Annotated in this window: 62 protein-coding genes (2 of these 62 running past the window's edge); 35 read left to right on the top strand and 27 right to left on the bottom strand. The window is 65.2% G+C overall.

Annotation, left to right across the window (positions count from 1 at the left end):
* Together FOS14_RS12160 and FOS14_RS12155 are read right to left on the bottom strand one after the other, a co-directional pair.
* Positions 1-227: the beginning of a helix-turn-helix domain-containing protein gene (locus tag FOS14_RS12160; RefSeq protein WP_143770846.1), read on the bottom strand. Its footprint begins 292 nt before the window's first position; only the first 227 of its 519 coding nucleotides appear in the window; its start codon is at positions 225-227; its stop codon lies beyond the left edge, outside the window.
* A gap of 133 nt (positions 228-360) precedes the next feature.
* Positions 361-1578, bottom strand: coding sequence for a DUF445 domain-containing protein (locus FOS14_RS12155; RefSeq protein ID WP_143770995.1), 1218 nt, complete (start codon positions 1576-1578; stop codon positions 361-363).
* A 201-nt stretch (positions 1579-1779) separates the two neighbouring features.
* Between FOS14_RS12155 and FOS14_RS12150 the strand changes: the two genes are divergently transcribed.
* The 3 genes from FOS14_RS12150 to FOS14_RS12140 are packed head-to-tail and all read left to right on the top strand — an operon-like array spanning position 1780 to position 5221.
* Positions 1780-2511 (top strand): TetR/AcrR family transcriptional regulator, encoded by a 732-nt coding sequence (locus tag FOS14_RS12150; RefSeq protein WP_143770844.1) that lies wholly within the window; start codon positions 1780-1782, stop codon positions 2509-2511.
* A gap of 17 nt (positions 2512-2528) precedes the next feature.
* Positions 2529-3938 carry an AarF/ABC1/UbiB kinase family protein gene (locus tag FOS14_RS12145; RefSeq protein ID WP_143770842.1) on the top strand — a complete coding sequence of 470 codons (1410 nt, stop codon included), beginning with the start codon at positions 2529-2531 and terminating at the stop codon, positions 3936-3938.
* Positions 3939-3973: 35 nt separating this feature from the next.
* A complete protein-coding gene (locus FOS14_RS12140) occupies positions 3974-5221 on the top strand; it encodes a trans-acting enoyl reductase family protein (RefSeq protein ID WP_143770840.1) in 1248 nt (415 codons plus the stop codon).
* 11 nt (positions 5222-5232) lie between these two features.
* Here FOS14_RS12140 and FOS14_RS12135 read toward each other — a convergent pair whose 3' ends face one another.
* On the bottom strand, positions 5233-6762 hold the full coding sequence (locus FOS14_RS12135) for a flavin-containing monooxygenase (protein ID WP_370512219.1): 1530 nt from the start codon (positions 6760-6762) through the stop codon (positions 5233-5235).
* Positions 6763-6911: 149 nt separating this feature from the next.
* On the opposite strand from FOS14_RS12135, the gene FOS14_RS12130 reads away from it, so the two are divergent.
* Positions 6912-7412: a DUF6328 family protein gene (locus tag FOS14_RS12130; RefSeq protein ID WP_143770838.1), complete on the top strand. Its 501-nt coding sequence runs from the start codon at positions 6912-6914 to the stop codon at positions 7410-7412.
* A 1-nt stretch (position 7413) separates the two neighbouring features.
* Here FOS14_RS12130 and FOS14_RS12125 read toward each other — a convergent pair whose 3' ends face one another.
* The 3 genes from FOS14_RS12125 to FOS14_RS12115 all read right to left on the bottom strand — a co-directional run bounded on the left by FOS14_RS12125 (position 7414) and on the right by FOS14_RS12115 (position 9864).
* Positions 7414-7833, bottom strand: a complete 420-nt coding sequence (locus FOS14_RS12125) for a ChaB family protein (RefSeq protein WP_143770835.1) — start codon at positions 7831-7833, stop codon at positions 7414-7416.
* Complete coding sequence (locus FOS14_RS12120) at positions 7802-8302, bottom strand: CinA family protein (protein WP_143770833.1); 501 nt, start codon at positions 8300-8302, stop codon at positions 7802-7804. The genes FOS14_RS12125 and FOS14_RS12120 overlap by 32 nt, the downstream gene beginning before the upstream one ends.
* 104 nt (positions 8303-8406) lie before the next feature.
* The gene (locus FOS14_RS12115; RefSeq protein WP_143770831.1) at positions 8407-9864 is read right to left on the bottom strand and encodes an aminotransferase class I/II-fold pyridoxal phosphate-dependent enzyme; all 1458 of its coding nucleotides are present in this window, start codon (positions 9862-9864) and stop codon (positions 8407-8409) included.
* A 76-nt stretch (positions 9865-9940) separates the two neighbouring features.
* Here FOS14_RS12115 and FOS14_RS12110 point away from each other — a divergent pair, with 76 nt between their 5' ends.
* Positions 9941-10339 (top strand): STAS domain-containing protein, encoded by a 399-nt coding sequence (locus tag FOS14_RS12110; protein WP_143770829.1) that lies wholly within the window; start codon positions 9941-9943, stop codon positions 10337-10339.
* A 55-nt stretch (positions 10340-10394) separates the two neighbouring features.
* Here FOS14_RS12110 and FOS14_RS12105 read toward each other — a convergent pair whose 3' ends face one another.
* Positions 10395-11252, bottom strand: coding sequence for an SDR family oxidoreductase (locus tag FOS14_RS12105; RefSeq protein WP_143770828.1), 858 nt, complete (start codon positions 11250-11252; stop codon positions 10395-10397).
* 106 nt (positions 11253-11358) lie between these two features.
* Here FOS14_RS12105 and FOS14_RS12100 point away from each other — a divergent pair, with 106 nt between their 5' ends.
* Positions 11359-12363: an iron-containing redox enzyme family protein gene (locus FOS14_RS12100; RefSeq protein ID WP_255450271.1), complete on the top strand. Its 1005-nt coding sequence runs from the start codon at positions 11359-11361 to the stop codon at positions 12361-12363.
* Here FOS14_RS12100 and FOS14_RS12095 read toward each other — a convergent pair.
* The 4 genes from FOS14_RS12095 to FOS14_RS12080 all read right to left on the bottom strand — a co-directional run bounded on the left by FOS14_RS12095 (position 12337) and on the right by FOS14_RS12080 (position 14558).
* Positions 12337-12519, bottom strand: a complete 183-nt coding sequence (locus FOS14_RS12095) for a CDGSH iron-sulfur domain-containing protein (RefSeq protein ID WP_370512222.1) — start codon at positions 12517-12519, stop codon at positions 12337-12339. The two genes, FOS14_RS12100 and FOS14_RS12095, sit on opposite strands and share 27 nt — an antisense overlap.
* Before the next feature lie 40 nt (positions 12520-12559).
* Positions 12560-13195, bottom strand: a complete 636-nt coding sequence (locus tag FOS14_RS12090) for a HemK2/MTQ2 family protein methyltransferase (RefSeq protein ID WP_143770986.1) — start codon at positions 13193-13195, stop codon at positions 12560-12562.
* A gap of 128 nt (positions 13196-13323) precedes the next feature.
* On the bottom strand, positions 13324-13503 hold the full coding sequence (locus tag FOS14_RS12085) for a hypothetical protein (RefSeq protein ID WP_143770826.1): 180 nt from the start codon (positions 13501-13503) through the stop codon (positions 13324-13326).
* Positions 13504-13511: 8 nt separating this feature from the next.
* A complete protein-coding gene (locus FOS14_RS12080) occupies positions 13512-14558 on the bottom strand; it encodes a DNA topoisomerase IB (RefSeq protein ID WP_143770824.1) in 1047 nt (348 codons plus the stop codon).
* Between the two features lie 111 nt (positions 14559-14669).
* On the opposite strand from FOS14_RS12080, the gene FOS14_RS12075 reads away from it, so the two are divergent.
* The 4 genes from FOS14_RS12075 to FOS14_RS12060 are packed head-to-tail and all read left to right on the top strand — an operon-like array spanning position 14670 to position 18304.
* Positions 14670-16202, top strand: coding sequence for an FAD-dependent oxidoreductase (locus FOS14_RS12075; RefSeq protein ID WP_143770822.1), 1533 nt, complete (start codon positions 14670-14672; stop codon positions 16200-16202).
* Positions 16202-16771, top strand: coding sequence for a type 1 glutamine amidotransferase domain-containing protein (locus FOS14_RS12070; RefSeq protein WP_143770820.1), 570 nt, complete (start codon positions 16202-16204; stop codon positions 16769-16771). The genes FOS14_RS12075 and FOS14_RS12070 overlap by 1 nt, the downstream gene beginning before the upstream one ends.
* Before the next feature lie 4 nt (positions 16772-16775).
* The gene (locus FOS14_RS12065; RefSeq protein WP_143770818.1) at positions 16776-17594 is read left to right on the top strand and encodes a BON domain-containing protein; all 819 of its coding nucleotides are present in this window, start codon (positions 16776-16778) and stop codon (positions 17592-17594) included.
* The gene (locus tag FOS14_RS12060) at positions 17591-18304 is read left to right on the top strand and encodes a metallophosphoesterase (protein WP_221936704.1); all 714 of its coding nucleotides are present in this window, start codon (positions 17591-17593) and stop codon (positions 18302-18304) included. Before FOS14_RS12065 ends, FOS14_RS12060 begins: the two co-directional genes overlap by 4 nt.
* A gap of 54 nt (positions 18305-18358) precedes the next feature.
* Here the strand turns inward: FOS14_RS12060 and FOS14_RS12055 are convergent, their stop codons facing one another.
* The 4 genes from FOS14_RS12055 to FOS14_RS25500 all read right to left on the bottom strand — a co-directional run bounded on the left by FOS14_RS12055 (position 18359) and on the right by FOS14_RS25500 (position 20664).
* Complete coding sequence (locus tag FOS14_RS12055; RefSeq protein WP_143770815.1) at positions 18359-18598, bottom strand: CsbD family protein; 240 nt, start codon at positions 18596-18598, stop codon at positions 18359-18361.
* Between the two features lie 92 nt (positions 18599-18690).
* Entirely contained in the window at positions 18691-19314 is a 624-nt protein-coding gene (locus tag FOS14_RS12050) for a hypothetical protein (RefSeq protein WP_143770813.1), read from the bottom strand.
* A gap of 34 nt (positions 19315-19348) precedes the next feature.
* Complete coding sequence (locus tag FOS14_RS12045) at positions 19349-20395, bottom strand: sulfate ABC transporter substrate-binding protein (RefSeq protein WP_143770811.1); 1047 nt, start codon at positions 20393-20395, stop codon at positions 19349-19351.
* A 176-nt stretch (positions 20396-20571) separates the two neighbouring features.
* Entirely contained in the window at positions 20572-20664 is a 93-nt protein-coding gene (locus tag FOS14_RS25500) for an Ms4533A family Cys-rich leader peptide (RefSeq protein ID WP_370512218.1), read from the bottom strand.
* Positions 20665-20848: 184 nt separating this feature from the next.
* Between FOS14_RS25500 and FOS14_RS12040 the strand changes: the two genes are divergently transcribed.
* The 6 genes from FOS14_RS12040 (at position 20849) to FOS14_RS12015 (ending at position 25741) form a co-directional block, all read left to right on the top strand.
* A complete protein-coding gene (locus FOS14_RS12040) occupies positions 20849-21178 on the top strand; it encodes a hypothetical protein (RefSeq protein ID WP_255450270.1) in 330 nt (109 codons plus the stop codon).
* A gap of 76 nt (positions 21179-21254) precedes the next feature.
* On the top strand, positions 21255-22160 hold the full coding sequence (locus FOS14_RS12035; RefSeq protein WP_143770810.1) for an STAS domain-containing protein: 906 nt from the start codon (positions 21255-21257) through the stop codon (positions 22158-22160).
* A gap of 13 nt (positions 22161-22173) precedes the next feature.
* Complete coding sequence (locus FOS14_RS12030; RefSeq protein WP_143770808.1) at positions 22174-22563, top strand: STAS domain-containing protein; 390 nt, start codon at positions 22174-22176, stop codon at positions 22561-22563.
* On the top strand, positions 22553-22963 hold the full coding sequence (locus FOS14_RS12025; protein WP_143770806.1) for an anti-sigma regulatory factor: 411 nt from the start codon (positions 22553-22555) through the stop codon (positions 22961-22963). Before FOS14_RS12030 ends, FOS14_RS12025 begins: the two co-directional genes overlap by 11 nt.
* A gap of 79 nt (positions 22964-23042) precedes the next feature.
* On the top strand, positions 23043-23576 hold the full coding sequence (locus tag FOS14_RS12020; protein WP_370512217.1) for a SpoIIE family protein phosphatase: 534 nt from the start codon (positions 23043-23045) through the stop codon (positions 23574-23576).
* Between the two features lie 8 nt (positions 23577-23584).
* Entirely contained in the window at positions 23585-25741 is a 2157-nt protein-coding gene (locus tag FOS14_RS12015; RefSeq protein WP_185981738.1) for a SpoIIE family protein phosphatase, read from the top strand.
* On the opposite strand, the gene FOS14_RS12010 is transcribed toward FOS14_RS12015, so the two are convergent.
* The 7 genes from FOS14_RS12010 to FOS14_RS11980 all read right to left on the bottom strand — a co-directional run bounded on the left by FOS14_RS12010 (position 25738) and on the right by FOS14_RS11980 (position 31750).
* The gene (locus FOS14_RS12010) at positions 25738-26115 is read right to left on the bottom strand and encodes an STAS domain-containing protein (protein ID WP_255450268.1); all 378 of its coding nucleotides are present in this window, start codon (positions 26113-26115) and stop codon (positions 25738-25740) included. The two genes, FOS14_RS12015 and FOS14_RS12010, sit on opposite strands and share 4 nt — an antisense overlap.
* Before the next feature lie 119 nt (positions 26116-26234).
* Complete coding sequence (locus FOS14_RS12005; RefSeq protein ID WP_143770798.1) at positions 26235-26861, bottom strand: PAS and ANTAR domain-containing protein; 627 nt, start codon at positions 26859-26861, stop codon at positions 26235-26237.
* 104 nt (positions 26862-26965) lie between these two features.
* Entirely contained in the window at positions 26966-27490 is a 525-nt protein-coding gene (locus FOS14_RS12000; RefSeq protein ID WP_143770796.1) for a hypothetical protein, read from the bottom strand.
* A gap of 102 nt (positions 27491-27592) precedes the next feature.
* Positions 27593-28732 carry a YbdK family carboxylate-amine ligase gene (locus FOS14_RS11995; RefSeq protein WP_143770794.1) on the bottom strand — a complete coding sequence of 380 codons (1140 nt, stop codon included), beginning with the start codon at positions 28730-28732 and terminating at the stop codon, positions 27593-27595.
* Positions 28729-29910 carry a zinc-dependent alcohol dehydrogenase gene (locus tag FOS14_RS11990; protein ID WP_143770792.1) on the bottom strand — a complete coding sequence of 394 codons (1182 nt, stop codon included), beginning with the start codon at positions 29908-29910 and terminating at the stop codon, positions 28729-28731. Before FOS14_RS11990 ends, FOS14_RS11995 begins: the two co-directional genes overlap by 4 nt.
* A gap of 35 nt (positions 29911-29945) precedes the next feature.
* Positions 29946-30917: a sensor histidine kinase gene (locus FOS14_RS11985; protein WP_143770790.1), complete on the bottom strand. Its 972-nt coding sequence runs from the start codon at positions 30915-30917 to the stop codon at positions 29946-29948.
* Positions 30914-31750 (bottom strand): MEDS domain-containing protein, encoded by an 837-nt coding sequence (locus tag FOS14_RS11980; RefSeq protein ID WP_221936701.1) that lies wholly within the window; start codon positions 31748-31750, stop codon positions 30914-30916. The genes FOS14_RS11985 and FOS14_RS11980 overlap by 4 nt, the downstream gene beginning before the upstream one ends.
* 344 nt (positions 31751-32094) lie before the next feature.
* On the opposite strand from FOS14_RS11980, the gene FOS14_RS11975 reads away from it, so the two are divergent.
* The 6 genes from FOS14_RS11975 to FOS14_RS11950 all read left to right on the top strand — a co-directional run bounded on the left by FOS14_RS11975 (position 32095) and on the right by FOS14_RS11950 (position 37702).
* Positions 32095-32544 carry a hypothetical protein gene (locus FOS14_RS11975; protein ID WP_255450266.1) on the top strand — a complete coding sequence of 150 codons (450 nt, stop codon included), beginning with the start codon at positions 32095-32097 and terminating at the stop codon, positions 32542-32544.
* 41 nt (positions 32545-32585) lie between these two features.
* Positions 32586-33011, top strand: a complete 426-nt coding sequence (locus FOS14_RS11970) for a phage holin family protein (RefSeq protein ID WP_143770788.1) — start codon at positions 32586-32588, stop codon at positions 33009-33011.
* Positions 33008-33268, top strand: coding sequence for a DUF3618 domain-containing protein (locus FOS14_RS11965; protein WP_143770786.1), 261 nt, complete (start codon positions 33008-33010; stop codon positions 33266-33268). Before FOS14_RS11970 ends, FOS14_RS11965 begins: the two co-directional genes overlap by 4 nt.
* 86 nt (positions 33269-33354) lie before the next feature.
* Positions 33355-35469, top strand: coding sequence for a catalase (locus FOS14_RS11960; protein WP_143770784.1), 2115 nt, complete (start codon positions 33355-33357; stop codon positions 35467-35469).
* Between the two features lie 8 nt (positions 35470-35477).
* Positions 35478-36443: a glycosyltransferase gene (locus FOS14_RS11955; RefSeq protein ID WP_185981737.1), complete on the top strand. Its 966-nt coding sequence runs from the start codon at positions 35478-35480 to the stop codon at positions 36441-36443.
* 20 nt (positions 36444-36463) lie between these two features.
* Entirely contained in the window at positions 36464-37702 is a 1239-nt protein-coding gene (locus tag FOS14_RS11950) for a glycosyltransferase (protein WP_143770976.1), read from the top strand.
* Here FOS14_RS11950 and FOS14_RS11945 read toward each other — a convergent pair.
* On the bottom strand, positions 37689-38558 hold the full coding sequence (locus tag FOS14_RS11945; RefSeq protein ID WP_143770782.1) for a glycosyltransferase family 2 protein: 870 nt from the start codon (positions 38556-38558) through the stop codon (positions 37689-37691). The two genes, FOS14_RS11950 and FOS14_RS11945, sit on opposite strands and share 14 nt — an antisense overlap.
* Before the next feature lie 294 nt (positions 38559-38852).
* Here FOS14_RS11945 and FOS14_RS11940 point away from each other — a divergent pair, with 294 nt between their 5' ends.
* From FOS14_RS11940 to FOS14_RS11910, 7 genes are all read left to right on the top strand, one after another.
* Positions 38853-39971 (top strand): glutamate--cysteine ligase, encoded by a 1119-nt coding sequence (locus FOS14_RS11940; RefSeq protein ID WP_255450264.1) that lies wholly within the window; start codon positions 38853-38855, stop codon positions 39969-39971.
* 74 nt (positions 39972-40045) lie between these two features.
* Positions 40046-40408 carry a hypothetical protein gene (locus FOS14_RS25495; RefSeq protein ID WP_370512216.1) on the top strand — a complete coding sequence of 121 codons (363 nt, stop codon included), beginning with the start codon at positions 40046-40048 and terminating at the stop codon, positions 40406-40408.
* A 13-nt stretch (positions 40409-40421) separates the two neighbouring features.
* Positions 40422-40922 carry a hemerythrin domain-containing protein gene (locus tag FOS14_RS11930; protein ID WP_143770778.1) on the top strand — a complete coding sequence of 167 codons (501 nt, stop codon included), beginning with the start codon at positions 40422-40424 and terminating at the stop codon, positions 40920-40922.
* A 45-nt stretch (positions 40923-40967) separates the two neighbouring features.
* Positions 40968-41510, top strand: a complete 543-nt coding sequence (locus tag FOS14_RS11925; RefSeq protein ID WP_143770776.1) for a hypothetical protein — start codon at positions 40968-40970, stop codon at positions 41508-41510.
* A 30-nt stretch (positions 41511-41540) separates the two neighbouring features.
* Positions 41541-42596 carry a glucose 1-dehydrogenase gene (locus FOS14_RS11920; RefSeq protein ID WP_143770774.1) on the top strand — a complete coding sequence of 352 codons (1056 nt, stop codon included), beginning with the start codon at positions 41541-41543 and terminating at the stop codon, positions 42594-42596.
* 49 nt (positions 42597-42645) lie between these two features.
* Positions 42646-44463, top strand: a complete 1818-nt coding sequence (locus tag FOS14_RS11915) for a glycoside hydrolase family 15 protein (protein WP_143770772.1) — start codon at positions 42646-42648, stop codon at positions 44461-44463.
* Positions 44464-44516: 53 nt separating this feature from the next.
* Positions 44517-44819, top strand: a complete 303-nt coding sequence (locus tag FOS14_RS11910) for a PH domain-containing protein (protein WP_221936700.1) — start codon at positions 44517-44519, stop codon at positions 44817-44819.
* On the opposite strand, the gene FOS14_RS11905 is transcribed toward FOS14_RS11910, so the two are convergent.
* A complete protein-coding gene (locus FOS14_RS11905; RefSeq protein ID WP_143770768.1) occupies positions 44816-45190 on the bottom strand; it encodes a nuclear transport factor 2 family protein in 375 nt (124 codons plus the stop codon). The genes FOS14_RS11910 and FOS14_RS11905 overlap by 4 nt on opposite strands.
* A gap of 408 nt (positions 45191-45598) precedes the next feature.
* Between FOS14_RS11905 and FOS14_RS11900 the strand changes: the two genes are divergently transcribed.
* On the top strand, positions 45599-46609 hold the full coding sequence (locus FOS14_RS11900) for an RNA polymerase subunit sigma-70 (RefSeq protein ID WP_143770766.1): 1011 nt from the start codon (positions 45599-45601) through the stop codon (positions 46607-46609).
* Here the strand turns inward: FOS14_RS11900 and rfaE2 are convergent.
* Complete coding sequence (gene rfaE2, locus FOS14_RS11895; RefSeq protein WP_255450263.1) at positions 46536-48155, bottom strand: D-glycero-beta-D-manno-heptose 1-phosphate adenylyltransferase; 1620 nt, start codon at positions 48153-48155, stop codon at positions 46536-46538. The two genes, FOS14_RS11900 and rfaE2, sit on opposite strands and share 74 nt — an antisense overlap.
* Before the next feature lie 20 nt (positions 48156-48175).
* On the opposite strand from rfaE2, the gene FOS14_RS11890 reads away from it, so the two are divergent.
* From FOS14_RS11890 to FOS14_RS11875, 5 genes are all read left to right on the top strand, one after another.
* Positions 48176-49297, top strand: coding sequence for a glycosyltransferase family 9 protein (locus tag FOS14_RS11890; protein WP_143770764.1), 1122 nt, complete (start codon positions 48176-48178; stop codon positions 49295-49297).
* Positions 49298-49326: 29 nt separating this feature from the next.
* Positions 49327-50211, top strand: a complete 885-nt coding sequence (locus FOS14_RS11885) for a class II glutamine amidotransferase (protein WP_143770762.1) — start codon at positions 49327-49329, stop codon at positions 50209-50211.
* Between the two features lie 9 nt (positions 50212-50220).
* Positions 50221-51630: a glutamate decarboxylase gene (locus tag FOS14_RS11880; RefSeq protein ID WP_143770760.1), complete on the top strand. Its 1410-nt coding sequence runs from the start codon at positions 50221-50223 to the stop codon at positions 51628-51630.
* A gap of 92 nt (positions 51631-51722) precedes the next feature.
* Entirely contained in the window at positions 51723-51878 is a 156-nt protein-coding gene (locus tag FOS14_RS24735) for a DUF6131 family protein (protein ID WP_185981736.1), read from the top strand.
* 64 nt (positions 51879-51942) lie between these two features.
* A complete protein-coding gene (locus tag FOS14_RS11875) occupies positions 51943-53733 on the top strand; it encodes a glycoside hydrolase family 15 protein (RefSeq protein WP_255450262.1) in 1791 nt (596 codons plus the stop codon).
* 12 nt (positions 53734-53745) lie between these two features.
* Here FOS14_RS11875 and FOS14_RS11870 read toward each other — a convergent pair whose 3' ends face one another.
* Positions 53746-54627, bottom strand: a complete 882-nt coding sequence (locus FOS14_RS11870) for an Abi-alpha family protein (protein WP_143770758.1) — start codon at positions 54625-54627, stop codon at positions 53746-53748.
* 43 nt (positions 54628-54670) lie between these two features.
* Positions 54671-55792: the 3' portion of a DUF445 domain-containing protein gene (locus FOS14_RS11865; protein ID WP_143770756.1), read on the bottom strand. 156 nt of this gene lie beyond the right edge of the window; 1122 of the gene's 1278 nt are visible here — the last part of the coding sequence; the start codon falls outside the window, past its right edge; the stop codon is at positions 54671-54673.

The raw sequence follows: 55792 nt of genomic DNA, 5'->3' as shown, positions 1-55792 counted from the left end.
GAAGGGTTGCGCAATCCGCGCTCGATCTGGCTGAGGTACGGATTACTCACACCCGCCATTTGCGCGAGCTGCCGAAGCGAGACCTGGGCTGCTTCACGCTGTGCGCGGATGAAGCTTCCAATGTCCTGCGCAGCGTCTTTCACCTTCCGCGCGCCGAGTCCACCCTGGTTGGCAAAGTCATTTGCCGCCTGGACAGCCCCCGACGAGCCCTGCGGCTGGTCTTGCATCTATATCTCACTCCTAGCGGGTGTTTCCGCGGCCCAATTTACCGAGGGGTTGCTAGCTATTGCAAGCACCGCCCCTGCAATGCGGGTCACACACTCTCATGTCAGGTGACCTTTCGCCACTTTTTCATCCCGATTACCCACCGAACATGAGGTGCGAAATGGTATAGATCACCAGCCCTGCCAGCGATCCGACGACAGTGCCGTTGATCCGGATAAATTGCAGGTCACGGCCCACTTGCAGCTCGATCTTCTTGCTCGCTTCCTCGGCGTCCCACCGAGCCACCGTGTCCGTGATGAGCGTTGTGATCTCGCTCGCATAGTTGGCCGCAACGTAACGTGTGCCACGCAGTAGCCAGTTGTCGACTTTTGTTCGCAACTCGGTGTCGTCCCGAAGCCGTTCGCCGAGCTCGCGCACATTGTCGGCAATCTTTGTGCGAAGTGTGCTGTCCGGATCGTCGACCGATTCCAAGATCAACCGCTTGGCCACCCTCCATGTGGTTTCGGCGAGCCCAGTGATCTCCTCGCGTCCCATCACCTCCGCCTTGATGCGTTCGGCCTTGGCGATGGTCGCGGGGTCGTGCTGCAGGTCGGTGGCGAAATCGACGAGGAACTTGTTGGCCGCGAGCCGGACCTCGTGTTCGGGGTTGGACCGAACTTTCCAGGTGAACTCGACGATCTCGCGGTAGATCTTTTCCGAGACCAAGATGTTGGCGAACTTCGGCGCCCATTGCGGGGCGTCATGCATGACGATGCGGTCGATGGTCTCCTGACTGCCCAGCGCCCATTGATGCGCGCGCTCGGCGAGCATGTCGAGCAGCGGTAGCTGCCGGTTTTCGGCGATGAGCTCGGCCAGCACCCGCCCGATCGGCGGCCCCCACAGGGGCTCCGCGAGGCGTTTGACGATCGTGTGGTCGATGACCTGCTGCACGTCTTCGTCCCGCAGCACCCCGACGATGGCGCGCAGGATCGTGGTCGACTCCGCCGCCACCCGCTCCGCGTTGCGCGGCTGGGCCATCCAGGTGCCCAGGCGCAGCGGGACCTGTGCGGAGGACACCTTCTCGGAAACGACGTCCGGGGCCAGGAAGTTGGTGCCCACGAAATTGCCCAGGCTCTCTCCGAGCTGGTCCTTCTTCCGCTTGATGATCGCGGTGTGCGGGATCGGCAGATTCAACGGGTGCCGGAACAGTGCGGTCACCGCGAACCAATCGGCCAGCGCGCCGACCATGCCGGCTTCGGACGCGGCGCGCACATAGCCAACCCAGTCCCCGCCTGCGCCGCGGCTTTCCTCCCAGCGACAGAAGAGGTAGACGAGCGTCGCCACCACCAGAAAGCCAGTAGCAAGTGACTTCATTCGGAAAAGGTCGCGGCGCTTGTTGGCGTCGTCTGCTGCCGAGAGGGCAATCGGCTGCGGCGGCGCGGGGCGCGGTTCGACCGCTATCGAGTCCACTCAAGACATTCTGCCCAACGTCACGTTCGCCCCGACCGCGAAGACTTCGGCATAAGCTTTGGACGAATCGGGACGAGCTGAAACGAGCACATAAGCGATGCAGCCATGAGTGAACGCGGCGTGATGAGCGGTCGGGCGAGCAGCCAGGACAAGCAAGACGGTCGCAAGAAGCGCTGGCGCGAACACAAGATCGCCCGGCGCGAGGAACTCGTCGACGGCGCGATCGCGGCGATTCGCGCTCGTGGCAGTAACGCCGGCATGGACGAGATCGCCAGCGAGATCGGCGTCTCCAAGACAGTGCTCTACCGGTACTTCACCGACAAGGGCGATCTGACCATGGCCATCATGTCGCGCTATGTCGATACGGTGATCGCCCCCCGGATCTACAACGCGATCGCCGAGCAGCGCACCGAGTACGAGCTGACCCGGTCGACCATCGCGGCCTACGTCGAGGTCGTCGGCACCGACCCGAACGTCTACATCTACGTCATGAACCACGCCGGCAGCAACAATGCGGTCGTCGCTGATTCGGAGCGGATGTTCGCCGAGTTGGTGGCCGTGGTGCTGCGGTCGCGGGCTTCCGAGTTCGGTTTGGCCTCCGAAGGTGCGGAGCCATGGGCGTACTCGATCGTCGGGGCGGTCCAACTGGCCACCCACTGGTGGATATCCAACCGGTCGATGTCCTCGGAAGACCTGATCAATTACCTGACGATGATGGTGTGGAGCGCGATCGAAGGCATCGGCCGGGTGGGCGGATCCGCCGAGCGCTTCAACGAGCAACCGCACGCGTTTCCGGTGGTCGCAGATGATTCGTATCCGGCGGTCGCAGGTGATTAGCGAGTGGTGACTCACCGATGACCGAAAGCACCGGCAGCGCGAGCAAAGGCGTCCCGACGTCACGGCTGAGCCGCGGTTCAAAACTGGGCGTCGCGGTCGCCGGACAGATGCTGCGCAGCCAGCGCGCCCGGATGGCTATGCGGCTGCGTTCGGAGGAGGCGCGCGAGAAGCTGTCGCAGGAGTCAGCGGTGCGCAACGCCGAGTCGCTGGTGCGGGTGCTCGGCGGCATGAAGGGCGTGGCGATGAAGCTGGGCCAAATGCTGTCGGTGCTGGATCTGGAGTTGGTGCCGCCCGAGCACCGCGACGTGTTCCGCTACCGGTTGGCCCAACTGCGCGACAGCGCCCCGTCGGTGTCCTTTGCCGGCATGCGCGCGGTGATCGAGGAGGATCTCGGCGCGCCGCTGGACAAGCTTTTCGCCGAGTTCGACGAGAAAGCGATCGGCTCGGCGTCGATCGGTCAGGTGTACCGAGCCCGGCTCACCGACGGCCGCCAGGTCGCGGTCAAGGTGCAGTATCCGGGCATCGACGCGGCGGTGCGCGCGGACCTGCGCAACATCGCGATGTTTCAGAAGCTGCTGCAATCGTTCCTGCCAGCCATCACTCCGGCCCTGCTCGACGAACTGCGCAGCAACTTGGAAAGCGAACTCGACTATCACGCCGAGGCGGAGAACCAGCGCCAGGTCGCCGAACTGTTCCGCGACCACCCGTTCATCGTGATCCCGGACAGCATTCCCGAACTGTGCAGTCGCCGCGTCCTGGTCACCGAATACTTCGAGGGCGCCGGATTCGACACCATTCGCACGCTGCCCGACGCCGAACGTAATCGCATCGGCGAGATCATCTTCCGCTTCTACGTCGCGTCGCTGTTCGACTACCACGAGTTCTGTGGCGACCCGCATCCAGGAAACATCTTGTTAGGCGCGGACGGTCGGGTCTGCTTCATCGACTTCGGGCTGTTCAACCGGATGCACGCCGACCATGTGCGCTTCGAAATCGACTGTCTGCGCGCCGCCGCCGAGGAGCGCGGCGAGGACCTCTATCAGCTGATGCTCGGCCGCGGCGTGATCAATCCGGATGTCGCGGTCACCACCGAGGAGTGCCTCGACTACGTCTACGCGGCATCGCAATGGAGCCTGGTGGACGAGGAGTTACGCATCACGCCCGAATTGGCAACCGGCGCCTTCCTGTTGGCCATCGATCCGCGGGCGTCGGAGTTCCGCGGCATGAAACACCAAAACCTGCCGCCGGAACATCTGTTTTCCCGCCGGGCCGAGTTCTTGACGTTCGGTGTGCTCGGGCAGATCGAAGCAACCGGCAACTGGCACCGCATCGCTCGCGAGTGGATCTTCGACGAGCCACCGGCGACCGAATTGGGCAGACTGAACGAGCAGTGGCAACGTGACCATCACATCGTCCGCAAACGCTGAATCCCGGCGCGCGACGACAACCGACTGGAGGCAACATGGCTGACAAGCGCGAGTTCGACCTGGTGCTCTACGGAGCCACCGGATTCGTCGGCAAGCTCACCGCCCAGTACCTCGCGAAGAACGCGCCGACGGCCCGAATCGCCTTGGCCGGAAGGTCTTTGGACAAGCTCAAAGCTGTCCGCGAAGACTTGCCCGGCCCGGCGGCGAACTGGGACGTCATTGTCGCCGACTCGAATGATCAAGCGGCGCTTGATGCGATGGCCAAGCGCACCCGGGTCGTGGTAACCACCGTCGGACCATACGCCCGGTACGGACTGGCGATGGTCCGCGCCTGCGCAGAGAACGGCACCCACTATGCAGATCTGACCGGCGAGACACTGTTCGTGCGCGACTGCATCGACCAGTTCCATTCGGTGGCTGTTCAAACCGGCGCGAAGATCGTCAACTCGTGCGGGTTCGACTCGGTGCCTTCGGATCTCAGCGTATACCTGACGTATCTGAAGTCGCTGCAGGACAATACGGGCGAGTTGGAGGAGACGACGCTCGTCGCCTCGTTGCGTGGCGGAGTGAGCGGCGGAACCATCGACTCTGCGCGGGCGCAGATGGAGGCGCTGGCCGAAGATCCATCGCTGCGCAAGGTGGCGGGCAGCCCCTACTCGCTCAGCCCCGACCGCAGTCAAGAGCCCGACTTGGGCCGGCAGTCGGATTTCGCGCTGCAGCGCGCCGACTCCATCGACCCGAGCCTGCGTGGCTGGGTCACCAGCTTTGTGATGGCGTCCTACAACACTCGGGTGGTGCGGCGCAGCAACGCGCTGCTGGGCTGGGCGTACGGCAAGAACTTTCGCTACCGCGAGGTGATGAGCGTGGGCAATTCGCTGCTCTCACCGGTGATTGCCGCCGGCGTGACGGGCGGAATCATCACCGCCTTCACTCTCGGCGCGCTGGTCGCCCGCGGACCGGGCAAGCAACTGCTCGACCGTGTGCTGCCCAAGCCCGGCACGGGACCCAGCGAGGACGCCCGCGACAACGGCTGGTTCAGGATGCAGACTTTCACCAAGACGTCATCGGGTGCCAAGTACCTGACCACGTTTGCCGCCCAAGGCGACCCCGGCTACAAAGCGACCGCAGTGATGCTGGGCGAGTGCGGGCTGGCGTTGGCGTTGGACGGCGACAAGATCAGTGAACTCGCCGGCGTACTGACTCCGGGCACCGTGTTCGGCGAGACGCTGGCCGAGCGGTTGCGCAAGGCGCGGTTCACCATCACCGTCGAACGCAAGCAGTAACCCAGCTGCCGTTACGGCGTGCGCGCCAACAGCTCGAAGTCGTCCGGATTGAGTTTGCGGGTGCGGCGCCAGTATTGCCACGTGAAGCCTGGCCAGATGGTCCGGTTCACGCCCTTGGAGTCCAGATACCAACTGGTGCACCCGCCGGTGCTCCAGACGCCACCGGCGAGCTTGTGCTGGATTTCGGAGTTGAACCGGTCCTGCGCCGACGTGCGGACATCCAACCCGGCGGCTCCGGTGGAATCCACCAATTCCATTGCCTTCATGACGTATTTAATCTGCTGCTCGATCATGAACACCACCGAGTTGTGCCCGAGGCCGGTGTTGGGACCGAGCAGGAAAAACGCATTGGGAAAGCCCCGCGCGCAGATCCCGTAGTAGCTCTGGATGCCGTGTTCGTTCCACTCCTGCACGAGCTTTCGCCCGCCGATGCCTGCGATGTTCATGCTCTGGAAGCCGTCGGTTACGTGAAAGCCGGTGGCGTAGATGACTGCGTCGGCGGGTCGGTCGGTGCCATCGGCGGTAACGATCCCATTCTCGGTGAATTGCGCTATGGGATCGGTGATCACCGAGACGTTCGGTCGGTTCAGTGCCGGGTAATAGTCGTTGGAACCGAGTATCCGCTTGCAGCCGATGCGATATCGCGGCGTCAGTTTGCGGCGCAATTCCGGGTCGTCGATGCCGCGGGCGATGTTGTGCTCGGCGATTCGCTCGAGCGGGCGCATGAGGTTGGCGTGACCGTTCAAGCCCAGCCCCAGCGCCTCATAGACCCAATAGATGCCATCGCGAAAAGCCATTCGGGTCAATGGCACTCGCCGGAACAACGCTCGAAGCTGATGCGGGATGGGAAAGTTGGTGCGCGGCAGTACCCAAGCGGGGGTCCGTTGGTACACATCGAGGTGGGCGACCCGGTCGACGATCTCGGGGATCAACTGGATGGCGCTGGCGCCGGTGCCGATGACGGCGACCCGCTTGCCCGTCAGGTCGAAATCGTGGTTCCACTGCGCCGAATGCCAACTGGCACCACGGAATCGCTCCACGCCGGCGAATCGCGGAATGTTCGGAATATGCAGTGCCCCGATCCCGGACACCACGAACTGCGCCACGTACTCGGCGCCGCCGGTGGTCGCCACGTGCCATTTGGCGGTGCGTTCGTCCCATTCGCCGCCGTCGGCTTCGACGCCGAAATGGATGTGGGATCGCAGGTCGTACTTGTCGACGACGCGGCGCAGATAGTCGAGGATCTCCGGTTGCTCCGACCACATCTTCGACCAGTTGGCATTCTGCTCGAAGGAATAGCTGTACATGTGCGAAGGCACGTCGCAGGCGCACCCGGGATAGGTGTTTTCGCGCCAGGTGCCACCGATGTCGTCAGCCTTTTCGACGATGAGGAAGTTGTGCTGGCCGGCCTTCTTCAGCGCGATGGCCATGCCCAGCCCGGAGAACCCGGTTCCGACGATCAGCACCCGGGTCCGGTGTACGCGCTGAGTACGCCGAACCTCCGACTCCGCTGCGGCCGACTCCACTGCGACCTCTGACACCGTGAGCACCCCTTTCACCGCCACACCCGACCAAGTTGGCGATACCGCTGGTATTACGTACTCGCTTCGAGTCTCTGGCGCTGGTCAATCGATGTCAAGGCGGTGGGTTCTGCGCGGATATCGCGACGTCGGTCTGGGAACATACAACCGTGGACATCGACCACCCCGAACGCGACGACAGCTGGAACCGCGACGCCCGCGGCGAAACCGAAACCGAACGCCTCGACCGCAACTGGACCAGCCTGCTGCAAGAACTGCGCGTCGTAGAGACGGGTGTGCAACTGCTCACCGGCTTCCTCCTCACGCTGCCGTTCCAGAACCGCTGGGATCAGCTGTCCAAGCCGCTCATCGCGGTGTACCTGGCGACTGTCCTGTGCTCGATCGGCGCAACGATCTTGATCATCGCCCCGGTCGGCATGCATCGCGTGCTGTTCCGCCAGCACAAGGTGCGGGAATTGGTCTCGGCGGCGCACCGGATTGCCGTCGCCGGGCTGCTGCTGCTCGGGGGCGCGCTGACCGGCGTCGTCGTGCTGATCTTCGACTTTGTCGCCGGCCCGATCGCCGCGGTCGTTGCGGCGCTGGCGATCGACAGCGCGTTCGTCTACTTCTGGTTGGCCTTCCCGCTGTGGCTGCGGGCGCACCACAATTAACTCACCGGTTGCGCGCGGACTGGCGCCGATTCTCCTTCTTGATGGCCGAGACCAACTCGTCCTTCTTCATCTTCGAGCGACCCGAAATATCCAGGCGCCGCGCGATTTCCATGAGGTGCTTCTTCGTCGAGTTGGCGTTGACGCCTTCGGCGCTGGCGCCCTTGGCATTCGGGCCGCCGCTGCGGGCGCGCTGATCCGACGGGCCCTTCTTGTCCTTGGCTTCCCAGTGGTCACCGACCTTTTCGAAGCTGTGCTTGAGCGCGCTGTAGGCGACCCGGTGCGCGCGCTCGCCCTCGCCGTACTCGTCGGCCGCGGAATCGTGGGCCTTGGCGAAGGTCCGCTGCGCCTTCTCCGGTGACTTTTGCAGAGTGCTCGGTAGCTCGCTCTTCTTAGCCTTGCCGCTCTTCGTCGTCTTGGGCATCGCGGTCCTCCTTCAACTTGTCGATCAGTATTCGCAGTCCTTGAACCACAGCGCAGTCCACGATTTCGCCAGGATCCCCGTCGTAGTCGTGCAGTTCGGCGAAGATTCCCCACGGGGTGCTCGACGCGAACCACACGGTGCCAGGCGGAACATCTTCTTGCGGTTCGGGTCCGCCCTCGCCGGTCACGCCCAGGGCCATATCCGCGCCGAGCAGTTTGCCGACGTTGCTGGCCATGTGCCGCGCGCAGGTTTCGCTCACCACGGGGCAGTCGGGAACATCGAGCACCGAGGTCTTCACATCGCGCGCGTACGCGACCACCGCGCCGCGAAACCATGTCCCGGCAGACGGCGCCGCCGCGAGGTAGCTCGCGATCTTGCCGCCCGTCAACGACTCCGCGACGGCCACAGTACGGCCGGTCTTACCGGCCAACTCGGCGATTGCCTCGGCAAGCTGCACGGGACTACACACCGCTGCTGGCTACCCGGGGAATGTGCTGGTAAAACCCGCCACCGAGCCGGCGAGACAATGGCTAGGGAGACGGTTACTCGCGAAACGTCTACCTAGCCATCAGTTCACCGCGAGACTCGAATCTGCTCGAGACTTGGGTCGCTCGCGTCGGGAATCGCCATCCCCGCCTGTACCCCGGTGCGCAGGTATTCGATGACCGCCTCGTTGAGCCGCTCCCCGGGGACCGCCGCCGGGACTCCGGGCGGGTAGGGCGTCAACTGCTCGGCGCAGATCCGACCGACGGCGTCGGCGGCCGGCACCAACTCGGCTGGGCCGAAGAACGCATCGCGCGGCGTCAGCACCGTCTCAAGTTGCAGATCCTGCGGGCTGGGCAGGGACATCGGCGCAGGGTGTGGCAAGTCCGGCAACGCCTCGCGCATTCTCGTCAGCGCCGACAGCAGCCGTTTGCCGGTGTCGGGACCGTCGGCGAACGACATTGTGGCCAAGATCCGGCGGTGATCACTCAGACCGACGTCTATGAATTCGTTCTCCCGCAACCAGTCCGCACACTGATAGCCGCTGCGGCCGGTTTCGCTCACGTCGATGAGGATCTGCAGGCGGTCCAGATCGACCGAGGCGGTATTGCCGCGCAGCTCTTCGTCCAGTACGTGCAGGCCGGGCATTCGGTCGATTTCGGTGCGCAAGCCGTCCGCCAACTCCAGTGCGGCACCGAGGAGTTCCTTGCCATGTTGCACCATCTGACGCCGCCAGCCGTCGATGGCCGCATACATCATCACGTTCGGGCTTGTCGTCATCAACAGGTCGGCGCAAGCCGCCAGATGGCGCCAGTCCACCAGGTCGCCTTGGCGATGAAACACCGAGCCCTGCTCGAAGCCGGCACCCATCTTGTGCACGCTCACCACGCAGACGTCGGCGCCGGCATCCATTGCCCACGTGGGCAAGTCGGGATGGAAGGGCAGGTGCGCGCCCCAAGCTTCATCCACGATCAACGGCTTGCCACGTCGATGACACACGTGCGCTATCCCAGCAATGTCGGCGCACGTGCCGTAATGCGTCGGGCTCACAATCAGAGCGCCAGCGGCGTCCGGGTTGTCCTGCCAGGCCTGCTCCACCTGTTCCGGCGACGGCGGATGCGCAAGGTGACGTTCCGCATCCCACAGGGGGGTAATCCATTTCGGATCCACGCCGGAGAAGATCAATCCCGCCACCACCGACTTGTGGCTGTCGCGTCCGAGCAGTAAGCCACCCTTACCGCCGGCGACCGCCAGCATCGCGGCCTTGACCGACAGCGAGCTTCCGCAGGTGGAAAAGAACGCGTCCTCGGCGCCGACCGCATCGGCCATGAGTTGCTCGGCATCGACGAGACAGGAGTTTCGCGCGAGGCGGTCATCTATGCCGCTCGTCGCCAGGACGTCCATCCGGAACGGCTCGATCCCCAGAACGTCACGGACCGACTGGTCGATGCCACGACCCTGTCGGTGTCCGGGCGGGGTGAATCCATAGCGTCCGCGCCGGTGGTATTCGGCGACGGCATCGAGTAGGGGCGCTTGGGACTGATCCATGGCCACCGGCTACCCGTTTCGGTGCGGGTTACCGCCAACCGCTTGAGCAGGAAGTTTCGCGGGTATAGCGAAAGCCATGAAGGGTGGCCCGGCGCCGCGACGCCTGTTCGCGCCAGCTTTCGAACCCACCGGCCTGGTGCTCGCCTACCTGGAACCGACCGTCGACCGTCCGCCCGTCCTGGTCGCCAACGGCACGATCGATCTGTCCACCGACGAACAGTTCGCCACCGCGCTGGCCGAGTCGGTAGAACGCAACACCGAACTCGTTCTGGACCTGCGCGGAGTCGGTTTCATCAACACCCGCGGACTGATGCTGCTCGACGATGTCGGCCTCGAGTTCAACAACATGCACGCGCGCGCCGCCCTCGCGGCCGGCATGCAACTGCTGCGGCTGTGCCGAGTGCTGCGCATCGACCGCAACATCCCCGGCTTCCGCAGCATCGACAGTGCCTGCGCGGCCGTCCGCCAGTACTAGTCGGTGACGGCCGAAGTGAGCATCGCAGGCGCCCGCGGGCGCTAGTGCCCTGTCACTAACCAGGCAGCGTTTCGCCCCCGGTGGGCGCGAGCACCTCGCCGGAGTAATACGACGAGAGCGCACCGGCCGCGAAGAAGACGTACGACGGGGCGATTTCGTCGGGCTGCGCCGGTCGGCCGTAGGGCACCTGCCCACCGAAGCTGGCGACCTTCTCCTCGTCCATCGTGGCCGGGATGAGCGGCGTCCAGACCGGTCCCGGCGCAACACAATTGACTCGGATCCCGCGCTCGTGCAACGACTGCGCCAAAGAGTAGGTGAACGCGTTGATGGCGCCCTTGGTCGCGGAGTAATCGATGAGCGACTTGTTGCCGCGTAACCCGTTGATCGAGCCGGTGTTGATGATGCAGCCGCCGCCGGTCAGCTGCTCCAACGCCGCCTGCGTGCAGTAAAAGTAACTGTCGATGTTCACCGAGAACGTGTGGCGCCACTGCTGCGCCGTCAGCTCGGCGAAGTCCTGCACCGGGTTCTGACAGCCCACATTGTTGACGAGGATGTCCAGCGCGCCCAGTTCGACGACCGTGTCGTGAACGACTTGGCGACACTGCCGCTCGCTGGCCAGATCACCGCGGAAGGAAACGCAGCGGCGCCCGGTCGCGGTGACGAGTTTGCAGGTGTGCTTTGCGTCGTCATCTTCGGACAGATACGCGATGGCCACATCGGCGCCCTCCTTCGCAAAGGCCACCGCGACCGCGCGACCGATCCCCGAGTCACCGCCGGTGATAAGCGCCTTCTTGCCTTCGAGAAGCCCGCGGCCGACATAGTCGCGCATTTCGTCGCGCGGTTGTTGATCCATCTCTGCAGTGCTGCCCGGGTATGGGATCTGTTCCGGTTCACGTTCGGTTTCCGACTCCATACGTGCCGCTTACCCACATCCGACGCCGGCAAGCAGTGCCCCGCCTACGCCTCCCGGTTTCAGCCGAGACGCAGAGAGGTAACCGGTGAGCATGCTTCGTGCGCGCATGTCTGCCCCACTGCCTCAGCCGCGCGGTCCTGTCTCCGACGCGGTGATCTCGACGCTTGCGCAGTCGCAGCCGCATTCGCACCTGGCAGGCGGGCGCCCCGGCGATCCGATCACCCACGCCGACCCGCTCGGCGGGGATCTGCAGCTGGCGCTCTACGTCTGCTACGAGTTGCACTATCGCGGCTTCAGCGGGGTCGACGACGACTGGGAATGGGATCCGCAACTGCTGGCGTTCCGGGGGGTGCTCGAAGAGCGCTTCCTGAACTACCTGCGGGGACACACCGGCGGCGGCACCGACGTCACCGGCGCACTCGACGCGCTCAGCACCGAGCCGGTCGATGATCAACCGAACAGCCTGTCGCACTATCTCGCCGAGCATGGCACGTGGGCTCAGCTTCGCGAATTCTTCGTCCACCGGTCGCTGTATCACCTCAAGGAGGCGGATCCGCACGCTTGGGCGATTCCGCGGCTCGTCGATGGCGCCAAGGCGGCGTTTGTCGCCGTCGAATTCGACGAGTTCGGCGGCGGCCGCGGTGACCGCATGCATTCCACGCTGTTCGCGGCCCTCCTGCGCGCCGCCGACCTGGACGCGACCTACCTCGGTTATATCGATTGCGTCCCACCGGAAGCGCTGGCCACCGTGAACTTCATGTCGCTGTGCGGGCTGCACCGCGGGCTGCGCGGCGCATTGGTCGGACTGTTTGCCGCCGCCGAAATCACCACGGCGCCAAGCGCAAAGCGCATTGTTGCCGCACTCGACCGACTCGATGGTCCGCAACCATGCCGCCACTTCTATACCGAGCACATCGAGGCCGACGCGGTCCACGAGCAGGTGCTGCGCCACGACGTGGTCGGCGAATTATTGCGTCAGGAACCGGAATTGGCTGCGGACGTGATCTTCGGCATCGAAGCTTCGGAATGGCTTGAAGCGCGACTCGCCGACCACGTGCTCGGCCACTGGCGCCGGGGGGTCAGCTCACTGCTGCCCGTCCGCACTGTCTGAACGTTGTTTCGCCGTTCGGCACCGCTTGCGATGACTGGTGTCGCACAGCGGGTATGACTTGCTGCGCCGGCAGACACACAATGCCACCACGAAGCGCTCCGAGCGCACCACCGTTCCATCCGGAAGTTCGATGTCGACGGGGCCGTCGATCAGCACCGGCCCGCCGGGAACCGGGCGCACCCGGTTGCCCACGCGGTCAGCGGGGCCGGCTGGGCTTGTCTGCACGAATGACCACCAATTCCTCACTTGTACAATCGCTTTGACATAACCCCTGATCGCACAGATAGCTCGCGCGCCGACGCAGCACCGGGCCGAACGGTATTCGGCTACGCGCCACGACAGCGGCCTTGAGCCCGCCCGCGCGGAGCTGGCGCAATGTTTGATCTTCGCCGGTGAATTCGGACTGCACAATTAGCATGAAGCCGCCGGGTCGAAGTAACTCGGCCCCACGCTCGCACAGCGGGTCCATAAAGAATCGCCCGTCCGGGCCGGCGTCCCAGCGCCGCGACCGCATACCCTCGGTCGCTCGGCCGCACGGCACGTACGGCGGATTGCTCACCACGACGTCGAACGGCGCGAGATCGAGCGCCTTTTCGAGTCCGCCACGGTGGGCGTCCACCGGCAGCCGGTGCACCCGCGCGTTCAACCGGGCGCAGCCACAGGCACGTCGGGAAATATCAACGGCAGCAACAGATTCAGCGCCTAGTCGCGCCGCACATAGCGCCAACGCCCCGGTGCCCGTACAAAGATCGAGCACGCGCGCACCGGCGGGCATCGAAGCCTCGGCCAGCGCGGCGGCAAGCAACCGCGTATCTTCCTGCGGGCGATACACAGTGGGAATGCGTAGCAGCACAGCTGGCAGCAGCGTGTCGGCTGGTGTTGTCACGCTGTCTCCTCTCGACGCGGCCGCGAGACCTAGTGGAGACAGCGTTACCCGCCTGCGACAAACGCAAACGCGCCTTAGTCGCGCATCTCCTCGTCATCGAGATCTACTTCGAAGCTCTGCTCCCAGACGTCTGCCGGGTCGGCGTCCAGCGGCACGCTCGACGGCTGCGCAACCTCTTCTTCCTCAGCAACGGACTGCTTCTGCTCGAGCACGTCTTCAATCGGCGAGTCGTCTGGTCCGAGCGGTTCGGTCATGGCTTACCTCACCCCTTCTCGTTGATCACCTTTGGTTGCTGCCGGGACCTTTTTCGTAGCAAACGAACCACCGCTTTGTCGACAATCTGTTGCTGATCGTCGTCGCTGTCGGCACGTTGGGCCCGGCGAAGCGCGGCGGCGATCGTCTCCCCGGCCTCGTAAGCCTCGATCACGCGCGGATCGATGTAAGAGCCGCGCGCCACTGCCGGGGTGTTGCCCAGCGCCTCCGCCACCCCGGCGATCACCTTCTTCTCCACCCGCTTGTGGTTGCGGATACCCTCGACGTCGGTCGCCTCCGCGCCGAATGCGGCCGCAGCCAGAACCGTCGCCTGCCATGTTCGTAAATCTTTTGCGGTGCAATCAGTTCCAGCGAGCTCTTTGAACCGGCAGTTGATGTCGTCAGCATGCAGTTCCCGGTAGCCGTTGCCGTTTCGGTAGGCCAGTAGCCGATCAGATGGGCTACGACTGCGCTGCAGGGCGCGGATCACGCGCGCAAGTTCGGGGTCGTAGATCCGCACCCGGCGCCGAATACTCCCCTTGGCCAGATAGTCGAACAACATCTCGTTTCCGGATACCGTGACCTGTTCGCGCAATAGCGTTGCCACACCGCGAGTCCCGTGTTCCTCGGCGTACTCCTCGCCGCCCACCCGAAACACGCCCCGGTCCAACAGGCGCAGCGCGGCCGCGGTGATGCGCTCCTGTCCGAGGCCGGACTGCGTGAGGTCGGCACGCACCTGACTGCGCAACCGCGGCAGGTTGGCGGCCATCACGAGCACTCGGTCGAACTTCTCCTCGTCGCGTTCGTTGCGCCACTGTTCGTGGTAGAGGTACTGGCGCCGCCCGGCGGCATCGACGCCGACCGCCTGGATATGGCCGTTGCGGTACGGGCAGATCCATACCTTTCGCCACGCCGGCGGGATGACCAGCGCGCGGATGCGGTCGAGCGCATTCTCGTCGGTGAGTCGCGTGCCGTCCGCGGCCACATAGCTGAACCCGCGTCCGCGCCGGACCCGTTTGATCCCGGGCCCATAGGGGCGGCTGCGCCGCAGTCGCATTGGCAACCTCCTGCGAAGACTCGATCGGCCGGAGGTGGTAGTACCCGCATTTACGTGGGGATATCCGCGCGGCTGGTTTTGTCACCCGACGCAGCGGGCACCCTCACCCTCGTGACGTCTCTGTGGCTGGACAACGCAACCACCGCGGCGCACCCATCGCTGCCGCCGGACTTGCGCTTCGATGTCGTCGTCGTCGGTGGCGGGCTCACCGGCTTGGTGGCCGCGGTACTGCTGGCGCGCGGTGGGGCCCAGGTGGGGCTCGTGGAAGCACGAACGATCGGAGCCGGGGCGACCGGCAACACAACCGGCAAGATCAGCCTGTTGCAAGGCACCCAACTGTCCACGATTGCCGGGCGCCATTCGGCAGACAAGGTCGCCAAGTACGTCGAGGCCAACCTGGAAGGCCAGCAGTGGCTGCTTCGATTCTGTGCGGACAACGGCGTGGACGTGCAGCACGAGTCTGCTTACACCTATGCCCAAAGTCCCGACGGCGTCGAGCAGGTCCGCGCCGAATTGGAACACTGTCGCCGCGCCGGTCTGGACGCGCAATGGGAAGCGCAACCGGATGAATTGCCGTTTCGAACATTTGGCGCTGTCCGCCTCGACGATCAAGCCCAATTCGATCCCGTCGACGCGCTCAATGCCCTGGTCGAGGAGGCGCAACGTCGCGGTGTGGCGATCTTCGAACACACCCGCGTCACCGGTGTCCACGGCGACTGCTCGGTCCGCCACCACCTCGGCGAACGGGTAGTGCAGTCCGAGTCCGGCGATATCCGTTGCGACGCGGTAATTCTGGCCACCGGCACTCCTATTCTCGACCGGGGCGGCTACTTCGCGCGATTGCATCCGAATCGCTCCTACGCCTTGGCCTTTCAGGTGCCCGGAAGCATTCCCCGAGGCATGTACTTGTCGGCCGAGTCGCCGACCCGCTCGTTGCGTTATGCCCCGACTGATTCCGGCGACGCCCTGCTCGTCGGCGGGAACGGGCATTCGGTCGGCCGCGCCGAGTCCACCAAGGACAAAGTGGTTGAGCTGATTGACTGGACGCAGCAACACTTTCCAGGTGCCCAGCTCACCCACTCGTGGGCCGCTCAGGATTACGCACCCGCGGACGGCCTGCCCTACGTCGGACCAATCTTGCCGGGCGCCAACCGCATTCTCGTTGCCACCGGCTACAACAAGTGGGGCATGACGAACGCGGTCGCCGCGGCGCTCGCACTGACCGGTCGCATCCTCGGGGGTGTCATGCCATGGTCGCGGGCGTACGAGGCGTGGACGCCCGCGGAAATCGGCGGCGCGACCACGGCCGCCAAGCTCAACGGTGAGGTCGCCGTGGCAATGGCCGGGGGCTGGCTACGCGCGGCGCTGCGCAACTCGTCGGCCCCACCCGCCGAAGGCGCCGGGCGCGTCGAGCGACACGGGCTGCGCCCCGTCGGCGTAAGCACCGTGAACGGCACCACGCGAGCGGTCTCCGCTGTGTGCCCGCACCTGTACGGGGTACTGCGATGGAACGACGCCGAATGCAGCTGGGACTGCCCGTTGCACGGTTCGCGATTCACCCCCGACGGCGACGTGCTGGAGGGCCCGGCAACGAGGCCGCTCGGACAACCAGCTAACCCATACCCGAACGGAAAGGACGACTGATGACTTCCGAAACCACCCTCCGCGGCCGCAAGATCGCCATTCTCGCTACCAACGGCGTTGAGCAGGTGGAGTTGACCAAGCCGCGGGAAGCGGTGGAAAACGCGGGTGCGCAAACCACTCTGGTTTCCCTGGAATCCGGTTCCATCCAGGCGATGAACCACGACACGGAGAAGGGCGACACTTTCCCGGTCGACGCGGTAGTGGACGACGTCTCCCCCAACGACTTCGACGCGCTCATCCTGCCCGGTGGCACCACCAACCCGGACAAGCTGCGCCAGAACAGCGCAGCCGTGCAGTTCGTCAAGCGATTCGTCGACAGCGGCAAACCAGTCGGCGTCATCTGCCACGGCCCCTGGACTCTCGTGGAGGCCGACGTGGTGCGCGGGCGCACCCTGACGTCTTACCCGAGCGTCCGCACCGATATTCGCAACGCGGGCGGCAATGTCGTGGACGAAGAGGTGGTCACCGACAACGGCCTGGTGTCCAGCCGCAACCCCGGCGACCTGCCCGCTTTCTGCGCCAAGATCGTGGAGGAGTTCGCGGAAGGACGCCACGCGAAGGCCTCCTAATGGTATGAGTACCATCGACCGGCTGCTGCACACCTTGACCAAGGTGTGCAACGTGTTGGCCACCACCGACATTCGGTTCGCTGTGGCCGGCGGCTGCGCGGCCTATGCACGCGGCGGTCCGCCGACCGATCACGACGTCGACATCTTCATCAAACCGTCCGATGTTGCCACCGCGGCGTCCGCGCTGGTAGCCGCCGGGCTGCGGGCCGCCCAGCCACCGGAGAACTGGCTGCGCAAGGTTTACGACGGGGACACCCTGGTGGACCTGATCTTTCGGCCGAACGATCGCCCGATCACCGATGAATTGCTCGACCGCTGCGATGAAATGCGCGTGGGCACAACGACAGCGCTGGTGATCACCGGCACCGATCTGATGGTCGACAAGTTGCTGGTTCTCGATAACCATCGACTCGACTTCACTGCCCTGCTGCAGATTGCCCGCGCCTTGCGCGAACAGGTCGACTGGGCGAAGGTTCGCGAAGCCACTGCCGAATCGCCCTACGCCCGTGCCTTTTTGGGTCTGGTGACGGATCTCGGCATCGCGGTGCCGAACTCCGAAGTGGCGGCCGCGAGCGGCACCAGGCCGCAGTATGTGGCCGCCCATCTACACCGTGCCATTGCCGAGGATCCGCGCACGGCCGAACCGGCCGTCCAGGTAACGGTGCGGGACGGAGTTCTGCATGTGACCGGCGAGGTCTCGAACGCTCAGCGCCGCAAAGACATCCAGGCGATCATCCGCGAGCACGCCGGGACGCTACCGGTACACGAGGATCTCCACGTCCTCGACTGCACCCATCCGGGCCGTCCGGAGGAGGTGCGCTGATGCGAATCGCGGCAATCGGCGACATCCACCTCGGGGCGGACTCGAGCGGCGAACTGCGTCCCGCCCTGCTGGATATCGGTGAACACGCCGACGTGCTGCTGGTGGCCGGCGATCTGACGAGGCACGGCACGTTGGCCGAGGCACGGGTAGTGGCGGGCGAACTCGCCGATCTCGACGTGCCGGTCATCGGTGTATTGGGCAATCACGACTATCACAGCGATCAGCAGAATCGAATTCTGCAGCTACTCAACGACGCCGGTTTAATCATGCTCGAGGGCAATTCGACCACGGTGAACATCGACGGCACCACGCTGGGCGTGGCCGGAGTCAAGGGGTTTGGCGGCGGCTTCGCCGGCGCCTGCGCCAGTATGTTCGGCGAGCGCCAGATGAAAGACTTCGTCGGCCATACCGTAGAAATCGCCGACCAACTCCGAAAGGCGTTGGCGACGTTGACCACCGACGTGACGGTCGTTCTCACGCACTACGCACCCACCAGCGACACCTTGGCGGGCGAACCCCCGGAAATATTTGCCTTTCTGGGTTCTTACCTGTTGGGCGAGCCGATCGACGAGATCGGCGCGGACCTCGCGCTGCACGGTCACGCTCACGCCGGTACCGAACACGGTGAAACTGCGGGCGGGATCCCGGTGCGTAATGTCGCGGCGCCGGTAGTGAAATCGGCCTACGCGGTTTATGAACTGAACAACTGACCCAAAACCAAGATGGGACCGGCACCCGAAAGTGCCGGCCCCATCGCGAGGTTGCTAGTTCTGATGCGACTGCTGCCGCTCCTCAGCTTCCTTGGCCTCGCCGCGGGCCGCTTCCGCCTGAGCTTCACGCTTGGCGACCTCGCGCTGTTCTTCGGCCTTGTCTTGCTGGGCTTCGCCTTCTCGAGCCAGGTCGTCCCTGCCGAGAACCGATCCGGCAGCCTCCTTGGCCTTGCCCTTGACGTCTTCAACGACGCCCTTGACGCCTTCTTTTGGTCCGGTGTTTTCCTGGGCCACTTGATCTTCCTCCCTTGTCGGGGTTGCTTGCGTCCCTCGACTACCCGTCGCAAATGGCGCTAAACATCGATCATGACCGGGTCCACAAGTTCCTACTTGGCGGCCGGCGGCGGGGTGAACGGCTTGATCTGCGATTGGTAGACGTAGTTACCGATCGCGATGGCGGCCGTCGGAGCGCCCACCACAACGGCTCCGCCGATGGCGCCGACCGGGGCCAGCAGCGCAGCGCCGGCGACGCAGCCGGCCAGCGGACCGGCACCCAGCAAGGCCAGCAGCGGCGCGGTGGCGACGCCGGCGGTCACGGCACCGAGCACGCAACCGGTGGCGCCCGCCGCGACGGCACCTCCGGCGGCACCGGCGGTCGCACCGGTGGCGACGGTGTCCTTCATCCGGGTGAATTCCCACTGCTCACGATCGCTCCAGGTCTTGAAGCGCGGGTCGGGCGCGTCGGCCGGATTGGTGCCTGGCACGGTGGCAACCGCCGCCGCCTGCTTGACCACCGGGGCGCCAGTCGGGCTCGGCGCGCCGACCAGACTGAGCACCGGCTCGAGCAGTGCGTTGAGTTGGCCCGCGGCGGGAGCGACCACGCTGTTCGCGGCGGCCACCGGGTCCGGTGCGGGCGCCGGGTCAGCGGCGGCAGGTGCGACGGCGGCGCCGAGTGCGGCGACGGTCAAGACGGAGAGCGCGCCCGAGGTGCGCAGGGTGCGAGTGTTCATGGGTCGTTTCCTCATCGGTTGGGTATGGACGTGACTACTTGGTCGCGGTGTCGTAGATGACGGCGATGGATCCGGTGTTGGGCGTGAAGAGTTGCTTGTCGACGCGTGCCCAGCCACCGAGGTCGGCGATCGTCCACAGCTTCTTCGGGGCCGGGAACTCACTCGCGAATTCCTTGGCGACGCTGCCGTCGACCGGACGGAATCCGGCCTTGGCCCAAAGCCGTTGCGCGTCGGGGGTGAACAGGTAGTCCCGGAACGCGGTGGCCTTGTCGAGGTGCTTGCTGGTCTTGACCACGGCGACCGGATTCTCGATCTTGAAGGTCTGCTCCGGAACGATGTGTTCGACTGCCGCACCGCTGCGTTCGAGCGCGAGCGCCTCGTCCTCGTAGCTCAGCAGCACGTCACCGGTTCCCTGCAGGAACGTCTCGCTGGCTTCGCGCCCGGACTTCGGTTGCACCTTCACGTGGTCACCGACGAGGGCGTGAATGTAGTCGAGCCCAGCCTGCGGATTTTTGCCGCCCTCGCTACGTGCGGCATACGGCGCCAACAGGTTCCACTTGGCGGATCCGGAACTGAACGGATTCGGCGTGACCACTTGCACGCCCGGCGCGAGCAGGTCGTCCCAGCTGTGGATGTGCTTCGGATTGCCCTTGCGGACCACGATGCTCACCACCGAGCCGAACGGGATTCCCTTGTCGGCGTTGCTGTTCCAATCCGCGTCGACAAGCCCGGCGCTGACCAGGCGAGTGACGTCCGGTTCGACGGAGAAGTTGACCACGTCGGCTGGCGCACCGCTGGCAACCTTGCGCGACTGATCACCGGAGGGTCCGTAGGAGCCTTGCACGGTGATTCCCTTACCGGCTGCGGTCTGCGCAAACGCGGGGGCAACCGCGTCGAAGCCCGGCTTCACCACCGAATACGCGAACAGGCTCAACGTTTCCGCGGATGCGCCGGAGGACCGGTCAGGCGACGCCGCCGAGTCACTCGCGCCGCCGCCGCAGGCGGTCAGCAGCACCGCACTGCCGGCGAGGGCAGCCAACGCGGCTTTTCGCGGCAACCGTTGCAGCACAAAACTATTCATTTCCAGTCCTTCCGAACGGACCCGCACAGGGACTCCTGGCGGGAGGAATGCCGAGCCCACTACGCGCAGCGGCGTGCGCGGGGACCAGCGAGGAATCTCGCCGAAGCGAGGCAGAGAAGCTAACGCCCGAGGGCTACGCCGACACTTGTCGGGCCCGGGAAGCAGCGTTCAAAGAGTTAGCGACAACACGCAATGTCGGAAACCGCAAGCGCGCCAATAGCGATCAACGCCAGTTCATGGCGGATCTCGGCGGAACGGTTCGCGGACATGGTGGGAAAGGCTAACACAGCAACGGAGACTGTCAAACTTTTCGGCGATTTGCAGCCAGATTGCTGCCTGCCGGTGACCTAGTCGTTCTCGACGGCCCGGTTGACGCAAACACGTCGAATTCGACTATCGCGGCTGGGTATCTTCTATAGGAGCTCGCCCCTACAACTGACCGCGGAGACAGCCATGCGCCCCAGATCGTCGATCTCGAAGCTTTCCCTTTCCCTGGCCGTGGCCGCGATTGCGGCCGGACCGTTTCTCTCGGCGTGCGACCAGGTGAAGGAAGCGACCAACAAGGGCGGCGATACGCCCTGCAACGAGTACATCGGGCAAGACTCCGACACCCAGCGCACCACCGTCACGAAGTACTTGAAGAGTCGCAACGACGGTAACGACCCCTCGGGCACCGAGGTCAACTCGGCTATGACGGCCATCGATTTGCTGTGTCGCGTGCAGGCCAACGCGAAGACGCCGATCAAGAACGCCGACCTGACCGGGATTTTGGCGCCGAAGTGACCCCGGAGTGGGCGAAAATACTCCCGGCGACACCTGAGTTTGCCGTCCACTGCACACGCGTGAGGGAGTCCAGCAGATGACCGAGGCCGTCGTCGACTCGTCCGGGCCCGCCCAGAGCACCGAACGGACGAGCGACACCTTGTTACCCCAACTCGTCCAGCACCTCCGCCAGAATCGGACGGTGCTGCGCGAGGAATGGGCGCGGCGCATCACCGACGCCGAGCTGTTGACGGCCATGACGCCGGAGGAAGTGTTTTCCGAGGCCACCGCCGTGTACGACAACTACGTCGAGGTGCTCGAGACCGGTAGCGTCGAGGCGCTGCAGGCCTACGCCCGCGACCTGTCCGAACGCATCATTCCGCGGGGCGTGGAAACCCACGAGGTGCTCGGCATCGTGCTGCTGCTGCGCGACGTTCTGGCGCGGTCGCTGTTCGAGAAGTACCAGTCCGACTTCGATCTGCTCAACCGCGTCCTCGACGCCTACGAGCCGGCCGCCAACCGAATCGCCAACACCGTGGGCGTGAGCTTCGTGCAGGAGCGCGAACGCATTATTCGCCAACAGCAGGAAGCGATTCGGGAACTGTCCACGCCGGTCTTGCAGGTCCGCGAGCAATTGCTGATTCTGCCGATCATCGGCGTGCTCGACGGACAGCGGGCGCGGCAGCTCACCGAGCAACTCTTGCGAGCGATCCGGGCCAACCGCGCCAAGGTGGTCGTCATCGACATCACCGGTGTGCCGACCATCGACTCGACCGTCGCCAACCACCTGGTGCAGACCGTAGACGCGTCGGGCCTGATGGGCGCGAGCGTGATCATCACCGGCCTGTCGTCGGAGATCGCCCTGACCCTGGTCACCATCGGCCTGGATCTGTCGAAGATGAATGCCGTCGGCGACCTGCAGGGCGGCATCGAGGAGGCCGAGCGGCTGCTCGGGTACGAGGTCAGCCGTGTCGGTGACGCGGCTATCCGCGAGCTGCGCTGACTGGGTGCCCACGGTGCCCGTACCTATCCTCAAGCAGGGCAGCTACCTGATTGCGAGCGTGCAGTCCGCGCTCACCGACGCGGACACCGAACAGCTCCAGCGCGACCTCATGGATCGCGTGAGTCGCTATCGCGCACAAGGGATCATCGTCGACGTCACCGCCATCGACGTGATGGACTCGTTCGCCGCCCGGTCGCTGCGAACCATTGCGCACATGACGAGGCTGCGCGGCGCGGAGACGGTGATCGTCGGCCTACAGCCGGAGGTCGCTTTCTCGATGGTGCAGTTGGGACTGACATTCGCCGACATGCATACCTCCCTCGACCTCGAGGAGGGCCTGGCGCTCCTGGACCGCCGGTTGGCTTCCCGACGACCGACGATCGGACGCGACGGTGCCCGCTGACCGAACGATCGACGTCAACGATCCCGGTGACATCGTCACCGCCCGGCAGGCGGGTCGGGATCTGGCTGCGGAGGTCGGCTTCTCCATCACCGACGTGACCATGATCGCGACAGCCATCTCGGAGGTGGCGCGCAACATCACCAGCTACGCCGGCAAGGGCCAGATCCGACTGCTCGTCGGAATGCGAGACCACCGCGCCGCGCTCGTCGTAGAAGCAGCCGACGACGGTCCCGGGATCGCCGACGTGGACAAGGCGATGGAGGACGGCTATTCGAGCGGCGCCGGACTTGGACTGGGATTGCCCGGCGCGCAACGACTGATGGATCGATTGGAAGTTCAGTCTGCGCCCGGTCAGGGTACCCGCGTCGAGATGTGGAAGTGGATCCCTGTCGATGCGTGACCGAGGACGGCTGGGGCCGCTCGAATGGGCAACGGCAGGAAGACCTTTCCCTGGAGAGGAGGCTTGTGGCGATCGTGCAGTGGTCATCGACTCGGGCGCCGGGACGGGATTGCTCGCGGTGATAGACGGTCTCGGACACGGTCCGGCCGCGGCGGTGGCCGCGGACCTGGCGGCCGAGACCATCGCCGACAACCGCGGGGAGCCCCTTGCTGCACTCATGCTGCTGTGCCACCAGTCGCTCACCGAAACACGTGGCGCGGCAATAACGCTCGCAGCCTATGCGGACGGTGCGGTGCAGTGGGCGGGGGTGGGCAACGTGACCGCCACGCTCGTGGCATCCACCGCGAACGGTTCCCGCAGCGTCTCGTCGGCACCGCTGTCGAGCGGCGTGGTCGGATACCTGTATCCGCAGACACTGCAGCAGATGACGCTGCCGATGCACACCGGTGATCTGCTGGTACTGGTCAGCGACGGGATCGTCGGCGACTACCTCGATCAGGTCGACCTGGCGAAACCGGCCGAGGTCATCGCCGCGGAAATTCTGCGGCGCTGCGCCAAACCAACCGATGACGCCATGGTGCTCACCGCCCGTCACCGGGGTGCTGTGGTGTGAATGGGGCCGTGCAGCACTTCGAAGCCGCCTACGCCGCGGCTCTACAGGCACACGTGCGGGCCGCATCGGAGACCAGTCTCGAGGCCGGATACGAGATCGGTCGCAGCGCCCTCGTCGACGGCGTCAGCATCCTCAAGGTCGTCGAATTTCACGCCGGACTCCTCACCGAACTGCGCACCACCGACGCGCACTCCGACGTAGATGCTCGCGCGCTCGAGTTCCTGCTACAGACCCTCGCGGCACTCGACGTCGCCACCCGTGGTTACCTCGACGGAACCCGCCGCTACGCCCAGCAACGCGCCCGGGCCGACGAGCTCGAGGAGGCCAACGCGTTTCGGCGCGCGCTCGTCGAGTCGTTGCAGGACGGCTTTTTTGTCGCGGACGCGGACGGCACGATCATCGAGGCCAACCAGGCGCTTGCCGACATGCTCGGCACCGACGTCACCGCGCTCGCGCAGCCGTGGCCCTATTCGTGGGTCGCCTCCAGAAAGGCCACGCCGCCGATCGAACTGCCGGAATTTCTGCGGGCCGACGGCGGACGCACGACACTGCGAGCTCGTCGGACGGACAAGGCGGCGGTCTGGTTGGCCATCAGCTCCCGCCGAATTACCGCCCCGCACGCTCGCGCACCGTTGTTCGTCGGCACCGTGCGCGACGTCACGCTCGATTATGCCGCCGCCGACCTGGCGCGCCGGCTTGCTCGAACATCGACGGTCAGCGAGGTCGTCACTGCCGGGCTTGCCGGATTGAGTTCGGCTGCTGGAGCGCAGCGCGCGGCGGTGGCGCTGTGGGACCCACCAGACCCGCACGCCAAGGTCTTCCGCACGGACATCGAGTCCGACTGGGACGGATTACCCGAACCCGTTCGTGAGGCCCTGGCCCGCTGTCGAACCGATCGCACGGGCGCAGACATCATCGACGCCGGGCGCGGTTCCGTCGCAGCGCCGCTTGGTGCCGAGGGCATGGCGGCCGTCTGGCTGGACTTTCGACATCGGCCACTGCCCACGCCGGCGTTGCTCACCACCCTGCTCGGGCAGTACCACAGCGCGTTGCAGCGTGCCCGCGACTATGACCAGGCCAGATTGACCTCGCTGACGTTGCAGCGGGCGATCCTCGGCGCGATCAGTCTGCCGCCGGGGTTCGCCGTCCTCTACGAACCGTCGGTGGCGCCGCTGGAAATCGGCGGTGACTGGTATGACGCGCTGCCGCTCGCCGACGGACGTATCGGGGTGATCATCGGCGACTGCGTCGGCCGAGGGCTGGCGGCCGCGGCCGTGATGGGTCAGTTGCGCAGCGCCGCGCGCGCCCTGTTTCTGTGCGGGCTCGAGCCCGGGGCATTGCTCGACAACCTTGACCAGGTCGCGCGCCTCATCGAGGGCGCCGCCTGCACCACGGTGTTCGCCGCGCTCATCGACCCTGCCGCCGGCACCCTGACCTTCAGCAATGCCGGTCATCCGCCGCCGCTGCTGGCCACGATCTCCGACCACGTGTCGCTACTGGAGTCCGCCCGGGCAGTGCCGCTGGCGTCGTTCGACTGCGAGCGCCGGCCGCAACAGACGATCGCCCTCGACCCCGCCGCTACGTTGGTGCTGTACACCGATGGTCTGGTGGAGCGCAAGGGCGCCTCGATCGACGACGGCATTCATGCCGTCGTCGAACTGCTGCACGGCGCTTCTCGTCACTCGGCTCAATACTTGGTAGACACCATTATTCGGGAGGTGCGCCCGGACGCCGGTTATGACGACGACGTGGCGATGCTCGTGTACCGTCAGGCGCCTGCACCGCTGGTCATCTCGCGCCGCGCGACTGCTGGCTGCCTGTCCGACGTGCGACACCAGGTGGGCGCGTGGCTGCGCACCGCGGCGGTGCCGGATGAGCGGATCTACGACATAGTGCTCGCGGTCGACGAGGCGCTCACCAACTGCATCGAACACGCCTACCACGACAGCATCACCGAATCGCTGCACGTGCGCGGCACCGCCGCCTCCGGCCGCATCCAGATCGAGGTCACCGATACCGGTCGGTGGAAGACGCAAACCGACACCACCATCCGGGGCCGCGGCTTGGCCTTGATCCGGGCGCTCGCCAACACGGCCGAGGTCGCCTCCGATGACACCGGAACGAGCGTCACGCTGACCTTCGACGTTGCGGCGGTCGCCAGTTAGCTCCCCGGCGCGGGATCCGGTTGCGCATGCGGGCGCCCTGCGAGCGCGGCATCCAGCGTCTGGTAGATCGGGATGATGTCGGCAAACCCGACGAGGGTCAGTGGGCGCGCTGTCGCCGGACCGTCCGCAACCACGCTGAGCGGACGTTCCGGGCCGAGTTTGTGATATGCCCCGGTGAGCACACTCATCCCGGCCGAAGCCAGAGAGTCGACGTCAGTGAGGTCAACGATGACGTCGCGCGGGTTCTCGCTGATCACCGAATCGAGCAGACTTTCCAGCTCCGGCGCGGTAACCAAATCGACGGAGCCGGTGACAGTCACCACCACGCGACGTTCATTCCAGCGTGCGGCGACCGAGATCGAGTCGTCGTTCACCAAATTCGTTCCTTCCGGCTCTCCACGCCCCCGCCAGCTACGCGACAAATCCAACACGTTTGTCAACTGCACCATCGTTGCACACTGCACGAGTGGTTGCCGAGGGGTCTCCGCACGACTCAGGTAGCCGCCTGGCCGATGCGCTCGTGGGCAGTGAGGAAGAGGTGGTCGACCTGGGTTCGGAAGGTGTCCGGCGCCTGCACGCCGTGAATGACATCGGTAAGGAACTGGGCGGCGAGGTCGCGGAGTTTCACGTTGGTCTGCTGCGAACGCCAGACCAGGATGTCGAACGCCGTTTCGGCCGGCACCGCATAGGCCAGCATCAGCACGCCCTTGGCCTGCTCGATCACCGCCCGGTGTTCGGCGATTCCAGCGATGGTGTTGTCCAGAACGGTGCGGACTTCGCGCTCGAGCGTGTCGGTGATGTCGATATAGAAGCCGGCAGTGCCGAGGAAATCGCCGTTGTCGTCGACGAGGCGGTCCGCAACGACGATCACCTGGTGTTCGTTTCCGTGCGTATCGATGATGCGGTGCCGGCTGCTGAACGGCTGCCCGTGCTTGACGACGTTATCGATGAGCGCCGCAACACCAGCGGCATCCTCGGGGTGCTTGTGCGACATCACCAGGTCCGTCGTCGGGTTTACCGTCCCCGGCTCGTAGCCATGCATACGTTCGACCGTCGGCGACCATTCCCACCGCTGCTGCGCCGCGTAGAACCGAAAACTACCGACACGCTGCGCCGTCATCGAGCGACCTCCCCGTTGTCCCACTACTGGGCCGGCCGTATCTGCGTGCACGTCAACAGCTTTCCATATTCGGTTCTCGACTTGGGCCACAGGCCGATCGACACTCATCCGGTTACCGACAGGGTTCCCACAAACGGTAGCGGCGCGATATTCGGCTCGCAGCCGTTGAAGGCCTGGATCGGCAACGGACCGATCAGTCCGGCGTGGGCGGGCTGACCGTTGGCGGCCTGGGTGACCGTCCACATCACCGCCGTCGTGTTCTGCAGGACAGGCGCAAGGAAGGTCGGCGTCACGGCTGTCACCGGATAGATGAACCCCGCGGTGTTGCCGTGGACGGACAGGCAGGTCATCGGGCCGGCGAAAGTCATCGGCAACGGCATGCTGCCCAGCTCGCCGGTGGCCAGGAATGTGCCGGTTGTGGTGCCGTTCGCGGCTTTGGTCGCCTGAGCGACAACGTGCAGGATGTTTCCGCCGGCGAGCTGGACGTCGCCGTTCATGTTGACGCTCTGCGGGGCGGGATCGGCAGCAGCGGAGGCCACGACCCCGAGTCCCGCTGTCGTGAGCGCGGTAGTGGCGGTGAGCGCCACCGCGGCGAGAGCCCTGCCGAACGTTGCGGTCACACCATTCATCACGCGCCTCCAAAAACGCCCAGATAATTCGGAGCTAATAGCCGTTCCAGCGAATTTGAAACCTCCCTCCCGCACGTCTGACGCTGATCACGAATGAATGGCTCAATTTCCGCATCGTTCTGCGACCATCTGTTCGGTCTCAACCACTGGTTCGGGCGCCGCGAGCGCAAAGCGGTCCAGCACGGCATCGATCCCCGCACAGCGCTGGCGGTACGCGCCGTTTCCCTCGCGCAGTACGGCGTCGAGCAGCGCCCGCGCCAGATCCAGATCACCGAGCTCGTCGAGGTCGGGCGCAATCGCGGCAAACATCGTCTCGACCAGGGTCCGAGCCGGTACCTGGATCTCGTTGATCGGATCGATGGCCGGCCCGTCGAGGCCGTACCGCGCCGCAGACCAGACCGCGGCCGCGCCGATCTGATTGTCGATGACCGGGCCCTCGATCCCGGCCGCCAAATCGCGTAGCGCCGAGCCGACCAGGCCACGAACGAGAACGGCCTGCAGCAGCGCGTCCGCGACACGCAGGCCGACGTCGGCGGCGCGCACCTCCACGGTGGTGAAGACTTGCGACGGCCGCGCCAGCCACACGCTCATCCGTTCGTCGGCCAGAATTCCGCATTCGACCAGCCGGCCGACGCGCTCTCGGTAGTCCGCGGCGGAGGCCAAGTACGGCGGAATCCCGAAGCCGGGGAACTTGGACTGCTCCACCACCCGCCAACTCGCGTAGCCGGTATCGAGGCCGTGCTGGAACGGGCTGTTGGCACTGAGCGCAATCAACGACGGCAACCATGGCCGCAGATGGTTGACCACGGCCACGGCGGTGTCGAGATCGACAACGCCCACGTGCACATGACAACCGCACGCGCAGTAGTCGCCGACCGCGCCGGCATAGAGCTGGCGGATGCGCGCGTGGCGGTCCGGTCCTGGTGCCCGCGGCGCGGGGGCCTGCTGCATCGCTGGCCCGACAGGCATGCCGGCCGGCACCACACGACATCCTTCGGCCGCCGCCGCGGCCGCCAATTCGCTTCGTGCAGTGGTTAGATCGGCGCGCAAGGCCTCGACGTCGGTGCGCACCGGGGTGACCGATTCGACCTGGGCGGTATGCAGTTCGGGCTTGAAAATGCCTACGGAACCGACCAGTCGTCGCAACACCGCGGTGCGACGCGGAGCCAGTCGGCCCGCCGCATCGACGAGCGCGAACTCCTCTTCCACACCGACCGTCCGGCCCGAACCTGTCAGCGTCACGGGCGAAGCACCACTTTGACGGCTCCGTCGAGCTTCTTCTGAAATATCTCGTAACCCAGCGGCGCCTTCTCGAGCGGCAGGCTGTGAGTGGCAAAGCTGTCCACGCCGAGCGGATCGTCGTCGGTGAGCAACGGCATGATGTCGTCGACCCACTTCTTGACGTTGGCCTGACCGAGTCGTAGCTGAATCTGCTTGTCGAACAAGGTCAGCATGGGCAGCGGGTCCGCTGCACCGCCGTACACGCCGATGAGCGAGATGGTCCCGCCGCGCCGCACAATATCGATTGCCGCATACAGCGCCGCCAGTCGGTCGACGCCGAAATGCTCGGTCATGGGCTTGCCGATAACATCCGGCATGATAGAGGAAAGCTGTTGTGCTGCTTTGGCTATCGGCGATCCGTGGGCCTCCATGCCGACCGCGTCGATCACGGAGTCGGTGCCACGGCCATCGGTGGCATCGCGGATGACGTCACCGATGTCGTCGCGGTGCTCATCGATGTTCAGTGTTTCGATGCCGCGCGCCTGCGCGCGGGAAAGGCGTTCAGGAACCCGGTCCACCCCGATCACCCGATATCCAAGATGCGCGGCGATGCGCGCAGACATGTCGCCGATCGGACCGAGCCCCAGCACGGTGACCGAACCGCCGTCCGGAATATCGGCGTAGGCCACCGCCTGCCACGCGGTCGGCAACACATCGGACAGGTAGACAAATCGCGAATCAGGCGGTCCCTCTGGCACTTTGATGTGGGTGAACTGCGCCTGCGGGACGCGCAGCAGCTCGGCTTGCGCGCCGGGGACGGCCCCGTACAACTGGGAGTATCCGAACAACGCGGCGCCCGTGCCCTGATCGCGCACCTGCGTCGTCTCACACTGGGTGTAGAGCTGACGGTCGCACATGTAGCAGTGCCCACACGAGATTTGGAACGGAATCACCACCCGATCGCCGGGCGCGAGATTGTCGACCTCCGCACCGACTTCACGAACTATTCCGATCGGCTCATGACCGAGCACGTCACCGGGCGTCATGAACGCGCCCAGAATCTCGTACAGATGCAGATCCGAACCGCAAATGTTGGTTGTCGTCACTTCGATGATCGCGTCGGTCGGTTCTTCGATTTTCGGATCGGGCACCGTCTCGACCCGGACGTCGCGCTTGCCCTGCCACGTTGCTGCTCTCATGACCCGGGCTGTACCCACGAGCCACTCACTCACGCCTACGGTTCCAGGTAAAAGTCCGGACCGACCGGCAGTTGATCGCGCGTGCTCGATGGTCCGAAGAACGCATTGACGGTCGTCCCGCCTGCCGTCACGTGAATGCGGACCAGGTCGGCAAGTTGATGAACAAGCCGCAGACCGGTCGGCTGCTCGGCTGGCAGATAACCGGTGAGCAACCTCGGCAAGTGCCCGGAATCCGCAGTGGCACAAACGAGTTGCTCGCCAGCACGCCACATGCGAAGCTCGCACGAGCCGTTGGTGTGCATCAGGCTGTTGGTCACCAATTCGTTGACGACCAGCAAAACGTCGTCGAAACGGTCGGCGCCCACACCGAGCTCCCCGGCCGTTTGCGCGGCAAACCGCCGGGCCGAGCCCAAGTCCAGCACGGACGCAATGACGAGCGTGCGTGCATGCGGCGGAACCGAAATCGGCTGATTCGACCGTTCCAAGACGTCAACCGGCGCATATTCTCTGCTGACCGCCCCGCCCCACAGCAGCGGATGGGTCGCGCGTGCATCGGCCAACACCGAGTCATCGAGCCGGACAGTGTCATACGGGCAGACGATGCTGACGCCCCGCCCCGCGAACGCCTCATTGATCAGTGCCTCGTGCCGCACGCAGGCCTCGTACTCGGCGTCGCTTCGACCCGCCCAAATTGGCTCACCGACGTAGCGCACGGTCCGCTCCGGATGGCTCTGGCCGAAGTCACCGACAATTTCGTCGATCAGGCCGATGATGCGGCCGGGATTTCGGCCGAAGTGAGTCATGTCGAGCATCCGTACGTCGAACGCAAGGTCGCCGAGCGCGAGGGTGAGCAGTTCCAAGTTTCGGGCCGGCACCGCGACGGCCACCGGTTCGCCCCGGCTGACACCCTCACCGATGAACGGCAGGAGGCTCGTGACGTAGTCCTCGTCCGAACCGTAGAACATCGCGTAATGCGTCGACCCCTGCTGTTGATCTCCCGCGCTCATGTGTGCGCCCGCACGTTCTGCAGACGCAGAATTTGCGCCATCCGCACCACCAACGGTGACGCACTGGTCAGCAACACGCCAACGTTACGTTGCGCCGCATAGGAATCCAGTGCGGCGAGGCTGCGGTGGTCGACAAACCTCAGACCCGCCGCATCGAACCGCAGCCAGCCGTCAACCGGTCGTAGCTGCGCCCGTTCCAAGGCGCGCGGCCACAGCTGCGCCGTGGCCATGTCGAGCTCACCGGATACGGCCGCCGTGTGCGGCGGACCGGTGGCGTGCAGGCGGAACTGCGTACCGTCGTTGGACACCGGGTGCAGACAGGCGAGTTGGGCCACCGCGTCGTGCCCCAGTTCAGCCACGTTGTACGCACACAACGCCGAGAACGGGTGATCCACCATGTATTCGTCGACCAGGTACTCGTAGCGGACGAACGCATCCAGGCGTTCCGGAGTGTCGACAAGTCCCGTGGCTTCCGCGGCGATTCGCAGACCCTTGTATCCGGCGGCCTGCGCACGATTGGTCGCCTCCGCATACTCCGTGACTTGCCGGCGCGGGTCGGACAACTCGTGGTTGCCGTACATGCCGTCGAGGGAGACGACCCTCGCCGCACCGGTGTCCAGCGCGCGCCGGAGGCGGCCCGACGAGGAGAGGGCCGCGGTGAGTTCCTCGGTGGTGCCCGGAGCGACGTAGCAGACCTGCAGGCCGGCATCGAGACCATCGGCGAGAAATTCGACAGCCCCCGCGACGAACTCCTCGGGGTGCTCGTACCCCCAGCAAATATGGTCGTGCACGCCGAACCCTGATAGAGCCGACGCCACCCCTGATCGTCGCACGCCATCCAGAATATATCGATGAGCGCGGTCTGTGGGGGCTCGCACCGTAACCGCCTACCCCCGAACGGGCAACCCAAACCACGCGAAAGATGGCAACTACCGGTGCACCGGTTGCGTCCGCAGCCGGATGGGTACCCGAAAGAAATGACACAGCCACCGCTACCTCCGGATCCGTTGCCGCCGGACCCAGCACCCCCGGGCCCGGTGCCGACGCCCGGGCCACCGAACCCGGTTCCTGAGCCGCCAAGACCCAACCCGGATCCGCGCCCCCCAAACCCGCATCCGAACCCGGTCCCCGATCCGATGCCCGAGCCGCGCCAGATCCCACCAGGATTGGAACGGACATGACTCGCGAAAGCGACCGCTCAGCGTGGTCGCGCAGTATCGAGGACGACGAACTCGCAGATAAGCCACGCGAATCGCGGGCGATGCGTTCGCGGAACGACGTCGAGAAGAGCTGGCACGACCGCGGTTCGTTTCGGCATGCGGTTGCTTTCACTTTCGCCGACATCGCCGCGGCGCTTATCGCTCTTATCGCCGCGCTGATTTGGGCAAGTAACCGGGCGGCCTGTGCGCAGGCCGACTCCGTGCTCTGCGACGGCAGCGCCCGTACGGTTGTGCTGTTCCTGCCGGCGTTGGTGCTGCTCATTGGCGGATTGATCGCCTTCGGCAAGACCTATCTGGTGTGGCGCAACGGTGGCGCATGGCCGATCTGGCAAGGCGCCGGCTGGGTGATGTTCGTGTGCCTACTGCTGTTCCTCGGTGTCGGTGGCGGGGTGCTCGCGCAGCGGTAATGATCGCGTTTGGCAGCACTTCCATCGGGTAGCACCGTTTTATGGCGCAACACTTATCCGATCACTCAGCGCCCGAGTCCGATCTCGACCAGCTGTCGACAGTGCAGTTGATGGACCGGCTGACCACGCAGGTCTCCACGTTGGTGCGCACAGAACTCAGCCAGGCCGTCAGCGAGCTGAAATCCAAAGGAACCACCATCGGGATCGGCGTCGGGCTTTCCGGTGCGGGCGCGATCCTTGCCCTCTTCGGGCTCGGCGCCCTCATCGCGACCGTGATTCTGGCTATCGCGATCGCGCTGCCCGCATGGCTGTCCGCCCTGATCGTGGGCGTGGCGATCCTGGCGCTGGCCGCAGTGCTCGCCGTGGTCGGCGCCGGTCGGGCGCGCAGCGCATCACCACCGACTCCGGACGCCACCATGGCCAGCGTCCGCGCCGATGTCGATGCCGTGCAGGAGGGTCTGCGATGACCAGCCATCGACTCAATGAGCCCGCCGATGCAGACACGACGCCCGACTTGAAGCAACAACGCGAAGAGATAGCGGCAACGGTCCAAGCACTGGCAGCCAAGGCAGACGTGAAAGGCCGAGTGAAGACGGCGACCGCGACCAAAGCCGAGCAGTTGCAGCACAACCGCGCGGCCGTTGCCGGTGCCGCGGTGGGATTCTTCGCGTTATTCGCGATCGTTTTCCAGCTTCGCCGGTCACGGCGCAAGGGCAAGGAATGAGTCTGCAGCGACCGACCTGACCGTTTAGCCCGACTTTGCGCGGGTACTCGCCCGGGCGCCTAGGTCGGGAAACGAAAGGAACGTATATGCCTGACGACGGCCACGATCCCAAGCAGCGCCAACTCGACGAGGTGCGGTTCGACCGTGACGAGGGATACCTGACCACCCAGCAGGGCGTTCGAGTCGATCACACCGACGATTCGCTGACGGTGGGCGAACGGGGACCGACTCTGCTCGAAGACTTCCACGCCCGCGAAAAGCTCACCCACTTCGATCACGAGCGCATTCCCGAACGGGTGGTGCACGCCCGCGGCGCCGGAGCCTACGGATACTTCGAACCCTACGGTGACGATCTGGCCAGTGTGACGGCGGCGAAGTTCCTCACCACGCCGGGCCTGAAAACCCCGGTCTTCGTGCGTTTTTCCACGGTGGCCGGATCGCGCGGATCGGCCGATACGGTACGTGACGTCCGCGGCTTCGCCACAAAGTTCTATACCGAGCAAGGCAATTACGACCTGGTCGGCAACAACATGCCGGTCTTCTTCATCCAGGACGGCATCAAGTTCCCCGACTTCGTGCACGCGGTGAAGCCGGAACCGCACAACGAGATCCCGCAGGCTGCCTCCGCCCATGACACTCTGTGGGATTTCGTTGCGCTGCAGCCGGAAACGCTGCACGCAATTATGTGGCTGATGTCGGACCGCGCGCTGCCGCGCAGCTTCCGGATGATGCAGGGGTTCGGCGTACACACGTTCCGCTTCGTCAACAATCAGGGCGAGGGCACGTTTGTGAAGTTCCACTGGAAGCCGAAACTCGGCGTGCACTCGCTGCTGTGGGAGGAATGTCAGCGCATCGCCGGGGCTGATCCGGACTTCAACCGCCGCGACCTGTGGGACGCGATCGAGAACGGTGATTACCCGGAATGGGAACTCGGCGTTCAACTCGTGCCCACCGACCGCGAGTTCGACTTCGATTTCGACTTGCTCGACGCCACCAAAATCATTCCCGAAGAAGAGGTCCCGGTACAGCCGGTCGGCAAGATGGTGCTCAATCGCAACCCGGACAATTTCTTCGCCGAGACCGAGCAGGTAGCGTTCTGCACTGCCAACGTCGTGCCCGGGATCGACTTCACCAACGACCCCTTGCTGCAGTTCCGCAATTTCTCCTACCTCGACACTCAGCTGATCCGGCTCGGCGGCCCGAACTTCGCGCACTTGCCCATCAATCGGCCGGTCGCCGACGTCCGCAACAACCAGCAGGACGGCTACAGCCAGCACCGGATTCCGCGGGGCCGCACGGCCTACTACAAGAACACCCTCGGCTCCGGTTGCCCGGCTATCGCGGATTCGGACGTGTTCTCGCACTACACCGAAAAGGTCGACGGGCATTTGATCCGCAAGCGCAGCGAGAGCTTCCAGAACTTCTACAGCCAGCCGGCGCTGTTCTGGCACAGCATGTCGGAGCCGGAAGCCGAACACATCGTGTCGGCCTTCGCCTTCGAACTGGGGAAAGTGGAGACGATCGCCATCCGGGAAGCCGTGCTCGCGCAGATCAACAAGATCGATCATGGACTCGCGGAGCGTGTCGGCGCATTGCTCGGCATCTCGGCGCCCGCGGCGGAGCCGACGCCGGACGCATCGCGTAAGTCCCCGGCCCTATCCCAACTGAACATGGCACCCGACGACATCTCGACGCGCAAGATCGCCGTGATCGCCGCGGACGGCGTCGACGTCGAGGGGGTCGAGTTGCTGCGTTCGGCACTTACCGATCGCGGCGCCTTGGTGGAGGTGATCGCGCCGCACGGCGGCACGCTGACCGGCGGATCGGGTGGTGACCTCGAGGTCGACCGGGTCTTTCCGACGATGAACTCGGTTCTCTACGACGCAGTCGTAGCGCCGTGTGGTCCAGATTCGGTGCAAACGTTGTCGGGCAACGGTTTTGCGCTGCACTTCATCGCCGAGGCCTTCCGGCACAACAAACCCGTCGTGGGGTTCGGTTCTGGGGTGCGGCTGTTGCGCAGCGCCGGCATCGCGGTCACGCTGCCCGACGACGCGGGACCGACCGATGTCAGCAACGCCGACGGTCTCATCGTGACCAAGGCCGCTCGCACCGACATAACAACGGCGTTCATCGATGCCTTCGTCGCGGCACTCGCCGCGCACCGGGCCTGGTCTCGACAAACCGATGCGGTTGTAGCGTAAGGCGATTCATGACTTCCACCGGCTGCTTGAATGTCCTCGTCTGGCACGTACACGGCTCGTGGATGACCTCTTTCGTGCACGGTCGGCATCGCTATCTGATTCCCAAGTTGGATGCGGGCGCCCCGTGGGGACTTGGCCGCGCGGGCCGGCCATGGCCGTCCAACGCGATCGAGGTGACACCGCCGGACCTGGCGGACATGAAAGTCGATGTTGTCGTGCTGCAACGGATCGAGGAGATCGACCTGGTCACCGAATGGCTGGGTAGGCGGCCCGGTCGCGGCATTCCGGCTGTCTTCGTGGAACACAACGCACCGCGCGAGCATGCCGCCGCTACCCGTCATCCGCTCAGCGACCGGACCGATATTCCGCTGATTCACGTCACTCATTTCAATCAGCTGATGTGGGACAACGGCCGCTGTCCCACGGTGGTGATCGAGCACGGCGTCGTCGATCCGGGCCATCGCTACACCGGCGAGTTCGAGCGGGCGGCCACCATGATCAACGAGCCGATCCGGCGGGCACGGGTGACCGGGTCCGATCTGCTGCCGACACTGTCGGCGGCGGCGCCGATCGACGTGTACGGCATCGGCACCTCGCAGTTCGCGGTGACGGACCGGGTCGTGGGCCGCGGCGACCTACCGACTCAACGGCTCCACGGCGAGGTGGCCCGCCGGCGGGTGTACGTCCACACGGCCCGGTGGACATCACTTGGCCTGTCGTTGATCGAGGCGATGTATCTGGGTATGCCCGTGGTGGCCGTGGCTTCGACCGCTGCGCCGACCACGGTTGTCGAAGAGGCGGGCGTGGTTTCGGCCGATCCCGAGGTCCTCGCCGCTGCCATCCGGCGTTACGTCGCCGAACCGGGGTTGGCCGCCATAGCTGGCAAATCTGCCCGTGCGGCCGCGCACACCAAGTTCGGGCTCGAAAAGTTTCTGCACAAATGGGACCGCATCCTCGAGGAGGCAGTCCGGTGACTCGAGACATGGGGTTGGGGATGAAGATAGCAATGATTTCCGAGCATGCGAGCCCGCTTGCGGCGCTCGGGGGTGTCGATGCCGGAGGCCAGAACGTGCACGTCGCCGAGTTGTCGGCCGCGCTGGCCCGCCGCGGCCACGACGTCGTGGTATACACCCGCCGCGATGATCCCGACCTGCCCGAGGAAGTGGAAACCGAGCAGGGCTACACCGTCGTGCACGTGCCCGCTGGGCCCGCTCGGTATCTACCCAAAGACCTGATGCTGGAGTACATGGGCGATTTCGGCAGTTACCTGCTGGACCGGTGGTCGGAAGAGCGGCCCGATGTCGCGCACGCACACTTCTGGATGTCCGGTCTCGCAACTCAATTGGCGGCCCGGCCGCGCTCGATCGCGATGATCCAGACCTTCCATGCCCTCGGCGTGGTGAAGCGGCGCTATCAGGGCTCGGCCGACACCAGCCCGCCGGACCGGATTCGTTTGGAACGGCTGATCGCCCGGGGAGCGACTCGCATCGCCGCGACCTGTTCCGACGAGGTCTTCGAACTGGCCCGGATGGGCGTGCCGCGCAGCAGGACATCCGTCGTGCCGTGCGGCGTGGACGTACAAAAATTCACCCCGGCCGATGAACCGGAGCGGCCGGTCAGCAAGGACCTGCACCGGTTGGTGTCGGTGGGCCGGCTGGTGCCGCGCAAGGGATTCGACATCGGCATCGCCGCGCTGGCCAAGCTCCCGGACACCGAACTGGTCATCGCTGGCGGCCCGCCGGCGGGCGGCTTGGAAGACGACGCGGAAGCCCGGCGCCTCAGGATGGTCGCCGAGCGGTTCGGCGTACAAGATCGAGTGCGCATGCTCGGGCAGGTACCGCACGACGAGATGCCTGCCCTGCTGCGTTCGGCTGATGCGGTGCTGTGCACGCCGTGGTACGAGCCGTTCGGGATCGTGCCACTCGAAGCAATGGCCTGCGGCCGTCCGGTCATCGCGAGCGCAGTCGGCGGCATGCTGGACACCGTCGTCGATGGGGTCACCGGTTGCCTGGTGCCGCCGCGTAATCCCGACCGGGTTGCCGATGCGGTTCGCGGGTTGTTCGCCGATAGCTCGCGCCGGATCGGATTCGGTATCGCCGGATATGACCGGGCAAAGTCGCGGTACTCCTGGGACCGCGTGGCACTCGACACGGTCCGCGTCTACAAGCGCGCGCTTCCCGCCGCGATGTTCGAAGATCCGAAGCGGTCGCATATCGGCGTCAACGAACGCTAGCGTCCTCGAGCAGCCGGATTTGTTGTTCCACGGCACGCGGCAATCTGTGCCGCTCGCGCCTGATGATGTCCGCGTCACGAGCCAGTTCCAGCACAGTCGAATACCCCGCTTGTCGGGCGATGCCTAGGGCCGTGCGCCAGGGTCGGCGGATGAGCGCGACCAGCACGGCGTTGCGTTGTTCGCGCTGGCGCCGTGCGGCGCTCGGGTCGCGTCGCTTCGACGGGTGATGGAAGGCAACGACTTCCGGGACAAAACACGCGTCCCAGTTGCGGGCTTGCAGGTCGTAGGCGAGCAGCGACTCCTCGCCGTAGATATGCAGGATCGGATGAAACCCGCCGACCTCGAGGAACGCGTTCCGTCGCACGATCGCCGCGCATGCGATGAAACCGAGCACCGAGCGACCCGGGCAGTCGCTGCGCTGCTCGAGCGGGCTGTGCGCAAGAGCGCCGTTGATGGGGTCGGCGGTACCGCCGGGCATCATCACCAATTCGGCGGCGAGCAGACCTAGCCGCGGATGGTCGTCGAAAATCTTTGCGGCGCGTGCGAATGCGTCGGCCGCCCACCAGGAATCATCGTCGCAGAAGGCCGCGTACGGCGTTTTCGCGAGCGCGACCCCGATGTTTCGCGCCGCCGCGCCGGCGTTGAGCGGTAACCGAACCAGACGCACCATATCCGGTGTTGCGCTGATCCGCTCGCGCACAACAGCCGCTGTGTCGTCCTCGGAAGCGTTGTCCACGACGATGATCGGCGCCTGTGGCGCATCTCGACGGAGCCGATCGAGGGTAGCGGCCAGTTCGGGTGCGCGGTTGCGGGTCGCCACCACCGCGGTCACCGCTGCGCTGCTCGCCGTCGTCATTGGGTTGGCGCCGGACTCCGAATGAACCGGTGATCATGAGCGCAGAAGGTGACGGCAGAACAGAAAGCGAGCGCGTCGGCTGGCGACTCAACCGACACGCTCTGAACCATCCCGAAACCCGGGCGCCGGGACAGTCTGCTCATGGTGTTACCTCCGGAGCCGATCGCAAAACTTTCGTGGTCTCATTGCGATCACGCGGTCGTCGTACGCGGTGGTTATTGCCGCCGATCGTGGTCCTAAACGCCTGGTTTTCGGTGCGGCGGTGGCGGGTATTTCGCGTCGATGGTGTCTTCGGTGTTGGCGACGGCTGCGCCGGCGTATGGCACGGTCCCGACAATCGGCATGGAAGAGGAATTCTTGCTTGTCGACAAGGAAACCGGCGCGCCGGTGCCCATCAACGCCGCAGTGGCCGACGCCGCATCCAAACGTCAGATCGATCTTCAGCTCGAATTGACAAGCTGCCAGGTCGAAACCGCGACCGCGCCGGTTGATACCGCGACACAACTGCTCGACGAACTGCGCCGGCTACGCCGGACTGTCAACGAATGCGCCGCCGAACACTCGGCTTTACTACTGGCAGTGGGAGTTCCACCGGCAACCCCTAACGGGTTCCCGATCACCGACACTGCGCGCTACCGGATGATCGGTGAAAAATTCGGCATGATCGCGCACGAGCAGGGCATCTGTGGCGCGCACGTGCACGTGTCCGTTCCCGATCAGGATGTGGCGGTGCAGGCGTGCAACTGGATGCGGCCGTGGCTGCCGCTGCTGCTGGCGCTCACCGCGAACTCACCGATCTACCGACGGGCTGAAACCGGTTACCTGAGCTGGCGATCGGTGCTGTGGCGGCGCTGGCCGAGCGCCGGGCCGCCACCGTATCTGGAGGACGTCGCTGCCTACGACAAGGCCGTCGAGTTGCTGCTGGCCGCCGGTGCGATCCTCGACGAAGGAATGGTCTATTGGGACGTTCGGCCCTCGAAGAAGTTCCCCACCGTGGAAGTAAGGGTCAGCGACATCCCGGCTACTGCAACGGAATCCGTCCTGCTCGCGGTGCTGGTGCGGGCGATCGTGATGATGTCGGTCGAAGAAGACCGTGCGGGTCACCGGGCACCCCGGGTGGATCCGGAGGAGCTGCGGGCGGCGTATTGGAAGGCCGCGCGCGACGGCCTGGGCGGTGAATTTCTCGACGTGCTCAGCCACGAAATAGTGTCCGGGCGAGCGCACCTGGACCGGCTGATCACCTATGTCCGGCCGGCGTTGGAGGCGGCCAAGGACTGGGATCGCGCGCGAGCGTTACTCGATGACGTCTGCGCCCAGGGCAACGGTGCCGCACGCCAACTCGCGGTGTTCCGCCGCAATCGCGATGCCCGCGAGGTCATCGCTGAAGCAGCCCGCGCAACCGTGCAGCCGTAGTGCACTGCGGTGTTCATCCGCTCGACAACTGGGTACCCGGAGGCGATGGAGCTGTCAGAGGAAGCGAGGTAACAGTGTCTACTCCGCACGACATCCCCAACAAAACTCCGCGCAAGTCACGCGCCACCCAGCGCGTCCGCGACAGTGCGCCGAGCGACCGCACGCAGACCCCGGACCACTCCCGAACGTTTCGCACCCATGCGGGCGAAGGTATCGCCGATTCCCGAAACATTCCGGCCTACCTGCTGCTGCTGATCGCGTTTGTGTTGCTGGCCGTCACCCTTACGGTCCTCGGGTACGGGTTCACCGGATGGGCCATGATCGCCGGCCCCATCTGCGCCGTCTGCTTCATCGTTGGCTTCACGTGGATTGTCCTCGAACGCCGACGGGTAAAGCACATGGAGGGTAAGCGGTTGGCTGACCCAGAGGGTCACTAGCAAGGAGAGGTGCATGTCGACGGACGCGATTGTCCTGCTGAAAGACGACCACAAGGAAATTCGCCGACTCTTCCGGGAGTTCGGCAAGGCAGGCCCGGACGCGAAGAAAGAAAAGCAGCGTCTGGTAGATCAGATCATCAAGGCGTTGACCGTCCACACCTATCTGGAAAACGAGTGCATGTACCCGCGGGTGCGCGAGCTGGTCCCGGAGATCACCGACGACATCCTGGAGTCGCTCGAGGAGCACCACGTCGCCGACCTGCTCGTCATGGAGTTAGCGACGATGAACGCCGGTGATGAACGCTTCGACGCCAAGACCACGGTGCTGATCGAAAACGTGACCCACCATATCGAGGAGGAAGAGGACGAGTGGTTCCCGAAGGTCCGGGAACGACTCGGCCGCAAGCAACTTCAGGAGATCGGCGCGGAATTGCTCGAACTGCGCAAGAAGGCTCCGACCTCACCAGTGCAGCCGTCGGCGCTGAAGAAGGCAGTGGACGCAGTGCTGTCCTGAGCCTCCACTGTTTCGTTTGGCTAAGTGCAGGGGTATACGGCCGGCGTGAGAGCGCTATCAACCATTCTCCCGACGGGTACCGTGGTTTGTGTCGGTGCATTGGCGGTCACCGCGGGTTGCTCCACCGGGCCCGACACTCACCCCTCCGGCCAGGACTCCATCGTCACCGGTGCGGGGGCGACAGTCGGCACCATCGAGTTGCGCAACGTTCTCGTCGTCCCGGCGACCGCAGAAGACTGCACCATCCAGCGTGATGGTCCAGCTCATCTGCGCTTCACCGCGGTGAATGAGAGCAAGACCGAAAACGACCGGCTCGTCGCTATCTCGACCGCCGCCGGCAGTTCGGTTCGAATCGATGCATCGCCGCAGACGTTGGTGATCGAACCAGGGACGGCTGTTGCCGCCGGGCAACCGATTGAGCAACCTGCCGATTCGCCTGCACCGGATGATCCCTTCTCCGTCACGATCGAGCACCTCGCAGACACCGTGCGGCCCGGGCTTCCGATGCCCGTGACGTTCACGTTCGAACATGCCGGTAAGGCAACCGTAAGGGCGCCACTGGACTCTTGCCAACAACAGTCGCGGTAACCCACCGCGCCCAACGATACGGAGGTAGGCGTGCGAGCGCTGACCGTCATCCCGAACCAGACTGGCAGCCTTGAAGTTTCCGACCTCCCCGAACCGCAGCCCAAGGCCAACGAGCTCCTCGTAGAGGGCATTGCCATGGGCGTGTGCGGCACCGACAAGGAGATCGTTCGCGGCGAATACGGCTGGGCTCCACCGGGTTCGGAACGACTTGTCATCGGGCACGAGTCGCTGGGACGAGTCCGGTCGGCGCCGTCCGGCAGCCAGTTCAAGGCCGGCGATCTGGTGGTGGGCGTTGTGCGCCGGCCCGATCCGGTGCCGTGTGGGGCGTGCGCGCACGGTCAGTTCGATATGTGCCGCAACGGGCGTTATCGCGAACGCGGCATCAAGGAACTGAACGGATACGGCAGCCAACTGTGGTGCGTGGAAACCGATTACGCTGTGCGGCTCGACCCGAGCCTGGCCGAGGTCGGTGTGCTGCTCGAGCCGACTACCGTCGTGACCAAGGCCTGGGAGCAGGTGCGAAAAGTCGGTGAACGGGCATGGTTCGAACCGCGGTCGGTGCTGGTGACCGGGGCGGGACCGATCGGACTGCTTGCCGCCCTGCTGGGCGTGCAGCAGGGACTCGACGTCCATGTGCTCGATCGGGTAACCGACGGACCCAAGCCGGATTTGGTCTCGGACCTCGGTGCCACCTACCACCACGACGACGTTTCGACGGTCGTGGGCAAGCTGCAACCGAACATCGTGATCGAAGCGACCGGTGCCGGCCCAGTGGTGTTCGGAGTGCTGGAAAACACCGGTTCCTATGCCATCACCTGCCTCACCGGCGTGTCCCCGACCGGGCGCACGCTGTCTATTGACGCAGGCTCGATCAATCGCGACATCGTGCTGGAAAACGACGCCATTATCGGATCCGTCAACGCGAACCTGCAGCACTACCGCGACGGCGCAAAGTCGCTCGCCGCGGCAGACGCCGACTGGTTGAACTCGCTCATCACCCGTCGAGTCCCGATCGAACACGCGGCCGACGCGTTCCAATCCGCACCCGACGACGTCAAGGTGATAATTACGCTCGACCGCGCTTAATCCAACCTGAGCGGAATCCAACCTGCGGTCGTCGAGCGAGGGGTTTGACATGGTGGCGGACAAGATCGAGGACTACGCGCTGATCGGTGACCTGCATACCGGGGCACTGGTCGGGCGTGACGGCAGCATCGACTGGCTGTGCCTGCCCCGCTTCGATTCCCCGGCCTGCTTTGCGGCGCTACTGGACGACGAGTCGGCCGGCCACTGGCGCATAGCGCCGGTGGGCGCGGGAAACTCGACCCGGCGCCGCTACCGGGAAGACACCCTCATCATGGAAAGCGAATGGGACGTCGACGGCGGACAGGTGCGAGTCATCGACTGCATGCCGCCGCGGCGGGAAGCCGCCGACGTGGTTCGGATCGTCGAGGGCATCTCCGGGCGCGTACGGATGAAGATGCAGTTGCGCATTCGCTTCGACTACGGCCACGTGGTGCCGTGGGTGCGCCACGACAACGGTGGCGTGGTTGCCATCGCCGGGCCCGACACCTTATATCTCACCACGCCCGTCGAGTTACACGGCGAGCACATGGAAACCTTCGCCGAGTTCGAAGTCGAAGCGGGCCAGAAGGTTCCGTTCGTGCTGACCCATGCATCCTCACATGTCAAGCGGCCCAAGCACCTTCATCCCGATCGAGCGGTGACCGAGACAGCGGACTTCTGGCGGGAATGGATCAATCAGTGCACGTATCGCGGTAAATGGAACGAGGAGGTTCGCCGCGCGCTGATCTTCCTGAAGGCACTGACCTACCAGCCGACCGGCGGAATCACCGCGGCCGCTACCACGTCGCTGCCGGAACAGCTTGGCGGCGTCCGCAACTGGGACTACCGCTATTGCTGGCTGCGCGACGCGACCTTCACGCTGCAGGCGCTGCTCGGCACGGGATTCATCGAAGAGGCTCAAGCGTGGCGAGAGTGGCTGGTGCGCGCGGTCGCGGGCGACCCGGCGAAGCTGCAAATCATGTACGGCCTCGACGGAACCCGTCGACTGCCGGAGCAGGAGCTTGACTGGCTGTCGGGCTTTCACGGCTCCACGCCGGTGCGGATCGGCAACGAGGCCGCCGGCCAGTTCCAGTTGGACGTGTACGGAGAGGTGCTCGACGGGTTACACCTCGCACGCAACGCCGGCCTGCCGGTCGAACACAATGCGTGGGATGTGCAGCGGGCGTTGCTGGACTTCCTCGAAGGCCACTGGGATCAACCGGATGCGAGTCTGTGGGAAATCCGCGGCGAGAACAGGCATTTCGTGCACTCGAAGGTCATGGCGTGGGCGGGCGTGGACCGCGCGGTGCACACCGTCGAATCACACGGCCTCGACGGGCCGATCGATCGGTGGCGGAAGTTGCGCGACCGTATCCATGAGGACGTCTGCACCAACGGATTCGACGCCGAGCGAGGCACCTTCACGCAGTTCTACGGCTCCAAGGGCCTCGACGCCGCGCTGCTGTTGATCCCCCGCGTCGGCTTCTTGCCATGGTCGGACAAGCGGGTGATCGGAACGGTCGACGCCGTGCAGAAGGATCTCTGCGAGGACGGTTTCCTCATGCGCTACCGCCCCGACGCGGACGGCGGTGTCGACGGTCTGCCCGGCACCGAGGGCGCGTTCCTCGCCTGTACGTTCTGGCTCGCGGACGCACTGGCCGGAATCGGCCGGACCGACGAGTCACAAGAAGTCTTCGAGCGTTTGCTCAGTCTGCGCAACGACGTGGGGATGCTCAGCGAAGAGTACGACACGAAAAACAAAGTGCACCTGGGCAATACTCCCCAGGCGTTCAGCATGGTCGGACTGGTCAACACGGCCCGCCAGCTCGGCGGGTCGCTGACGACGACGTCCGCAACCAGCGAGGACCAGAACTTCCACAGCGATTAGGATGAAAGATGTACCACGACAAGTGGATAGCGTGCACTGCCGACGGAATAAGCGTGCGCGGATACTATTTCCCGTGGGGTACCAAACACATTCCGTACGCCGATATCAAGTCGGTTCGCCGTGTCCAGCTGAGCGCCGCGCGCGGTAAGGGACGCATCTGGGGCACGTCCAATCCGCGGTACTGGGCGCATCTGGATCCACGCAGACCGCGTAAATCGGTTGGCCTGATTCTCGATCTCGGTCGGTGGGTGCGCCCGTTGCTCACTCCGGACGACGCCGACGCCGTCGAAGCGGCCATTCGGGCGCACACCACGCTGACTCCGAGCACCGAGGGCGGCCGCGGGCCGATCATCTAGTTCGCGGCTTGTTGCCTGGCCGCCTGGAACGGCGCACGATCGAAGATGAACCGGTCGTGCGTGATCTTTCCGTCGCGGACCGTCAGGCACTCCGCGGCCGGCGCGCTGGCGACCGGAACCGTCTCGGTGTCGTACATGATCAGCGCTGTGTCCTCGTCGCCGTACGCGGCGATGAGTTCAGCGCGCCGCAGGATCTGGGTGAACGGCGCCATGAAGCCGTGGAACGCGGCGGCACCCTCGAGCCGTCCGGCGGGGGCCTCACAAACGATGTCGTCGGCAATGTAGGTCATCGCCTTGTCGAGGTCCCCGGCGGTCCACGCGTGGTAGTAGTCGAGCGCGACCTGCAACGCGGGGCTGGTGGTGGTGTTCATGGTGACCTCCGGAGTAGGTAGTGGGGTGTTGGTTGCTACTTGTTAAGACACCGGCGGGAGCGCAAACGGAACGGTGCGCCGAAAAGAAAGTCACTCGAGCGCGAGGCCCGAGGCCGAGGCCGAGGCCGCACACGGTGTGTACAAAGTGTGTACACCTCGGCACCGAACCACCCCACCGCAGGTGTGTACACGGGTGTGTATACCTCGGCACCGAACCGCCCCACCGCAGGTGTGTACACGGGTGTGTATACCTCGGCACCGAACTACCCCACCGCAGGTGTGTACACGGGTGTGTACACTTCGGCACCGAACCACCCGGCGCCAGGTGTGGATACGAGTGTGTATACCTCGGCACCGAACCACCCGGCGCCAGGTGTGGATACCCCGCACCGTGGCACCATCGATACCGTGCAGACCGACTTGCTCGACCGCGCTCGCTCCGGCGACGAGCAGGCCTTCGCCGAGTTGACGGCCGGTTACCGGCGCGAGTTGCACGTGCACTGTTACCGGATGCTCGGCTCCTTCACCGACGCAGAGGACCTGCTACAGGAGACGCTGCTCGCCGCGTGGCAGGGATTGCCACGATACGAGCAGCGGGCGTCATTGCGGTCGTGGCTGTACCGCATCGCCACCAATCGGTGCCTCAATGCGCTGCGCTCCGGTCGCCGTCGACCGCCGGAGCCCACCCCACCGTTCGATCCGCCCGAGCCCACCAGCCGCGACGCGCTGACCTGGCTGCAGCCCTATCCGGACGCGTTGCTCGACGAAATCACCGATCCCGCGCCGGGTCCCGAGGCGCGCTACGAGAGCCACGCCGCCATCGAGCTGGCCTTCATCACCGCATTGCAGCACCTGCCGCCCCGGCAAACGGCGGCGCTCGTGCTGCGTGACGTGCTCGGCTACTCGACCAACGAGGTTGCAGCGATGCTCGACACCACACCGACCGCAGTCAAGGGCGCGCTGCAACGCGCCCGCAACACACTTGCCCAGCACAAGCCCGAAATGCACGGTGGCATCGACAGATCCGCCGACGCCGAGATCGCCCGCCGGTTCGCGGACGCCTACGCCGCCGCCGACATCGATGCCGCCGTCGAACTGCTCACCGACGACGCTTGGTTGACGATGCCGCCGGCGCCGCACCGCTACGACGGGATCGCGGCCATTCGGGAATTCTGGTCGGCCGCGTTGGCCTACCGTGCGCGGGACCGAATTCGCATCATTCTCTTGCCTACCCAGGCGAACAACCTCCCCGCACTCGCGGCCTATCAGGCCGGCGTGGACGACGAGTTCGCCAGCCCGGCAGGGATATTCGTGCTAACCCCGAGCAGGGGACAGATCGGCGCCGTCACCCGGTTCCATACCCCGCCGGATCTGTACCCACATTTCGGGCTGCCACTGCGGGTTCGCGCTGCGACCTGATCCGTTTGATCAGCGTGGACGTCGACCGGTCCGGTACGTAACTGAGCATCCGCACCTGTCCCCCGTAGCTGCGCACTATGGCTGTCTCGCTGAGCATTTCGGGCCGATAGTCGCCACCCTTCACGTAAATGTCTGGCTGGAGTGCGCGGATCACGTCTGCGGGCGTATCGCCGCCGAACACTGTCACGTAATCGATGCAGCTGATCGCAGCGAGCACCGCTGCCCGGTCGGCGACCGGATTGACCGGTCGATCCGCGCCCTTCAGCGCGCGCACGCTCGCATCGTCGTTCACCGCGACAATGAGCACGTCGCCAATGGATTTCGCCTCGTTGAGGTAGGCCACGTGTCCCCGGTGCAGCACGTCGAAGCAGCCGTTGGTGAACACGATTCGGTGCCCGAGCCGGCGGTGCTGCGCAACCGTCTCGACCAGCTCATCGATGCCGACCACCCGCTCGTCCTGGCCAGAAAGTCGTTGCAGCAGCTCAGCTTGCGTGCAGACCGCCGTCCCCGGCCGGTGGGTGACCACGTCGGCCGCGAGCTGTCCGATCTCAGCAGCGGCCGGCCAGCTCAGACCAGCCGCGGCCGCGATGGTGCTCGCCGCGGCGAAGGTATCTCCCGCACCCGCCGCGTGTTCGTTGGGCGCCGGGCGCGCCCAGGTCTGATGGATCGGCTCGTCCCCGCTCAGCACGATGGCGCCGTCGCGGTCGAGCGTCACCACGGCAGTAGTGGCGCCGGTGACGTCCAGCAACTCGCGGCGCCGCTGGTCGAACTGCGCGGCGCGCCCCGAATCTTCCTGCGCTGCTCGTACACCGAGCAACGCCGCGGCCTCGGCGGCATTGGGCAGCACCACGTCTGGGCAGGCCGACGACCACGGCCGCAGGTCATGCGCATCGACGGCCAACAGTCCGATCCGGGGCCGCAGCCGGGCGATCTCCGCGCGGAGCGCCGGACTCACGACGGAAAGGCCGTAGTCACATACGAGCACGGCATCGCAGCGCTGCCCAGTGACCGCCGCCCGCAGGCGCTCGAGCAGCTCGACCTCCGGCACCGCCCGCTGCGGCGCGCCCTCGTCGATCCGAACCAGCAACCGCCCGTCGGACAGCACCCGCGACTTGGTGGGCGTCGTCGCGGTCGGCAACCGGAGCACGTGGCGGCAATCAACGCCGTGCTGGCCCAGCACCGCGAGCAGTCTTTCCCCGGCGCCATCGGCACCTACCGCGGTCACGATCGACGTTCCAGCACCGAGTGCTGCCAGATTGGCGGCAGTGTTCGCGGCAGCTCCCGCGGCCACCGTGCGACTGGTGACGTCAAGCACCGGCGCCGGCCCTTCGCGGCACAGCCGGTCACAGCCGCCGGAAATCCATTCGTCGAGGACCACGTCGCCGACCACCACCACGTGCACCGCCGCTGCCAGCACCTCGGCAACTCGTTGGCCACTCAGCGAGATCTCGTCCGCGCCGCCGCCCACATTCATCACCTTCTTTGTGTCGCTTTCCGACGAGCACTTCCCGTTGAGCGGCGCGGCAAACGAGTTTGGCGAAAGCACTCGCGGCAATACGCCACACCGTGACCCTCTTCGACACCGACGCCTGCGCAATCGGGCCGGTCTGCGACAAATTCCCCGACGTCGGGGCGATCACCGTCGTGCGCGGTGGCGGCATCGGCGACGTGCTTTCCGCCGAGCCGGCGCTGGCTGCGCTGGCGGCCGCCTACCCTGGCGCGCAGATCACGCTGATGTGCGAACCGGGGACCGTCGCGCTGTTTCGCGGCCGAATGCGACCGGTGCACCGGGTGGTCGGGCTGCCTGCGGCCCGCGGCGTCTACGAACCCCCGGGCCAGACGATTCCCGATGACGTTCCACGCAGCCAACTGCCCACCGAGCCCATCGATCTGGGCGTGCAAGTGCACGGCGGCGGTAGATGGTCCAACCGTTTTCTCAACCGAATGAACCCGGTCTACACGGTCGGCACCAAGACCCCCGACGCGGAAGCGCTCACCCGCTGGCTGGCTTACCGACGCGATCAGCATGAGGTGCTGCGCTGGCTGGAGGTAGCGGGCCTGGCCGGTGCGCCGCCGGTGCGGCTGCAGCCACGAATGTGGCTGGCACCGAACGACTATGACGAGGCGCAGCCCGTACTGCGTTGGTGCGAAGAGAAACTGGTAGTACTGCACCCCGGCGCCCGCGACCCGCGCCGGCGGTGGCCGCCGCAGTGTTTTGCCGACGTCGCAAGCCGGTTGGTACGCGACGGTTACCGGGTGGCCGTGATCGGCGCGCCGACTGAGCAACCACTCGTCGACGAGGTCGTCAACCGCACCGGCGATCTGCTTCCCGCGGTGCTGCGCGGCTACATTCGCGGTTTCACCGGTCTTGGCTACGCCGGGATGTGCGGAGCCCTCGCGGCGGCCGCGGTGGTACTGGCCAATGACAGCGGGCCGCGCCATGTGGCCCGCGCGTTCGGCACGCCCACGGTCGGCATCTTCTGGATCGTCAACATGCTCACCGTCGGCCCGCTGGGAAGGTTTGTGGACCGGGCGCGGATCAGTTGGCGCACAGACTGTCCGGTTTGCGGGACATGCGCCGATCCCGACGCCGCGCAACCGTGCTCGCACAGCGCGTCCTTCGTATCCGACATCGACCCAGTCGACGTATACCGGGACGCGACCGAGTTGCTGACCGGTCACGGATAGTTTGCGGGCAATTGTGGTAAGCCTGCAGCATGTGTCGGCTCTTCGGTATGTCCGCGGCACCGCAGCGGGTCCATGCCACATTTTGGTTATTGGAAGCACCGGACAGCCTGGCCGAGCAAAGCCGTCGTGAACCCGACGGCACCGGGTTGGGCACCTTCGCGCCCGACGGGTCCCCGCGGGTGGAAAAGCAACCGATCGCGGCCTACCAGGACATGCGGTTCGCGCGCGAAGCCAAGGAGCGCGAGTCGACCACCTTCATCGCCCATGTTCGCTACGCGTCGACCGGCGGGCTGAACCCGCGCAACACTCATCCGTTCTGCCAGCACGGCCGGTTGTTCGCCCACAACGGCGTGGTGGAGGGGCTCGACCGGCTCGACGCCGAGCTCGGTGACTACCGCAGCCTGGTCGACGGCGACACCGATTCCGAGCGGGTCTTCGCGCTGATCACCCAGCGCACCGACCGCCATGACGGCGACGTGGGGGCGGGCATTGCCGATGCAGTGCAATGGATTTCGGAGAACCTGCCCGTGTTCGCGGTCAACCTGGTGCTGACTACGTCGACCGACCTCTGGGCCTTACGCTATCCGGACACGCACGAGTTGAACGTGCTCGAGCGGGCGGCAGGTGGGGTGCGCGGCGGCCGTCATCTCGACCAGGCCAGCCCCGCCGGTACTGTCCGCACCCGCAGCGCCGAACTGGCCCGCCATCCGGCCGTGGTGGTCGCGAGCGAGCAAATGGACGAAGACCCTCGTTGGCGCCCTTTGCAATCCGGTGAGTTACTGCACGTCGACGGCCAGTTGAATGTCACGTCGAGGGTGATTCTCGACCGACCGCCGGCACACCTGCTGACGCTCGACCAGCTCGGCGAAAAAGCCGCTGCATCACAAAGAAACCAGCGATCCGCACACACCTGAGGACGGACCATGCCCTTGCCGCATCACACGCACACCGACTCCGTCGACCGCACCGACCTGTCGCTCAACCCGATCTTCGCCCGCGAGCCAGGAAACGTGCCGCGCAACCGACTTCCAGAATCCGAACTGGCCCCTGAGGTCGCCTACCAATTGGTGCACGACGAGTTGATGCTCGACGGGAACGCGCGGTTGAACCTGGCCACGTTCGTCACCACCTGGATGTCGCCGCAAGCGCGGACGCTCATGACCGAATGCTTCGACAAGAACATGATCGACAAGGACGAGTACCCGCGCACCGCCGATCTCGAACAACGGTGCGTGCGCATTCTCGCCGACCTGTGGCACGCCGAGGATCCCGACGATCCGGCCGGTTGCTCGACCACCGGGTCGAGCGAGGCCTGCATGCTGGCCGGGCTCGCTCTCAAACGCCGTTGGCAGCAAAACAATCCGAATGGGTCTCGGCCGAACATCGTGATGGGCATCAACGTTCAGGTGTGCTGGGACAAGTTCGCCAACTATTTCGAGGTGGAACCACGGCTGGTGCCGATGGACGGTGAGCGGTTCCACTTGACGGCGGAGGAAGCCGTCAAATACTGCGACGAAAACACGATCGGCGTGGTCGCCATCATGGGCAGCACCTTCGACGGCAGCTACGAGCCCGTCGCCGAGATCTGCGCGGCGCTGGACCAATTGCAACAGGACCACGGCTGGGACATTCCGGTGCATGTCGACGGCGCCTCCGGCGCGATGATCGCGCCTTTCCTCGACCGCGACCTCGTCTGGGACTTCCGGCTGCCTCGGGTCGCGTCGATCAATACCTCCGGACACAAGTACGGATTGGTCTATCCCGGCGTGGGCTGGGTGGTGTGGCGCAACAAGAGTGCGCTCCCAGAAGAACTGGTATTCAAGGTCAACTACCTCGGCGGCGAGATGCCCACCTTTGCGCTCAACTTCTCCCGGCCCGGCGCCCAGGTGGCTGCCCAGTACTACAACTTCGTCCGACTCGGTCGGGCCGGCTACGAGCGCGTCCAGCAGTACAGCCGGGAGGTCGCCTCCGACCTGGCCCGGCGCATCAAAGAACTGGGCCCGTTCCGGTTGCTCACCGACGGCACCCAGCTCCCGGTGTTCGCGTGCGCGCTCGAGGATGCCGAAACCGGCTACTCCGTGTACGACGTCTCGGCGGCGCTGCGGGAAGACGGATGGCTGGTACCGGCGTACAGCTTCCCGAAGAACCGGGAAGACTTGTCGGTTTTGAGAATCGTGGTGCGCAACGGATTTTCACACGATATGGCGGACCTGCTCATCAACGATCTCGAGCGCGCCCTCCCCCGCCTGCAACGCCAGTCCAGCCCCCAGCGCGGCACGGAATCCGCATCCTTCGCGCACGGCACCGACTCGCACAGCAAGCGCAGCGGGTGAGCCGTATCGCCCAATTGTGGCGTTTATCACTGAGGCGATTTGGGAATTAGGGTTACGCGGGGCGCCCGCGCGGACCGGACTAAGGAGTCCCCATGATTGTCCTCGGCATCATCTTGCTCATCTTAGGCTTCCTCTTCAAGATCTCGATCTTGTGGACGATCGGGATCATCATCTTGGTCATCGGCGCCATCCTCTGGCTGCTCGGCTACCTCGGCCACGCTGTCGGCGGCCGACGGCATTATTACTGATGCGAGCGAAACATGTAGGGGCGTATACAAAACCGAAATGACGATTCTGCGGAGGTGATGTCGAGTGGCCCGGCGCGCGGCCTCACAACCCAGCAACCGGGTCTTCCATCCCCATTCCTTGCGGGAGTACGCCCTCATCGCCGACGGTGAGCGCGGGGCGCTGGTCGGGCCTACCGGCAACATCTCCTGGATGTGCGCACCGAACTGGCACTCGCCCGGTGTCTTCTCGACGCTCATCGGCGGCGACGGCTTTTTCGTCTTGCGTCCCACCGCATCTCGGTTCGTGTGGGGCGGTCGCTACGAAGATGGCTCACTCATCTGGCACAACCGCTGGGTGAGCGACGACGCGATCGTCGAGACGCGGGAAGCGTTGGCCCTGCCGGGTGATCCGCATACTGCGGTGATTCTGCGGCGGGTGATGCCGGTCAACGGCGACGCCCACGTCCTGGCTGAGCTGGACGTCCGCGCGGACTTCGGTCGTTACCGAATGACCAGGCCACACAACAACAACGGCGTGTGGAGGATGCGCTCGGGGCCGTTGTACATCCGGCTGTCCGGGGCGGCGGACGCGCGCATCGAGGATGACGGAGCGTTGCAGGTCGAGATCGACGTGGCCGAGGGCGATCATCACGACCTCGTGCTCGAGATTTCCGATCATGCCCTCACCGAACCGCCCGTCGATCCTGTCGCCGCGTGGGAGGCCACCGCCCACACCTGGCGTAAGTCGGTTCCGCTGATGAGAAACACACTGGCGGACCGTGACTCGGCGCACTCCTACGCCGTGCTGCGCGGGTTGACCAAGCTCGGTGGTGGCATGGTGGCCGCTCCCACCATGGCCCTTCCCGAACGTGCGCACCGTGACCGCAACTACGACTACCGCTTCTCCTGGATCCGCGATCAGTGCTACGCCGGCATCGCCGTAGCGGCTACCGGTGGGCATCCGCTCCTCGACGATGCGCTGCGGTTCGTTTCCGAACGCATCCTCACCGACGGACCTGATCTCAAGCCGGCCTACACCACGTCGGGCGATCCCGTGCCCGACGAGGAGCACCTCGAGCTGCCGGGCTATCCGGGCGGGCGGCCCAAGACCGGCAACTGGGTGAACAAGCAGTTCCAACTCGATGTCTTCGGGGATGCGCTGCTGCTCTTCGCGGAAGGCGCCCGCCTCGACCGGCTCGATGTAGTCCAATGGCACGCCGTGGAGGCGACCGTGTCGGCCATCGAGAAGCGTTGGCAGGAACCAGATGCCGGCATTTGGGAAATCGACAACGCCAAGTGGGCACACTCCCGCCTGAATTGCGCGGCCGGGCTGCGCGCGGTGGGCGCGGTCGCACCGGCACCACAAGCCGCGGTCTGGAATCACCTGGCCGATGTCATCGTCGCCGACACGTCCAGCGAGTGCCTGCACAGCACGGGGCGCTGGCAGCGCGCACCCGACGACACCCGGGTGGACGCGGCGCTGCTCATCCCACTGGTCCGCGGCGCGGTCGCGGAAAACGATCCGCGGACACTGGCCACCCTGGACGCCGTTCGTCGCGAATTGTGCGCGGACGGTTATGTTTACCGCTTCCGGCAAGACCCGCGGCCGCTGTCGGACGCAGAGGGCGCCTTCCTGCTGTGCGGATACGTCATGGCGTGGGCGACCCATCAGCAGGGCAACGATGTCGAGGCGTTACGCCTGTTCGAGCGCAACCGCGCCGCGTGTGGGCCGCCCGGGCTGTTCACCGAGGAGTACGACGTGGATCAGCGCCAGATGCGCGGCAACGTCCCGCAAGCCTTCGTGCATGCGGTGATGCTGGAATCGGCGCATCGGCTCGCCGATCTGGACCCGGCCGACAAGGAAACCGCGTCCTGAACGTCGCTTCGGTCACTCGGGTTCGGGCGGCAGGTCGTGGCTCATGTCGACTTCCGGCTCACCGCGTTGCTCGGCAATCGTGAAGGTATGGGTGTCGGGATGGGCATAGTCCCACAGCGACTTGCCCCGTTGGCTGATCGAGACCGTATGTTTCTCGATCTGCGTCGCCTTCAAGCGGAGCTTGTTGGTCACTCCGGCCGCCTCGGATTTCGCGTCCGCTTCGGCCTCTTCGATTTCTGGATAGGTTTGCAGGATCTCGTACTGTTCGCGCAGCGACTCGTCCTCCGGGCCGGTCTCGACCAGTCCCAGATCCAACAGATGCTCGATATAGTCGGGCACCGCCTCGGGACAGCGCACCCCCACTTCGCTACCGACCGAGGAAAAGTAATGACCCACCAGGTGATCGGCTGACCCGCCGAGCGTGCCGACGCCCACATTGATCAGCGCCCGCGGCTTGCCATCGGACAGACCGTGCAGAATGCGCGCCTCATCGGGAACCAGCTGCAGCAACAAGCGCTTGTAGTTCGCCTCCTTGGCCTGGCCCGGGCTCTGCCGAATCGACCGATCGAGGAGTTCCTGCACGATCGAGCGGACCGAGGCATGGGCGTCGGGCGGCGCGGTGAAGGCCTCGTCGCCGTGGCTTTCCCCCGGATAGATCTCCGACTCGGGCCGATCTTCCGCGCCGACGTCGAGAACCTGGCGGAGCACTTCCTCGGTGATCGCGATCGGCCGCCGCAACAGACCGAACGGCACCAACCTGCCTGCGAACTCCAGGCTTTCGACAGGCATGTATCGCAGCCTGGTCGAGGTGTATCCGAGGCGGCGGACGATATCTTGGGCGAACACCTTGATCGGTACCGGCTGCAATTCATGCGGCCCGCTGACTCGGTCCATGGTCAGTTCCTCTCGATTGTCGGCGTCGCCATTCCTCCGGCTGCTATTCGCAACGCAGCGACAAGCAACTGATGTCGGCGACTTCGAGCACCACGTCCTGCAACAGCCCGGCCACGGCACCGAGGATGGCGCCGGTGGAAATCAGTGTCCACTCGTCCTGGTGGAAGGCCGGACGCAAAATCCCTTCGAATTCTTCCGGCGGCAATTCGGCCAGGCGGGTGGCGAATGTCTTGCGAATGTCGAGGGTTTCTTCGATGTAATCCTCGGCCCCGCGCATCGCCTTGGGCAACTTCACCATGGTGCGCTCGGCCATCAACGTCTTGACCTTGTCGAAATTGGCCTGGCCGACCATCACCTTGACCGCGGGCGCCGCCATGCCGAGTTCGTCCTCGATCATGTTCCCGATGTGTTTTTCGACGATCAAAAAGAATCGGTCCGACTTCGGGCCGAGCATGATCGTTTCGATCACCGCCTCGGCAGTAATGACCTTGTCGGCGACAATGTTGGCCAACTCCTCGGACACTTCCTGCTGATATTTCAGAAACAGTCCCTGCCAGGTGATGAGGCCGAAATACTTTTTGGGCCGCTTCGGCTCGAACAGCAGAAATTTGATGCAGAACCAGTCTGTCAAGAAACCATTGAGCGCACCCATGACCGGGTTGATCAGCGGTATATGCGTGACCAGATAGAGCACCATCTGGATCACGCCGATCCCGAGACCGGCAAAACCGCCGAACCCGCGGATGAACCGCCACTCCTGCTTGCCGGCCTTACGGAAAATCCGCTGCAGCAACCGCTTGTCGTACACCAACTTGCGCGTGGTCAGCGCCTTCAAGTCGAGAATCTCCTCGACGTTGTTGCCCACGTCGGCCATCACATCGCGGATTGCCTCCGGCGCGCGCTCGCGGATCCGGGCAAGCAGCCGATCCTTTACCGGCCCCGGCATATTCGCCCATGCCTCCGGCGCCATCGTCGCGGCCACTTCCTGAGAGATCGCGTCGATCTGCGTCATCAACGGCTCCCGAATTTCCTCCACCAGCCGGTCCGGCTTTATCCGCGACCACACCTCCTCCGGAGTGAGGAGGTCACCGACGATCTTGTTGGTGGCCACACTGGTCATGTGGGCCGCGCGCATCGGAATGATGCCCTGCCAACCCAACGGGAT

This window comes from Skermania sp. ID1734 (genome assembly GCF_007489285.1).
Lineage (GTDB): Bacteria > Actinomycetota > Actinomycetes > Mycobacteriales > Mycobacteriaceae > ID1734.
Note: the sequence above shows the minus strand (reverse complement) of the source record. Positions and strands in the feature narration are given on the sequence as shown.

Excerpts from the sequence above, each read along its gene's own strand:
- FOS14_RS12125 (WP_143770835.1), bottom strand. The coding sequence starts at position 7,833 with ATGCCCAAGACGACGAAGAGCGGCAAGGCTAAGAAGAGCGAGCTACCG.
- FOS14_RS12140 (WP_143770840.1), top strand. The coding sequence starts at position 3,974 with ATGGCTGACAAGCGCGAGTTCGACCTGGTGCTCTACGGAGCCACCGGA.
- FOS14_RS11880 (WP_143770760.1), top strand. The coding sequence starts at position 50,221 with ATGCCCTTGCCGCATCACACGCACACCGACTCCGTCGACCGCACCGAC.
- FOS14_RS11915 (WP_143770772.1), top strand. The coding sequence starts at position 42,646 with ATGGTGGCGGACAAGATCGAGGACTACGCGCTGATCGGTGACCTGCAT.
- FOS14_RS11930 (WP_143770778.1), top strand. The coding sequence starts at position 40,422 with ATGTCGACGGACGCGATTGTCCTGCTGAAAGACGACCACAAGGAAATT.
- FOS14_RS12150 (WP_143770844.1), top strand. The coding sequence starts at position 1,780 with ATGAGTGAACGCGGCGTGATGAGCGGTCGGGCGAGCAGCCAGGACAAG.
- FOS14_RS12040 (WP_255450270.1), top strand. The coding sequence starts at position 20,849 with ATGCGCCCCAGATCGTCGATCTCGAAGCTTTCCCTTTCCCTGGCCGTG.
- FOS14_RS12085 (WP_143770826.1), bottom strand. The coding sequence starts at position 13,503 with ATGACCGAACCGCTCGGACCAGACGACTCGCCGATTGAAGACGTGCTC.
- FOS14_RS11905 (WP_143770768.1), bottom strand. The coding sequence starts at position 45,190 with ATGAACACCACCACCAGCCCCGCGTTGCAGGTCGCGCTCGACTACTAC.
- FOS14_RS11950 (WP_143770976.1), top strand. The coding sequence starts at position 36,464 with ATGAAGATAGCAATGATTTCCGAGCATGCGAGCCCGCTTGCGGCGCTC.
- FOS14_RS12100 (WP_255450271.1), top strand. The coding sequence starts at position 11,359 with ATGTCTGCCCCACTGCCTCAGCCGCGCGGTCCTGTCTCCGACGCGGTG.
- FOS14_RS11960 (WP_143770784.1), top strand. The coding sequence starts at position 33,355 with ATGCCTGACGACGGCCACGATCCCAAGCAGCGCCAACTCGACGAGGTG.
- FOS14_RS11885 (WP_143770762.1), top strand. The coding sequence starts at position 49,327 with ATGTGTCGGCTCTTCGGTATGTCCGCGGCACCGCAGCGGGTCCATGCC.
- FOS14_RS11970 (WP_143770788.1), top strand. The coding sequence starts at position 32,586 with ATGGCGCAACACTTATCCGATCACTCAGCGCCCGAGTCCGATCTCGAC.
- FOS14_RS12080 (WP_143770824.1), bottom strand. The coding sequence starts at position 14,558 with ATGCGACTGCGGCGCAGCCGCCCCTATGGGCCCGGGATCAAACGGGTC.
- FOS14_RS12045 (WP_143770811.1), bottom strand. The coding sequence starts at position 20,395 with ATGAATAGTTTTGTGCTGCAACGGTTGCCGCGAAAAGCCGCGTTGGCT.
- FOS14_RS12155 (WP_143770995.1), bottom strand. The coding sequence starts at position 1,578 with ATGAAGTCACTTGCTACTGGCTTTCTGGTGGTGGCGACGCTCGTCTAC.
- FOS14_RS12110 (WP_143770829.1), top strand. The coding sequence starts at position 9,941 with ATGAAGGGTGGCCCGGCGCCGCGACGCCTGTTCGCGCCAGCTTTCGAA.
- FOS14_RS11975 (WP_255450266.1), top strand. The coding sequence starts at position 32,095 with ATGACTCGCGAAAGCGACCGCTCAGCGTGGTCGCGCAGTATCGAGGAC.
- FOS14_RS25500 (WP_370512218.1), bottom strand. The coding sequence starts at position 20,664 with ATGTCCGCGAACCGTTCCGCCGAGATCCGCCATGAACTGGCGTTGATC.
- FOS14_RS11990 (WP_143770792.1), bottom strand. The coding sequence starts at position 29,910 with ATGAGAGCAGCAACGTGGCAGGGCAAGCGCGACGTCCGGGTCGAGACG.
- FOS14_RS11985 (WP_143770790.1), bottom strand. The coding sequence starts at position 30,917 with ATGAGCGCGGGAGATCAACAGCAGGGGTCGACGCATTACGCGATGTTC.
- FOS14_RS11870 (WP_143770758.1), bottom strand. The coding sequence starts at position 54,627 with ATGGACCGAGTCAGCGGGCCGCATGAATTGCAGCCGGTACCGATCAAG.
- FOS14_RS12035 (WP_143770810.1), top strand. The coding sequence starts at position 21,255 with ATGACCGAGGCCGTCGTCGACTCGTCCGGGCCCGCCCAGAGCACCGAA.
- FOS14_RS12050 (WP_143770813.1), bottom strand. The coding sequence starts at position 19,314 with ATGAACACTCGCACCCTGCGCACCTCGGGCGCGCTCTCCGTCTTGACC.
- FOS14_RS12145 (WP_143770842.1), top strand. The coding sequence starts at position 2,529 with ATGACCGAAAGCACCGGCAGCGCGAGCAAAGGCGTCCCGACGTCACGG.
- FOS14_RS11965 (WP_143770786.1), top strand. The coding sequence starts at position 33,008 with ATGACCAGCCATCGACTCAATGAGCCCGCCGATGCAGACACGACGCCC.
- FOS14_RS12005 (WP_143770798.1), bottom strand. The coding sequence starts at position 26,861 with ATGACGGCGCAGCGTGTCGGTAGTTTTCGGTTCTACGCGGCGCAGCAG.
- FOS14_RS12070 (WP_143770820.1), top strand. The coding sequence starts at position 16,202 with ATGACTTCCGAAACCACCCTCCGCGGCCGCAAGATCGCCATTCTCGCT.
- FOS14_RS11945 (WP_143770782.1), bottom strand. The coding sequence starts at position 38,558 with ATGACGACGGCGAGCAGCGCAGCGGTGACCGCGGTGGTGGCGACCCGC.
- FOS14_RS12105 (WP_143770828.1), bottom strand. The coding sequence starts at position 11,252 with ATGGAGTCGGAAACCGAACGTGAACCGGAACAGATCCCATACCCGGGC.
- FOS14_RS12115 (WP_143770831.1), bottom strand. The coding sequence starts at position 9,864 with ATGGATCAGTCCCAAGCGCCCCTACTCGATGCCGTCGCCGAATACCAC.
- FOS14_RS24735 (WP_185981736.1), top strand. The coding sequence starts at position 51,723 with ATGATTGTCCTCGGCATCATCTTGCTCATCTTAGGCTTCCTCTTCAAG.
- FOS14_RS12000 (WP_143770796.1), bottom strand. The coding sequence starts at position 27,490 with ATGAATGGTGTGACCGCAACGTTCGGCAGGGCTCTCGCCGCGGTGGCG.
- FOS14_RS11955 (WP_185981737.1), top strand. The coding sequence starts at position 35,478 with ATGACTTCCACCGGCTGCTTGAATGTCCTCGTCTGGCACGTACACGGC.
- FOS14_RS12065 (WP_143770818.1), top strand. The coding sequence starts at position 16,776 with ATGAGTACCATCGACCGGCTGCTGCACACCTTGACCAAGGTGTGCAAC.